Source organism: Aminobacter sp. MDW-2, assembly GCF_014250155.1.
GTDB lineage: Bacteria > Pseudomonadota > Alphaproteobacteria > Rhizobiales > Rhizobiaceae > Aminobacter > Aminobacter ciceronei.
The window spans coordinates 112,705-169,383 of the sequence record NZ_CP060198.1 but is presented as its reverse complement, the minus strand read 5'-3'; the positions used below and the strand labels follow the sequence as shown (position 1 = coordinate 169,383).

The window sequence follows — 56,679 nt, the reverse complement described above, 5'->3', positions numbered from 1 at the left end:
GGCCGCGGACCAGGCCGGCGACGATGCGTTTGGCGAGGTCAGGCAGTTCGCTCATCTTGTGAGTCTCGGTCATTGCCGCAAGCTTGGTGCGGTCGAGATGGTCGGCCAGCGTGCGCCAGGCGCGCTCCCGCTTCGCCTGCGGCGCGAATACGGAATCGACACCGATCAGCGTCACGCTGCGCAGGATGTGCGGCATCACGGTGCCGGGCAGGTCGTGTCCGCCGGCCAGCCCACAGGCCGCGACAGCGCCGCCATAAACAGTCTGCGCCAGCGCATTGGCGAGCGTGGTCGAACCGACGCTGTCGACGGCACCGCTCCAGCGCTCCTTCTGCAGCGGCCTGACCTCACCGGCGAGTTCTGCCCGGTCGAGGAAGGCAGTTGCGCCCAGCGAGCGGAGATAGTCATGCGTCTCGGCCCGGCCGGTCGAGGCAACGACGGCATAACCCTTGGAGGACAACAGGCTGACGGCTGTCGAGCCGACGCCGCCGGCAGCACCCGTCACCAGCACCTCGCCCTTGCCGGGCTGGATCTTGCCCCAGTCTTCGAGCGCGTCGACGCACAGGGCCGCAGTGTAACCCGCGGTGCCGATTGCCATCGCCTGTTCCATGGTGAAGGCATCAGGCAGGCGGATCAGCCATTCCGGCTTCAGCCGCTGAAAGCGTGTGTACGCACCCCACTCCGTTTCCGACATGCCCCAGCCATTGGCCACGACCTTGTCGCCCGCCTTCCATGCCGGTGAGCGCGACTCGACGACAGTGCCGGCAATATCGATGCCTACGACCATCGGCAGGCGGCGCGCGATACGGCCCTTGCCCGAAATGGCGAGGCCATCCTTGTAGTTGAGGCTTGAATAGGCGACCTCGACCAGCACGTCGTTGTCTGGCAGGTCGGCTTTGGTGATCTCGCGGAAGCCGGCGCGCGGCTTGCCGTCGACATCTTCAAGCATCAACGCCGTAAAAGTCTCGCTCATGAAAGTCTCCAGGAAGGCATGGGGTAATCTCCGGCTTAGCCGCGCTTGGCCTCGCGTTCGGCGCGCCGCGTCAGGCTGAGCGCATAGCTGTCGCGAACATAGGCGAGCAGCTCCGACAGCACGCCGGTGGCATCGCTTGCGTTACGCGCCTCGATGGCGCCAGCAAGCTTTTCATGGAAATCGGCGACTGTGCTGCGCTCGCGCACATGCGAAACGATCATGTTGGTGATCGGCATGAACGCCTCGACCACCGTGTACATCATCAGGCTGAGCGGGCCGTTGCCCGCCGCCTGTACAACGGCGCGGTGGAAGCGCACGTCTGAGGCGCAAAAATCCTCGTCGCTGAGCAGCTTGGAACGCTGCAGCGTGATCTCGGCGCGCATCGCGGCAAGGTCGGCGTCGCTGCGTCGCTCGCAGGCAAGCCGGCAGCAGATTGCTTCCGTTTCCAGCCGCGCGCTTATGATCTCGTCGATGTCGAAGGCGCCGACGCCGACAAGCAATGTCGCGGCCCCCGTGATCGCCGATGACAGGCCCTCCGGATCGGGGCGGCTGACGAAGGTGCCACCGGTCGGCCCACGCTGCGAGCGTATCAGGTTCTGTGCCGCAAGCCGCTTCAGCGCCTCGCGCACCGTCGGGCGCGATATGCCGAAGCTCTTGGCGAGGTCTTCTTCGGTCGGCAGGCGTTCGTCGATCTGCAGGCGGCCGTCGAGAATGGCCGCGCGGATCTTGTCGGCGACCTGCCGGGCCACGCCAGTGCGAACCACGTCCTGATATTCGATCGGCATTCGCCCTCCGTCGGTGCTGCCTTGCGGCCGCCTCCGTTTCGATATGAAGATAAACAATATAGGTTTGACAAATATTGCAAGCGAAATAAGCTTGACCGAGACAGCGCCCGGAAATGGCTTCCTCCGGGCCATCCAGGCGCCATGACACCCAAGAGCGATCAGGTTCTCTCCCTCCTCCAGGCACGGCTCGACAAGGCCGCCATCCTGGCAGGCGACGCCATCGATCCACGCTACAGCGACGATCTTGCCGGTGAGCGGGGCGCCCGGCCGGAGCTTGTGCTGCGGCCACGCGGCACCGACGAGGTCGCCGAGATCCTGAAGGTCTGCAACGACGCGCGCCTGCCGCTGGTCGTCCAGGGCGGCCGCACCGGACTGTCGGGCGGGGCGAGGGTGCTGGCAGGCGAGGCAGTGTTGTCGCTCGAGCGCATGACCACCTTGCGGGAGGTCGAGCCGACGGCCGGAACCATCGTTGCCGATGCAGGCGTGCCGCTGCAACTCGTGCAGGAAAAGGCCGACACTGCGGGCCTCGTCTTCGGCGTCGACATCGGCGCACGCGGCACCGCCACCATCGGCGGCAACATCGCCACCAATGCCGGCGGCATTCGCGTTCTGCGCTATGGCAGCTTCCGCGCCCAGGTGCTGGGGCTTGAGGCCGTGCTCGCCGATGGCAGTGTTCTGTCCTCGCTCAAGGGGCTCGCCAAGGACAATTCGGGCTACGACCTCGGCCAGCTTTTCATTGGCAGCGAAGGCACGCTCGGCGTCGTCACCCGCGCCTGCCTCAGGCTGCATCCCAGGCCCGTGACGCAGTCCGCGGCCTTCTGCTCCTTGCCGTCGCTGGGCGCGGCCTTCGGCCTGCTCACATTCCTGCGCGCCCGCCTCGGCAACCTGCTGTCAGGCTTCGAGGTCATCCTGGCGCCGCTGATGGGTGACATGGTCGCAGCGCTCGGCTTCACCGCGCCGGTCGCCCTGTCGACACCGGTCTACGTGCTCGCCGATATCCAGGGCATGAGCCCGGGAACCGACGAGGAGGCCTTCATCGAGACTTTGTCGCAGGCAATCGAGGACGGACTGGTCGAGGACGTCGTGGTCTCGCAGTCGGATCGCGAGTTTCATGCGCTGTGGACGCTGCGCGATGACGTCAATCGCTTCCTGTTCGCCGAAGATGCGATGCTCAGCCTCGATGTCAGCCTGCCGCTGCCTGAAATGGGCGCCTTCCTCGATATGGCGCGCGCGGCCCAGCGGCAGGTCGACCCGGCGGCGCGGGATTATGTCTTCGGCCATCTCGGCGACGGTAACCTGCATTACGTCGTGCGAACCGACAGGCCCGACCAGGTCGCCGGCGCGGTGTTCGATTGCGTCGCGAAAAGCGGCGGCTCGATCTCGGCAGAGCATGGCATCGGATTGGACAAGAAGGCCTATCTTCATCTGACGCGCGCGCCGGCCGAGCTCGCGGCGATGCGCCGCCTGAAGGCCGCGCTCGACCCCAACAACATTCTCAATCCGGGCCGCATCTTCGACATGCCCCCTGCCCTGCCCAACGTCTGAGTGCCGCAATGACAGCTGTGACTTCTCCTGAAAATGGCGCCCGCCCGGTCGACATGCCCTCGGCGCTCGACGAGCGCTACACGCTCGAACGCGGCCGCATCCTGGTTTCGGGCACGCAGGCGCTGGTGCGCCTGCCGATGGTCCAACGCCAGCGGGATCTGGCCGTCGGGCTCAACACTGCAGGTTACGTCTCGGGCTATCGCGGCTCTCCATTAGCCGGATTCGATCGCGAGATGGCCAGCGCCCGGAAACATCTCAAGGAAAGCCATATCGTCTTCCAGCCCGGTCTCAATGAGGACATGGCGGCGACCGCGGTGTGGGGCACGCAGCAGACCGGCATGTTCCCCGGCGCTCGCTACGACGGCGTCTTTTCCATGTGGTACGGCAAGGGCCCGGGCGTCGACCGCACCATGGATGTCATCCGCCACGCCAATGCCGTCGGCACCAGCAAGCATGGCGGCGTGCTGTTGCTCGTCGGCGACGACCATGGCGCGGTGTCGTCGACCCTGCCCCACCAGAGCGAGCACAACCTGATCTCGGCCATGGTGCCGCTTCTGTCGCCGGCCGGCATCAGTGAATATATCGACTACGGTCTGCTTGGCTGGGCCATGAGCCGCTATTCCGGTGCTTGGGTCGGCTTCAAATGCCAGACCGAGATCGTTGAGTGCTCGGCAACTGTCGACCTCGATCCGACCCGGCTGGAGATCGTCACGCCAGACATGCCTCTCCCCGCCGACGGCCTGTCGATGCGCTGGCCCGACGGACAGCAAGCGATGGAACGGCGGATCGAGACCAAGCTTGCCGCGGTGCTCGCCTTCGCTCGTGCCAATCGCCTCGACCGTCAGGTCTGGCCCTCCCCTGCTGCACGGCTCGGCATTGTCTCGACCGGCAAATCCTGGCTCGACCTCAAGGGTGCACTGGCACTGCTCGGCATCGACGAGAGCCGCGCCGCCGAGCTTGGCATCCGCCTTTACAAGGTTGGCATGGTCTGGCCGCTGGAGCCGGAGGGCCTGCGCGAATTTGCCGACGGGCTGGAGCAGATCCTCGTCGTCGAAGAAAAGCGTCCGGTCATCGAGGAGCAGATCAAGTCGCAGCTGTTCAACCAGCCGGGCGACCGCCGGCCGCAAGTCTTCGGCAAGACCGGGCCGGACGGCTCTCCACTCCTGCCCTCGATCGGCGAGATTGGCGCGCTCTCGGTGGCACGTGCCATCCTGCAATGGCTGGGCACTGATGACGCAGGCCTCGCGGCCCGCGCCGTACAGCTGTCAACGGTTGGAGCCCCCTCCCCTGCCGAACCGGGTCTGCTCAACCGCGAACCCTATTTCTGCTCAGGGTGCCCGCATTCGACATCGACGGTTCTGCCCAAGGGCAGCCGCGCCTCCACCGGTATCGGTTGCCACATGATGGTGATCGGCATGGAGCGCGACACCTCGACCTTCACCCAGATGGGTGGCGAAGGCGGCTCTTGGATCGGCCTTTCCCCCTTCACTGACGAGAAGCACATCTTCGTCAACATGGGCGACGGCACTTATTTCCATTCCGGTCTGCTGGCCATCCGCGCCGGCATCGCCGCCAAGGTCAACGCCACCTACAAGATCCTCTACAACGATGCGGTCGCCATGACCGGTGGCCAGCGCCATGACGGCGAATTGTCGGTGCCGTCGATCGTCGGCCAGGTGCTCGCCGAGGGTGCCAAGCGGGTCGTCGTCGTCTCCGAGAGGCCGCAATTGCTGGCCGGCCTGCTGCCGCGTGCGGTCGATGTGCGGCATCGCGACGAGCTCGACGAGGTACAGCGTGAGCTGCGCGACGTCGAAGGTGTCACCGTGCTGGTCTACGACCAGGTCTGCGCCGCCGAAAAGCGCCGCCGGCGCAAGCGTGGCACCTATGCCGTCTCGCCCAAGCGTGCCTTCATCAACGAACTGGTCTGCGAAGGCTGCGGTGATTGCTCGGCGGTCTCGAACTGCATCTCCATCGAGCCGCGCGAGACCGAGTTTGGCCGCAAGCGCGCCATCAACCAGTCGAGCTGCAACACCGACCTAAGCTGCACCAAGGGCTTTTGCCCGAGCTTTGTCACCGTCGAAGGCGGGCGCCTGCGCAAGCCGCGCGCCAAGGCTGCCGGCGGCGTCGACGCCGGCCTGGCCGAGCCCAGCCTGCCCAGGTTGGGCGATGCGCCCTACAGCCTGCTGCTTACTGGCATCGGCGGCACAGGCGTCATCACCGTCAGTGGCATCCTGTCACAGGCAGCCCATCTCGACGGCCTGTCACTGGTGACGCTCGACCAGACCGGCCTGGCACAGAAGAATGGTGCCGTCGTCTCGCACATTCGCCTGGCGCGACAGCCTGAGATGCACAACGCAGCCCGCATCGGCCCTGGCGAGGCCGACCTGGTGCTCGGCTTCGATCTCGTGGTCGCTGCATCGCAGAATGCCGTCGCCACTTTCGGCAAGGGCCGTACCAGGGCCGTGGTCGACGACCACTTCGCCCCGACGGCGTCCTTCGTCAAGGACACGACGATCGACTTCCGAGAAAGCGCGACGCTGCGGCGGCTGCGCACTGCCGGCGGCGAGGACGCGCTCACCACGCTTCCCGCAATGAAGCTGGCAACCGCGCTGTTCGGCGATGCGATCGCCGCCAACATGTTCCTGCTCGGCCATGCCTGGCAGAAGGGCCTGGTGCCGATCGGGCGCGAAGCGATCGAGAAGGCGATCGACCTCAACGGCGCCGGCGTCGCCATGAACCGCGCTGCCTTTGCCTGGGGCCGGCGTTCCGTCGACGACATGGACTTCGTCAGCCGGCAGGCTGGGACGGCACCCGCTTCGGCGCCCGAAGCCAAGTCGCTTGATGAGATCGTCGCGCAGCGCGTCGTGTTCCTCACCGGGTATCAGGACGCGGGATATGCCGAGCGCTATCGGACGCTGGTCGACAAGGCGCGGCAAGCCGAGGCGAGAGTGGCTCCGGGGCAGGCTATGTTCGCGACGGCCGTTGCCAAGGCCGCATTCAAGCTGATGGCCTATAAGGACGAATACGAGGTAGCGCGGCTGCATCGCGATCCGGCCTTCCGGCAAAAGCTCGCCGAGCAGTTCGAAGGCGACTTCAAGCTCCAGTACAATCTCGCGCCGCCGATGCTGACCCGTACCGATCCGCGCACCGGCCATCCCGCCAAGATCGCCATCGGCAGCCGCTGGATCGAGCCGGCCTTTGCCGTGCTGGCTCGCCTCAAGAGCCTGCGTGGCACCCGCTTCGATCCATTCGGCCGCACCGCCGAGCGCAAGATGGAACGCAAACTGGCGGCGGACTACTTTACGCTGGTCGAGGCGCTTGCCGCCCGCCTGTCGGCTTCAAACCTGGCAATGGCGACAGAGATCGCCAGCCTGGCCGAGACCGTCCGCGGCTATGGCCACATCAAGCTGGCTGCCGTCGAGCGTTACGAAAAGCGTAAGCTCGAACTGCTCGCCGCATTTGATCAGGCCACGGCCGTAGGGCAGGCGGCCTGACGAGCCTGATCCCATCAACGGCCTGAATCGACCACGGCTGATCGATTCAGGAGTTTCATTGGACGGTGGGTTCGCCGCGCGCGATTCTGCCGTCCATGCACAAACCGAGCCCCATCCTGCACCTCCAGCGTCGTGATCCGAGCCGTAACATGGCGCGGTTCTATTGCCTGTCGGTTGAGCGTTCGCTGTTTGGCGACGCGGTGCTGGTGCGCGAATGGGGCCGCATAGGTACGCTGGGCCGGAGGCGTCTCGATCTCTTTGCCAACGTTGCCCAGGCGCAGGAGGCGATGCGCCGTTTGGTGGTGTCCAAGGTCAAGCGCGGCTACAGCTCCGTCGGTTGACAGCTGTCAACGACGATATGCCGGGACCGAAACGGTCCTCGACGGTCGCCGTTACGCCTCCGTCACAATGGTTAATTTCCGTTAACTATAAACAAGTTGACTCGACTCGCCCTCTCCAGCACCCTTGTTACGCTAATTGGTCGTAATTCGATGCGTCCAGCGTAACCGCCTCAGAAAACCGTTATCCACGCTCCGGCACGTTAAAATGTGCGAAGGCGTAACCCGGATTCGGATTCTGCAGCGAATCGGCGCATAAATCTTAACGAAGCCTGACGGTGCGTCGCTTACGCATGCGCTGGTGGGCGAGAGGGGACTAAAGACTTGGTTGGGGCAGTTCAAGCACGGGCGGAAAACGCGAGCGACGAGGCCGAGGTCATGGCGACTGATCGTGCCATTGCGCGGGACGCCGAGATGTTGTCGGCGCAATTGCAGGCAATGCGCGACCGGCTGTTTTCGCCGACCTCGAAGAAGGTCCTGCGCAAGTTTTCGAGCGGCGAAGCCGCACGTCTGATCGGTGTCACCGACGGCTATCTGCGCCAGCTCTCCATCGCAGGCGAAGGGCCGCAGCCCGAAACCGGGGCAGGGGGGCGACGCTACTACGCACTCGACGACATCAACGGGCTGCGCCGGCATCTGGCCGAGCAGAACCCCACCAAGGCGCGCCATTATCTGCCGCGCCGCGACACCGGGCGTGGCGAACACCTTCAGGTCATCGCTGTCACCAATTTCAAGGGCGGCTCGGGCAAGACCACGACCAGCACGCACCTTGCCCAGCATCTTGCGCTGGCCGGTTACCGGGTGCTGGCGATCGATCTCGATCCGCAGGCTTCGATGTCGGCACTGCTGGGCTACCAGCCGGAACTCGATCTCGACGGCAACGACACGCTCTATGGCGCGATCCGCTATGACGAGGAGCGCCGGCCGCTGACCGACATCATCCGCCGCACCTATTTCGACGGGCTCGACTTCGTGCCCGGCAATCTTGAGCTTCAGGAGTTCGAGCATACGACGCCGCAGATGCTGGCGGTGCGGCAGGCCGGCGACAACAAGGCGATGTTCTTTGCACGTGTCCAGGAAGCGCTGCAGACCGTTGCCGACAATTACGACGTCGTCGTCATGGACTGCCCGCCGCAACTCGGCTTCCTGACCCTGTCGGCGCTGTGCGCGGCGACCTCGGTGCTGGTGACCATTCACCCGCAGATGCTCGACGTTGCCTCGATGAGCCAGTTCCTGTTCATGACCGCCGACCTTCTGTCGGTGGTGCGGGAGGCCGGCGGCGAGCTGAATTTCGATTTCATGCGCTACCTGATCACGCGCTACGAGCCCAATGACGGACCGCAGACCCAGATCGTCGGTTTCCTGCGCTCGCTGTTCGGCGATCGGGTGCTGACCGCGCCGCTGGTCAAGTCGACCGCCTTTTCGGATGCGGGCCTGACCAAGCAGACGCTTTACGAAGTGTCACGTGAGAGCTTCAGCCGTGCCACCTATGACCGCGCCATGGAGTCGTTGACAGCTGTCAACGGCGAGATCGAGAGCCTGATGCTCAAGGCATGGAACCGGGCGGCGTGAGGGAGGCTGGCATGGCATTGAACCGCAAGGATCAGCTCAAGGCGCTGTTCGGTACGGTCGAACCGGCGCCTGTGGCCGCAACTCCGACCGAGAAGGCGCCTGAGACGAAAACGGCTGAGCCGGATGCCGCGCGCCAGCGCAGCGCCTCTGGAGCCGTCAAGGCCATGGGCCTGTCGCTCGGTGGCCTGTCCAGGGAGATCGAGGAGGCGCGCAGGCTCAAGGAAAGCCTCGATGCCGCAGAGCGTGTAAGCCAGGTCGACGCGTCACTGATCGAGGCGTCGTTCGTCGCCGACCGGCTCGACCATGGCGCGCAGGATCCGGATTTCGACGCGCTGGTCAGCAGCATCGAGACGTCTGGGCAGCAGGTTCCGGTGTTGCTCAGGCCGCATCCCGACAAGCCGGGGCGCTACCAGACTGCCTACGGCCATCGCCGCGTGCGCGCTGCCGGAAAGCTCGGCGTTCCCGTCCTGGCCATCGTCCGGCCGCTCTCCGACGTCGAGCTGGTGCTCGCCCAGGGTAAGGAAAACAGCGAGCGGCGTGACCTCTCCTTCATCGAGCGGGCGCTGTTCGCCCACGAGCTGATCGCCAGAGGCTTCGAGCGCGCCGTCGTTCAGGACGCGCTGTCGCTGCACAAGGCCGAGATGACGCGCTTCCTGCAGGTGGCCGACGCGGTGCCTGAACAGGTCGTACGCGCGATCGGCGCGGCCCCCAAGATCGGCCGTCCGCGCTGGATGGCACTGGCCGAGCTGCTGAAGAGCGAGGCGGCTCGCGTCAAGGCCGACGACGAGGTCACCAGCCAGCGCTTCCTTGCTGCAACGAGCGACGAACGCTTCAACATGTTGTTCATGCACCTGCAGCGCAAGACGCAGCCAATCGCCGGCGCCGTGCGCGAAATCCGCGATGGCAAGGGCAGGGCGGTTGCAAGTCTGACTGTTTCCAAGGGCAAAGCCAGGATCGATTTTCTGGAAAAGGCAGCGGATGGGTTCGCAGACTTCCTCGATGAGGAGTTGCCCAAGCTGTTGGAGAGGTTCGAACAGGAGCGTGGCCGCTCGGCCGGGCAAGGCTAGGTTTGTCCACAGCCAGCGGCACGGGCGTTTGCCTCAACGCAGCGCCACCCGCGGGTGATGGAGCGTAAAGCGTAGGTTCCAACGCGTAGAGGATCGGAAACAGAAGGATAATCGGCAAGAAAAAGGCCCCCGAAACGTCGCCATTCCGGAAGCCCTCATCAATGTAGCAATTGTGAGAGAATCATTTCCGGGCCGACTTGTCAACCACTGGACGCGTTCCGGAATGCCTTCGGCTTGCCTCGACTGAGGTAAAACAAGGATGACTGAGCATATCTCGACGACGCCCTTTGGGCGGCGGTCGTTGTCGCTTGCCATGGTGGCAGGTCAGATGGCGGCCGACAGCTGCGCGCCTGGCGCCAGCTCCAACAAATGGCAGGTGTTCCGTGCCGTCTGCGAGGCCAAGCAATTGCTTGGCGCCAGCGATCGCGCCCTTGCTGTTCTCAACGCGCTGCTGAGCTTCCATCCCGACACGGATCTCGTGGAAGGGGAGGGGCTGGTGGTGTTTCCGTCCAATGCCCAGCTGGCGCTGAGGGCGCATGGCATGGCGCCGGCGACGCTCAGGCGGCATCTCTCGGTGCTGGTCGACTGTGGCCTGGTGGTGCGCCGCGACAGCCCCAATGGCAAGCGTTATGCCCGCAAAGGCTTTGACGGTGCGATCGAGCAGGCCTTTGGCTTCGACCTGACGCCGCTTCTGGCCCGTGCCCAAGAATTCGAGCGCATGGCCGAGGCAGTGAGGGCTGAGCGGCGGTCGCTTCTGCTCGTCCGCGAGCGCATCACCATCCTGCGTCGTGACATCGCCAAGATGATCGCATTCGGCCTCGAGGAGGGCATTGCGGCTGATTGGCCACGCCTGCATCTCAGTTATCGTGACATAGTGGCGGCTATTCCACGCACGGCGAGCCGGCTTGAGCTCGAACCGATTGCCGCCGAGCTGGCTGCGCTTGCCCAGGAGGTACGCAAGGCCCTGGAAAGTCACGTAAAAACTGAAGAAACAAGCGCCAATGAGTCCCATTCCGAGCGCCACATACAGAATTCAAATACACACCCTTATGAATTTGAACCCGGCCTCGAGAAAGGCCAAGGGACGGCCGCTGCGGTGAAACCTGAAACCAGGAGCCAGCCGCCAACGGGTTATCCGCTTGGCATGGTGCTGCGTGCCTGCCCTGACATTGCGGACTACGCACGAAACGGCATTTCGGGCTGGGCGGATCTGGTGGAAACGGCAAATCTGGTGCGCGGCGCGCTCGGCGTCAGTCCGGATGCCTGGAACCAGGCCTGCGAGGCGATGGGGGCGGTGGATGCCGCGATCATGGTGGCGGCGATGCTGCAGAAGGGCGAGGCCATTTCCAGCCCGGGCGGCTATCTGCGTAGCCTGACGGCGAAAGCGCGGGCCGGTGAATTCTCGATCGGGCCGGTGCTCATGGCGCTGCTGCGCGGCAGGGGAGGGGCCCAGACCAAAGCGGGATGACGCCGGGCGGGCAGAAGCTGGGTGGCAGCTGAATTCCGGTCGGGACATCGATCACTGCCTTGGGGAAGCTGCGGCGGGTAGAGGAAGCTACAACTCCGCAGCGGGGCCGCGTTCTACCAGGCACAGCAATTTGCTTGGGGAGGGATCTTCGGCGGGCTACTGATATGCCGTGGCAATCGCACGCGGATCTCATCGAGGTGCTTTGTGTGACAGGGGCGGCATTCTCAAATGCGTCCAATTCCGGAGTTGGAGGGGAGGGCGCTAGAGTCCACTCGCCTTGGTGAGGTTGACGCGGAAGCGGTCGCGGCGGCGCTGGTACTTGCGGGTCATTTCTGCACTGGCATGGCCGAGCTGCTTCTGCACGTAGCGCTCCTCGACGTCGGCCGAAGAGGCAAGGCCAGCACGCAGCGAATGGCCGGCAAAAAGCCCGGTCCGTTCGGACTCGGTCAGATCGCCGCGGATGCCGGCGGCAAGGGCGGTACGTTTGACCAGACGGGCGATTTCCTGGTCGTTGAGCCGCTCGGTGCCGACCTTTTTGCCTTGACCGGTCACGCGGCGAAACAGTGGGCCATGGGAAATGCGGGCAAGGTTCAGCCAGGTCTCCAGGGCCACGACAGGGCAGGTGGAGTCGGCCGATCCACGGCCGATCTCAACCTCGCGCCAGCCGGTCTTGCCACGCAAGGTGACCAATATGCCCTTGCTGGGGAAGATCTCGATCCAGCCCGAAGAATCCTGGGTCTGATCGCGGCCGCAATCGAGGCCAACGATCTCCGAGCGGCGCAGCGCTCCGGTGAAACCGAGCAGCAGCATCGCCCGATCTCTAAGGCCGCACAGGGTCCCCCTGTCGAGCGTCTCCAGCATGGCGATCAGATCTTCGGGCAGGAGCGCTTCCTTCTGCCGGGGAGGGCGGGCGTGGGCATTGCGGATGCCGGCCATGACGGTCGCGATGGCACGGTGTTTCCGGTCGAGCTTTTCTGTCCCGCGCTGGGCATAGTTCCAGCTCAGGGACGCGAGCCGTCGTTCGATGGTCGACACGGATTTTTTGTCGCCGATGCCGGCGCCGGAAGCGAGCGCGGTGATGTAGAGCCCGACGGTCTCGGGATCCGGCGGCATGGTGGCAAAACCCTGGCGCCGGGCCCACTCGGAAAAATGCTTCCAGTCGGCGGCGTAGGCGCGCCGGGTGTTGGCGGAACTGGCCGCCTTGACATAACCGCGCGCACGCTCGGCCAGCTCATCGAGCTGGCCCGGATGGCGGCGGACGGGCGAGACGTCGTCGGACGCGAGGGCAGGGGAGGTGCCTCCGCCGTCGGCACCGACGACAGCGCCGGGCTCGATGGCCGCCTCCGCCTGCCGGCCCATTGCCATCACGACATCGACAATGTCATGCAGGTCATCGACGGAGACATCGTCATGACAGCGATTTTTACCCAGAATAGCGTTTTCAGAGGTGCTCTCTCGTCGAGGCGAACGCAGTTTGGTATGGTTTTCCGGATTTTGCTCGACGTTAGAGGCCATTTCGGCAGTAGGCCATCAAATGAATGATAAGGCAAGATTATCGTTCATTTGACGTGATCGACAGGCTGTGCGCTTTAGATGCCAAGAGCGAACGTAACCGCACAATTGAGATGCGATGCCCTTCGCTTTGGGGACACAATTTCTGGCCGCTGCTTGTTAGGGTTGCAACGGTTGAACCCGATCTGCCGATCTGCTTCAACAGTGATCCTAGCTCGCGCAGGGGACGTGAGATGGTAGGTTCTGACCGGATCGACGACCTGATCGCAGCGGTGCCTCGCGCCTTGGCGCTTCGCGCCGGTTTGGACCTTGGCATCTTCACCCAGCTCGGGGACAGTGCGTTGACGGCTGACGGCCTCGGAACCCTGTTCAACATCGCCCCCGATCGTCTGTCGCGGCTCCTCTACGCGCTCGCCAGCTTCGGTCTACTCGAAGTCGAGGATGGTCGATTTCGAAATGGAGCCGAAGCGTCGGCTTTTCTTGACGCATCCAAGAAGACCTATCGTGGTGGTGATCATGCGCTTCTGCGCGAGCTCTGGGGAGCCGACCTGCTGACTGCAGAGTCGCTGCGACAGAGCCGGCCGGCTGCACTGCACGACTTTTCGCAAGCGGGGCCTGAGGCCGCCGCGGCCTTCAGCCGAAAGCTGGCGCCAGGCGCCGCAATTTTCGGCCGATACCTGGCCCAGGAGATTGACCTCTCTGCGATCGGATCGGTGATCGACATTGGCGGGGGCCCCGGGACCATCCTCGTCGGGCTTCGCGAGCGATGGCCGCGGATCGCCGCGACACTGATGGAGCTTCCGACGGTTGCAGCGGCCGCGCCAGAAATCCTGTCGGAATACGGTGTCGATGACGTGGTTGTCGAAGAGGGGGACATCACCGTTGCGCCATCAATCGGTCGGCACGATCTGGCGATCCTGAAAGCCGTCGTTCAGGTCCTTCCGCCTGATCAGGCACGCCGTTCGATCCTGAACGCGGCGCGTTGTCTCACGCCGGGAGGCGAGATCGCGATTGCGGGCTGGGGTGTCGTCGACGACGACCGCCTCGGCCCGCCTGAAGGTGTCTTTCTGAACCTCACCTTCTTGAACCTTTATCGCCACGGCGAATCGTACACCGAAGGCCAGTATCGCGCGTGGATGACCGAGGCTGGATTCGGGGATATATCCAGGTCGCGCCTGGCGGACGGCTGCACGTTGTTTCGAGCGCGCCTTGCGGGCTGATCCGTCGGCTTTCACGATTGATCGGCCTGCTTTCGACCTTGCATGGCCTCAGCGCGGACTGACAGCAGCTGGCGCCGAACGTGACGTTGGAACGCGGCGTGCAAGCATCTACCCGGGCCGCCCTCGTCGTCTTACCCGCCAGCCAATCACTTTGTTTTGGATTTGGCGGCCCGACAGCACGGAAACGTCAGATCAAATTGCGGCCTTATGCCAGGTCGATCAGCGCTTCAGCGGTCTTCGCGCATGTGGCCAGGTGCGTTGCAAATCCACCATTAAGCGTGGCGCGAATTGAAAGCACCCTGTCAGTTCCGCACGAGGTGAGCAGGCCAATTTCCTTGTCGCGCATGTCGTCGAGCGCGATGCCGATCATGCGATGGTCGATCTCTCCGGGGATGGCTTGACCGTTCGCTTCGATAAACCGTCCGCAGACGACTGCCTGTGCACCTTTTGCAGGATAGGCGTCGAGCTGCTCGAGGTTCACGACTTCGCTACGAACGACATGGCTGTCAGGACCGCATGAGCCGGCCGACGAACATTGGAGACGGAAAATGCCCGACTGAAATCGACGATGACCTGCTGCCAGGCGGCAGGTCACAACTCCGGTCATCCGACCGCAGTCAAACCCCCCACGAAACCGGGAGCCGGCAGGTGCTGACTTTTTTGCCGCCCTTTTGCCGGCTCAGGGAATTCTAACGAGCACTACCTGGTGAAGCTCTGTGCGTTGCCGGCATCGACGTTGATGATGTTGCCGGTCGACTTCGCCGACATGTCGGACGCAAGGAAGTAGACCGCCTCTGCGATATCCTCGGGAAAGACCGAGCGCTTCAGCATCGAGCGCTTGCGATAGTGCTCCTCGAGGTCGTCGGGCTGCATCGAGTAGGCTGCCGCGCGTTGCTCGCGCCATTCTCCGGTCCAGATCTTTGAGCCGCGCAGCACGGCGTCAGGATTGACGGTGTTGACCCGGATCTGATGCTCCGCGCCTTCGAGCGCCAGGCAGCGCGCGAGATGGATCTCGGCCGCCTTGGCCGTGCAGTAGGCTGCTGCATTGGGTGAGGCGGCCAGTCCATTTTTCGAGGCGATGAAGACGATGTTGCCACCGATCTGCTGCTGCTTGAACAGTCGGAACGCTTCGCGCGACACCAGAAAGTAGCCCTTGGCAAGGATGTCCATGTTGCGGTTCCACATGGCGAGTTCCGTGTCCTCGATCGGCGCCGAGGACGAGATGCCGGCATTCGAGACCAGGATATCCGTGCCGCCGAATTCGACCGCACTGTCGGCATAGGCCGAGGCCACGCCTGTTTCGTCGGTGACGTCGAGGCGGACCGGGCGCACGAAGTCCTTGCCGAATGCCTTGCCGAGTTCGTCATGCGCGGTGGCAAGTGCGGCCTCGTCAATGTCGGCGATGACGACGCAGGCGCCTTCGCGCAGAAGCCTGACGGCCGTCGCCTTGCCGATGCCGCCGGCACCGCCGGTGACGAAGGCGATCTGGCCTGCCAGCGACTTGGGTTTGGGCATGCGCTGCAGCTTGGCCTCCTCGAGCAGCCAGTACTCGATGTCGAAGGCTTCCTGCTCGGGCAGGCCGACATAGGTCGACACCGATGAGGCACCGCGCATGACATTGATGGCGTTGACGTAAAATTCGCCGGAAATCCTCGCCGTTGCCTTGTCTGCGGCGAAGGTGAACATGCCGACGCCTGGCATCAGGTAAACCACGGCGTTGGGGTCGCGCACGGCAGGCGAGTCTGCGTGCTTGCAGCGATCGTAATAGGCCTGGTAGCCGGCACGGTAATCGTCCAGTGCCTTGGGCAGCGCTGCAATCACTGTGTCCACATCAGCCTTCGCAGGATCGAAGTCGATCACCAGCGGCCTGATCTTGGTGCGCAGGAAATGATCTGGGCAGGAGGTGCCGAGGGCCGCGAGATCGCGCAGATGGCGCGAGTTGACAAACTCGAGCACGGCATCGCTGTCGTCGAAATGACCGAGCTTGCGCACGCCCTGCTGCGAGATCATGCCGCGGATGCGCGGCATCAGCTGTGCTGCGATAGCCCGGCGATCGTCTGCCGGCAGCGACGTCGCGACCGCGCCGCCGAAAGCCGATTTGCCCCTTGCCTCGCTTTCGAACCAGCCGATCGCCTTGTTGATGGTGTCGATGGTGGTGGAATAGCACGCCTTGGGCGTGTCGCCCCAGGTAAACAGGCCATGGCTTTCGAGCACGACGCCCTTGGCCGAAGGGTTCTCCAGGCAGAATTTTTCGAGCCAGAGCCCGAGTTCGAAGCCGGGGCGCTTCCACGGCAGCCAACCGATCTCGTCGCCGAAGATTCTTGATGTCAGAGCCTGTGAATCCTTGGCGGCCGCGATCGCGATGATCGCATCGGGATGCATGTGGTCGACGTAAGCCCTTGGAACATAGGCGTGAAGAGGGGTGTCGATGGAGGCAGCGCGCGGGTTGAGATTGAATGTGCAGTGCGGCAGGTAGCCGACCATCTCGTCTTCATGGGCAAGGCCACGATAGAGCCCCTTCAGCGCGCGCAGCTTGTCCATATAGAGGGTAGCGAAACCGTCGAGCTTGATCGACGCGCTGTCGCCGCCGGAACCCTTGACCCACAGAACCTCGACTTCTGTGCCCGTCAGCGGGTCCTTCTGCATGATCTTGGACGAGGTGTTGCCGCCACCATAGTTGGTGACACGCTTGTCCGAGCCCAGGATGTTGGAGCGATAGACCAGCCGCTCCGGCTCGCTCATGGCGGCCGCCCTGGCGTCGTCCCACAGATTTGCAAGCCGCGTGGCGTTGGTGTCGGGCATGTCGGATTCCTCCCGGCGCGAGATCGGGCGCCGCTCTCGTTTGCCCGTAAAATCAGGCCAAGCCATGCGGTTTGTCAATCGCAAAAAGATTGAAGTTGATCATTGTGCGGCGCATCATGATCTAGTTGCAGCGCGATATGAGCTATTTTCGTCACAATTCGCTTGCGCATCGACTGGATTTGCGTAAGTTAGCTCATGGCACTGCCTTTTCGCGAAGCCATGGGAGGTGTTTTCGTGAACGACCTGGTCCGCCAGCGACAGATCGTCGAGCTTTTGCGCGACCGGCCCTTTGCGTCGGTGCGTGATCTGCAAGAGCATCTAGGCGTTTCCGCAGCCACCGTGCGGCGTGACATCGACAAGATCGACGAGGCCGGCGGTGCCCGCAAGGTCTATGGCGGCATCTCGGCACTTGATGGCGCGGCGCAAGGCACGGCCTTTGCGCGGCCTTATGACGAGAACCGTGATCTGGCCGTCGAGCCCAAGCGCCTGATCGCCGAACTGGCCGCGACCATGGTTGCGGACGGAGACGCGGTCATCGTCAACGGCGGTTCGACTTGCTTCCATCTCGGCGTCAAGCTGGCCGACCGCAATGTCCGCCTGTTCACCAACTCCATGCCTTTGGCGGGTTATCTCGGCGAGCACGGCAAGTGCAGCCTGACATTGGCGGGCGGCGAATTGCATCGCGAGCCAAGGGTCATCTATTCGCCGTCGCAGCCGATCAATTTCTATGCCTCCAAGTTCTTCCTCGGCGCGCAGGGCATAAGCCCGGACGGCCTGCTCGAATCGCATCCGCTGATGGTGCGCTCGATCCAGGAGCTCAGTCACAACGCCGACCAGATCGTCGTCCTCGCCGACAGCCGCAAGTTCACTATCCATGCGCGCAACGTCGCCCTGCCGCTGACACGGCTGGCCATGGTCATCACCGATGACGGCCTGTCTGACCAGCATGCCAAGATGCTCGAGGGCGCGGGTATCGCACTGCGCATCGCGTCCAACGGGGGCGGGGCATGAGCGGGGCGCTGGCGGTCTTCGATCTCGGCAAGACGAACTCCAAGCTGTTCGTGTTCTCGCCCGATGGCACGCTGCTCGACGAACGCCGCACCAAGCCGGACTGGCATAGTTATCGCGGAAAGAGCGTGCTCGACGACGAGCGCCTGTTTTCCTGGATGAACCATGAGCTGGCCGAGGTTGCAGCGGCCCATGACGTGACCCGGATGATGGTCTCCGCTCACGGATGCGCTTTTGCGCTGGTGCGCGGCAATGAGCTGCTGCATCCGATCCTGGACTATGAGCAGGAACTGCCGGAGGCGATTGCCGGCAAGATCGACCCGATCCTGCCAGACTTCTCCGAGACCTACACGCCCTGGCTGCCGCTGGGTTTCTCCATCGCCCGTCATATCTACTGGCTTGAGGTCGAAGAACCCGAAGCGTTCGCCTCCACGGAGGCGATCCTGTGCTATCCGCAATATTGGGTCTGGCGCTTCAGCGGGCGCAAGCTTTCCGAATGGTCCTATCTCGGTGCGCACAGCCAGCTTTGGGCACCGCTCGAGCGAGACTACAGCTCGCTGGTCGAGCGGCTCGGCTGGCGTGATCGCTTCCCCGCGATAGCGCCGGCAGGTGCGATCGTCGGAGAGGCCAGCGTCACCATGGCGGATGGCAGCACCCGGGCGATCGCCGTGCATAACGGCGTGCATGATTCCAACGCGGCGCTGGCCTATTACCGCATGACCGGGCTGCACGACTTCACGCTGGTTTCGACCGGCACCTGGGTCATCATCATCAATCTCGACTGTCCGCTCGGCGCGCTCGACCAGGAGCGCGACATGATCGCCAATGTGACGGTCAATGGTGAACCGGCGCCGTCGCTGCGCTTCATGGGCGGGCGCGAATACGACCTCATCAGCGGCAACTGGAACAAGTCGATCTCACAGGTCGCAGTCGAGCACGTGATGGAGCGTGGCATCTTCGCCATACCGTCATGGGCGGCCGGCGGACCTTTCCCCGAGACGAAGGGACATATCGTCGGCGGCGACGTCAGCGGCGAGGAGAGGGCGGCGGTCGCCGCACTCTATGTCGCCATGATGACCGACCTGTCGCTCGACCTGATCAAGTCGGAAAATCTCCTGGTCATCGACGGTGGCCTGGCGAAGATCGACCTGTTCACCGCCATGCTGGCGCAATTACGCCCGACGCAGACGGTCGTGCGTTCGATGATGAGCGAAGGGTCGGCAACGGGCGCCGCGGCACTGGCCTTCAAGGCGCTTGGCCTGAAGCCGTTCGGAGACGAGACCGTGCCGGTGTCGGCGAGCCAGATTCCCGGTCTCGACACTTACCGCGCTCGCTGGCGCGAACTGGCCGACGGCGCGCGCGCCGCTGCCAGGGCGGCAAGGCCTGATGCGAAGGAGGCGAGCCGATGAGCAATTCGACCGCCTATGTCAGCCTCACCGACATGTCCAAGTCCTTCGGCGGCGTGAAGGTGCTGAAGGACGTCAGCTTCGACGTCCGCCCCGGCGAGGTGCATGCGCTGCTGGGCGAAAACGGCGCCGGCAAGTCGACTTTGATCAAGATGATGTCCGGCCTCTATACGCCCGACGCCGGCACCATCACCGTCGACGGCAGGGAGTTGAAATTCTCCACGACGCGCGACGCCGGCGCGGCGGGCATTGCCACCGTCTACCAGGAGCTGCTTTTGTTCCCCGAGCTGTCGGTGGCGGAAAACGTCTTCCTCGGCAACTATCCGCGCACGGCCACGGGCATCATCGACTGGGCCGAGGTGCGCCGCCGTACCCGCGATCTGCTCGACCAGCTCGACACATTCGACCTCGACGTCGACACCAAGGTTCTGAGCCTGTCGGTCGCCCAGCGCCAGCGCGTCGAGATCGCCAAGGCGCTGAGCAAGAATGCCCGCATCCTGATCATGGACGAGCCGACCGCGTCGCTGGTCGAGTCCGATGTCCAGCGGCTTATGGCGGTCGTCAGGCAGTTGCGCGAACGTGGAGTCGGCATCGTTTATGTCAGCCATCGCATGCCCGAGATCTTTGCGCTCGCCGATCGCGTGACCGTGCTGCGCGACGGCGCCCATGTCGCCACCAGGGACATCGGCGAGGTCGACGAGAACCAGCTCGTGTCGATGATGGTCGGCCGCTCGATCGAAAGCCTGTTCCCGAAAGCGCAAGCCAGCATCGGCGGCACCGTGCTTCGGGTGACGAAGCTCAATCACGGCCGTCATGTGCGCGACATCTCGTTTGCTTTGAGGCGCGGCGAAATCCTCGGCATTGCCGGTCTGGTCGGCAGCGGTCGAACCGAACTTGCACTGACCCTGTTCGGCATGACGCCGGCAACGTCGGGTGAGATCGAAATGGAAGGCAAGGCGGTGCGCATCGGATCGCCACGCCAGGCGCGCGATCTGGGCATCGCCTATGTGCCGGAGGACCGGGGCCTGCAGGGTCTCGTCAAGGCCATGGCCATCCGCAAGAACGTCTCGATGGCAACCATCGAGCGGCTGTCGTCGGGCATTTTCATCAAGGCCGGCGAGGAGGCACAGCGCGCGCTGGACGCGGTCAAGCGGCTCAGCATCCGCTGCCGCAACATCGGTCAGCCGGTCGGCGAACTCTCTGGCGGCAACCAGCAGAAGGTGGTCATCGCCAAATGGCTGGAGACCATGCCCAAGGTGCTGATCCTCGACGAACCGACGCGCGGCGTCGATGTCGGGGCCAAGGCCGAAATCCACACCATCATGGGAGAGCTCGTGAAACAGGGCGTGGCCATCATCATGATTTCGAGCGAGCTGCCTGAGGTACTCGGCATGAGCGACCGCGTGCTGGTGATCAGCGGCGGCCAGATCACCGGCGAGATCGACCGCGCCGACGCCACGCCCGAGCGCGTCGGCGCCGCCATGACCGCGCATCGCAGCGGGGAGGCGGCATGATGACGACGACAGTCGAAGCGACCGCCCGCTCACGCACGGCCCCTCAGCGCCCCGGCTTCTTCAAGCGGCTTTTCGCCGAGTACGGCCAGGAGATTGTGGTGCTTGCCGCCATCGTCATGCTGTTCGCCATAGTCACGATGGTCAATCCGCGCTTCATCAGCGCCAACAATTTGACCACCATCTTCTCCGGCAATGCCTATATCGCGGTTGCCGCCATCGGCATGGCGATGGTCATCGTCACCGGCAACATCGACGTTTCGGTCGGCGCGCTGATCGGCGTGCTCGCGACAATCTCGGGGTCGCTTGCGGTCGCGGGCTATCCGATCTGGTTCGCCTGGCTGGCGCCGGTGGTTGTCGGCATGGCGGTCAATGCCATCATCGGCATCCTCGTTGCTTATGCGAGGATACCATCCATCGTCGTGACGCTCGGCGCGCTGTCCATTCTTCGCGGCGGCCTGATCAGCGTCACCGGCGGCACCTGGATCACCGACCTGCCGCCCGACTACCTGATCGCCCAGAAGCAGATCTTCGGGCTGCCGGTGCCGCTGGTCTTCATGGTGGTGTTGACGCTGCTTGCTGCGTTCTGGATGCGCTACACCGCCTTCGGTCGCTCGCTCTATGCCATCGGCGGCAACGCCGAAGCGGCCCTTGCGACCGGCATTCCGATTGCGCGCCGAACCGTCGCCGTCTTCGTCATCCACGGCGCCTTTGCCGGTCTTGCAACAATCCTGTTCGCCACCCAGTTGCAGGTCATCCAGTCGACCGTACCACCGAATCTCGAGCTGACCGTCATCACAGCTGCCGTCATTGGCGGCGTGTCGATCCTCGGTGGTTCGGGCACGGTGATCGGCTCGACGCTGGCGACCATCCTGTTCGCCACCATCGGATCGGCGCTGATCTTCGTCAACGTCTCGGCCTACTGGCTGCGCGCCGTCATCGGCCTGCTGATCCTGGCAACCGTTTTGGCCGACATGCTGCGCCGTCGCGGCAGAGGGGCATGAGATGAAGCTGAAATCCCTCATCCGTCACGAAACCTTCCTGGCCGTGCTGCTGGTCGTCGTCCTGATCGTGTTGTCGTTCCAGTCGGACCGCTTCTTCACCATCGACAACCTGCTCAACCAGGGGCGGCTGATGACCGAGATCGGGCTGATCGCGATCGCCATGACCTTCGTCATCGCTACCGGCGGTATCGACCTGTCGGTTGGATCGATCCTTGGCCTGACGGCGATCCTGACTGGCGTGTTCTGGCAGAATGTCGGCCTGCCGCTGCCGGTGGCGGCTACCGCCGCCATTGCAGCGGGAACCTTTGCCGGCTTCGTCAACGGGGTCATCATCACGCGCTTCCGCGTGCCACCGCTGATCGCCACGCTGGCCACGCTCGCGCTCTATCGCGGCCTCGCCGAGGGTATCAGCCAGGCACGCTCGGTGCGCGGCTATCCCGAATGGTTCTACGTGCTGGGTCAGAAGGACGTGCTCGGCGTGCCGACGCAACTGTGGATCCTGCTGTTTGCGGCCGTCGTTGCCTCGGTCATCCTTGCCTATACGACATGGGGCCGCACGGTCTACGCGGTCGGTTCCAACGAGGTCGCCAGCCGTTTCTCCGGCCTGTCGGTCGAGAAGACCAAGTTGGCGCTCTACACCGCCTCGGGCTTTGCGGCTGCGGTGGCAGCCGTCATTTTCGTCTCCCGCGTCTCCACGACGCGCTCCGACATGGGCACAGGCATCGAGCTCGACGCCATCACCGCGGTGGTGCTTGGCGGTACTTCGATCTTCGGTGGGCGCGGAACGATCATCGGCACCATCATCGGACTTTGCCTGATCCAGGCGCTGAAGAACGGCCTGTCACTTGCCGGCATCAAGGGTGACGGCACGATCATGCTGATCGGCGCGGTACTTATACTGGCGATCCTCGCCAGCAACCTCTTCGAGAGGAGCGGCACTCGAACCTAGGGAGAGCAACGTCCTTCACTGCCGCTCTACAGTGTCCGGACGATCAATGGAGGATGGAATGCGTAACGTAGTACTTTCCGCGCTCTTGGCCTTGTCGTTCTCGACAAGCCTCAGCAATGCCCAGTCTGTCTGGACGGGCGGCGACGACCTGCCGACCAACCCGCTGGCCTGCGACGCCACGCCGGCCACCGCTGCCGCCAAGCCTTATGATGGCGGCCAGCCGACCAACGCGCCCGACCGCAAAGGCAAGACAATCAAGGTCGTCGACGTGCCGAAACTGGTCGGCATCGGCTACTTCAACGCCACGTCCAAGGGCATTGCCGACGCCGCCAAGGAAATGGGCTCGATGGACGCCAAGACCGACGGTCCGTCCAAGGCCAATATCGACGACCAGATCACGCTGATCGACAACTACATCACCTCGGGCGTCGACGGCATCCTGTTCGCCGCCAACGATCCGGTCGCCATCGCCCCCGTGCTGAAGAAGGCGCTCGGCGCCGGCATCAACGTCGTCGGCTACGACGCCAACTCGTCGCCTGACGCTCGCCAGTGGTTCGTCAACCAGGCCGAGTTCAACGGCATTGCCAAGGCGATGGTCGACTCGATGGCCGCCGAGATCGGCGATGAAGGTGCCTTCGCGATCGTCACCTCGACCTTCACCACGCCCAACCAGGCGCGCTGGATCGCCGAGATGGCAGCCTACCAGACCAAGTGCCATCCCAAGATGAAGTGGCTCGAGACGGTCGAGGCACAGGAAGACAATATCCTGTCCTTCAATCAGTCGAATACGCTCATCAACAAGTATGGCGACGAGTTGAAGGGCATCTTCGGCATGACCAGCGTGGCGACGCCGGCCGCCGCCGACGCCGTGACCCAGGCCAAGAAGTGCGGCAGCGTCGCCGTCGTCGGCCTCGCCACCCCGAATGCGATGAAGCCCTATGTCGGCGCCGGTTGCGTCAAGTCGGTGGTGCTGTGGAACCCGGTCGACCTCGGTTATGCCGCAGCCTACGTGCTGCGTGCGGTCGCCGACGGCACGCTGGCTCCCGGTGCGACCTCGGTGAAAGCCGGCAAGCTGGGCGATCTCTCGGTCATCAACGGCTCGGAAATTCTGCTCGGCGCACCGACCGTCTTCAACAAGGACAACATCGGCAACTTCGACTTCTGAGATCGAAACGGGAGACGGCCATCCCCCCGGTCGTCTTCTGATTTCGGGGTTGGCCGGCAGTGCGCTGCCGGCCAACTTCACCCCGCATTTGAAAGGACCGTCGCCATGCCAGAAGCGGCCGGCTGGCAAGCCGAACTCGAACAGCTGAAAGCCGTCTCTGCCCGCATCGGCGGCGACCCGCTGCTGACGCAGGGCGCAGGCGGCAACACCTCGCTCAAGGTCGGCGGTACGCTCTGGATCAAGGCCTCCGGCACCTGGCTGGCGCATGCGCTGGAGCGCGACATCATGGTGCCGGTGGAAATGGCGCCATTGATCGCGGCCGTCGAGGCAATCGATCCCGCTGCCGAACAAGCGCATCAGTTCACCATCGCTGCTCTCAACAGCTCGGGCCTGCGCCCGTCCATCGAGACGACGGTGCATGCGCTGATGCCGCAGCGCGTGGTGCTGCACGTTCATTGCGTCGACACCATTGCGCAGGCCGTGCGCGATGACTGCGTCCAACAGGTTGGCCCGCGCCTCGCCGGGTTGAACTGGGCTTGTGTGCCTTATGCGCGGCCGGGCTTGCCGCTGGCGCTCGCCATCTCGGAACATCGCGGCCAGAGGCCCGACGTGCTGATCCTTGGCAATCATGGTCTCGTCGTCGCGGCCGATACGGTGGCGGGGGCTGAGGCCTCGCTTGAGGATGTCAAGGCGAGGCTGCGGGTGGCACCGCGCAGCGCTCCTGCGCTCGATGCTGCTCGCCTCGCTCAACTCGCCGACGGTACGAATTATCGCCTTCCGTCGGCCGATGCCGCGCATGCCGCTGCGACCGACCCCGTGAGCCTCGACCTGGCGGCCAAGGGCAGCCTTTACCCGGACCACGTGATCTTCCTTGGAACCGGCTCAGTCATCGCCCGTGACGGAGAAGACGTCGCTGCAGTGGTCGCACGCTTGGGCACGTCGCCGGTCTCGATCCTGTTTCCCGGAACGGGTATGCTGATGCGCAGGGATGCGACGCCGGGCGCCGATGCTATGGCCCGCTGCCTCGCCGATGTCCTGGCACGCGTCCCGGACAATGCGCCGGTACGGGTGCTGACACCGGAAGAGCATCTGCAGCTGACCGACTGGGATGCCGAGAAATACCGGCAGGACCTCGCCCGCAAGGCCGCGGCCAAGAAGATCGCCTGAGATGAGTACCCCGCTCGCCATCGGCATCGACCTCGGCACGTCAGGTGCGCGCGCCGTGGTGATGACGCCCGGCTTCGAGATCGTGGCGCAGGGCGCGGCCAAACTCGCGGACTTCGGCGCCAACCCGCGCGACCCGAAAATCTGGTGGCAGGCTGTCGAGGTGGCGTTGAAGGCTGTGCTTGTCCAGGTCGACCGCACCTGGGTCCATGCCATTGCCGTCGATGCCACCTCCGGCACGCTGCTGCCTGTCGACGGCCAGGGTGTGCCGCTCGCCGAACCGCTGATGTATGACGACAAGGTCGGTGATGAGGCGTTGCTGGCCCGCATCGCCGCCGTCATCCCGGCCGAAAGCGCGGCCCACGGCACCACGTCGGGTCTGGCCAAGGCGCTGGTCTTCCAATCCGTGCCCGGCGTCGCAAAAATCTTGCACCAGGCCGACTGGATCGCGGGACGCCTCGCCGGCCATTTCGGTACCACCGACGAAAACAATGCGCTGAAGACCGGCTACGATCCGATCGACCGGCATTGGCCGGACTGGCTCGCTGCAGCTGGGCTCAGGACCGCACTTCTGCCACGCGTGGTGGCGCCGGGCGCGCCGATCGAAACCATCGAGCCAGCCATGGCCAAGGCCCTCGGCCTGAGCGAAGAGGTCGAGATCATCGCCGGCACCACCGATGGTTGCGCCTCGTTCCTGGCGACCGGCGCCGACAGGCCGGGCGACGGCGTCACGGCGCTCGGCTCGACGCTGACGCTCAAGCTGCTGTGTGACCGGCCGATCTTCGCGCCCGAATTCGGCATCTATAGCCACCGCCTCAATGGCATGTGGCTCGCCGGCGGCGCCTCCAACAGCGGCGGCAAAGTCTTGTCCCACTTCTTTTCCGCAGATGAGATCGTACGGCTGTCCGCCGCCATCGACCCTGATGTTTCGACCGGTCTCGATTTCTACCCGCTGCTCGAACCGGGCGAGCGCTTTCCGGTGCTTGATCCCGCCTGGCCGCCAAGGCTCACGCCGCCCCCTGCCGATGATGCGGGCTTCCTGCAAGCCATGCTCGAGGGCATCTCCACCATCGAGAAGCTCGGTTATGACAGGTTGGCCGAACTCGGTGCACCGCCTCTGCAGTCCATGCGTAGCCTCGGCGGCGGGGCATCCAACCCAGCCTGGACCGCGATCCGCCAGAACAGGCTCGGCGTGCCGTTCCTGCCGGCGCATTCCCAGGAGGCCGCCGCCGGCGCCGCACGACTGGCGCTCATCGGCCTCGAAGCCGTGGGAGACCTGTGATGTCCGCCCTCCAGCTTGCAGGCATTCACGACCTGGCCGAGCGCTTCGACGTCTTCATCCTCGATCAGTTCGGCGTGTTGCACGACGGCGTGGCGCCTTACCCTGGCGCGGTCGAGACGTTGGTGCGGCTGCAGGAGCTTGGCAAGCGGACGCTGCTTCTGTCCAATTCGGGCAAACGTTCGGCGCCCAACGAGGCACGGCTGGCCAGGCTCGGTTTCGTGCCCGGCAGCTGGGATCATTTTCTCTCCTCGGGCGAGGTCGCCTGGCAGAGCCTGTGCAAGCAGCTCGGCAGCGAAGCAGGCCTGCGCTGCCTGCTCATCGCCCGCGATGGCGACCGGTCCGCCGTCGAAAACCTGCCGCTGACCTTGGTCGAAACCGGCGAAGAGGCCGACATCGTCCTGCTCTCTGCCAGCGAGGGCGACCGTTTCGAGCTCGACCACTACCGCCGGCTGCTCCAGCCCGCCGCCGAGCGCGGCGCAAGGTGCCTGTGCACCAACCCCGACAAGATCATGCTGACCTCGGTCGGACCGCGCTTCGGCGCCGGACGCATCGCCGAACTCTACGCCGAGCTTGGCGGTGCGGTGACTTGGATCGGCAAGCCGTTTCCCGAAATCTACGCTGCTGCGCTCGACATGCTTGGCAATCCCGACCCGGTGCGCGTCGTCTGCGTCGGCGACAGCATCGAGCACGACATATCAGGTGGGCAAGGGGCTGGGCTGCGGACCGCCCTTGTCATGACCGGCGTTCTCGAGACGAGCAGTCAGACCGAGCGTGAACGGCTGTTCGCTGAACATGCCGCTATCCCGGACTTTCTTGTGCGGACATTTGCGTGGTGAGCCCGCGCGGGAGGAGGATATGATGGAAACGATGATATCGGGCGGCGCCGTCGAAAACAGCAATGCCGTCAGAGAGAGGGCCCTGCGCACCGACTATGACGCCCTTGGAGAACAGCTCGACCGGCGCGGCATCACCATCGATGCCATTCTTGCCAAGGTCGAGGCCTTCGGCGTCGCAATCCCGTCCTGGGGCGTCGGCACCGGCGGCACCCGTTTTGCCCGCTTTCCCGGCCAGGGCGAACCGCGCGACGTGTTCGACAAGGTCGAGGATTGCGCCGTCATCAACCAGCTGACGCGGGCGACGCCGACCGTCTCGCTGCATATCCCTTGGGACAAGGCCGACGCCAGCAGGTTGAAGCAGGCCGCGGCCCGTTTCGGCCTCGGCTTCGATGCGATGAATTCGAACACCTTCTCCGACGCGTCGGGGCAGAGGCAGTCCTACAAGTTCGGTTCGCTCAGCCACGCCGACCCAGCCGTCCGCCGCCAGGCGGTCGAGCACAACATCGAGTGCATTGAAATCGGCAAGACCCTGGGGTCGAAGGCGCTGACGGTGTGGATCGGTGATGGCTCGAACTTCCCCGGCCAGGTCAATTTCGCCCGGGCTTTCGAGCGTTATCTTGACGCGATGAAGGACATCTATGCGGCGCTGCCAGGTGACTGGCGACTGTTCACCGAGCACAAGATGTACGAGCCGGCCTTCTATTCGACCGTCGTGCAGGATTGGGGCACCAACTACATCATATCAAAGGAACTGGGCGACAAGGCCTATTGCCTCGTCGACCTTGGCCATCACGCCCCCAACGTCAACATCGAAATGATCGTCTCCCGGCTGATCCAGTTCGGCAAGCTGGGTGGGTTCCACTTCAACGACTCGAAATATGGTGACGACGATCTCGATGCCGGATCGATCGACCCCTATCGCCTGTTCCTAGTCTTCAACGAACTGGTCGACGCCGAGCTTTCCGGCGCCAAGGATTTTCACCCTGCGCACATGCTCGACCAGAGCCACAACGTCACCGACCCGATCGAAAGCCTGATGCTGTCGGCCGTCGAGGTTCAGCGGGCCTATGCCGCCGCACTGCTGGTCGACCGCAAGGCGCTCGAAGGCTTTCAGGAAGACAATGACGCACTGATGGCGACGCAGACGCTGAAGGCGGCCTACCGTACTGATGTCGAGCCGATCCTTGCCATGGCGCGGCTGAACCGGGGCGGCGCCATCGATCCGGTCGCAGCCTACCGTGCCAGCGGTTACCGCCAGAAGGTCGCGGCCGAGCGGCCGGCGTCGGTCGGCGGTGGCGGCGGCATCGTCTGAGGGGGTCAGGACATGCCCGAGCGCATCGCCTTCCGCATGGTCCTCAATCCGGGCCAGGCCGCCGAGTACGAGAAACGCCACGACGAGATCTGGCCGGACCTCAGTGCTGCGCTACGCGAAGCGGGCGTGTCCGACTACACGATCTGGCTCGATCCCGAGACCAATCACCTGTTCGCCACGCTGGTCCGCACCGATGACCACGATATGGACAGGCTGCCGCAAACCGAGGTCAACCGCCGCTGGTGGGACTTCATGGCCGACATCATGCAGTACACCGACCGCGACGAGCCGCTGGTCGTGCCGCTGCGCAAGGTTTTTCATCTGGAGTAGACAATGACTGACAAGGCACTGCGCGAGGAGATGGTGTCGATCTGCCGGCGCATGAATTCGAGCGGTATCAACCAGGGCACGGCAGGCAACCTTTCGGTGCGGTCGGGCCGCAGCTTCCTCATCACCCCGTCGGGTATGCCTTACGATATCATGGGCCCTGATGACATCGTCGAGATGGATTTCGACGGCACCTATGTCGGCCGCCGCCCGTCATCGGAATGGCGTTTCCACCGCGACATACTCAAGGCGCGCGAGGACATCAGCGTCGTTCTGCATTGCCATTCGGTCTATGCGACGACGCTCGCCTGCCACCACAGGACCATTCCGTCGTTCCATTACATGACCGGCGTTGCCGGCGGCACCACCATCCGCTGTGCCGCCTATGCCACCTTCGGCACCCAGGCGCTGTCGGACAACGCGCTTGTTGCGCTGAAGGATCGGCTCGCCTGCCTGCTCGGCCAGCACGGCCAGATCTCGCTCGGCACCAACCTCGAACACGCACTGTGGCTGGCGATCGAAGTGGAGACGCTGTCGCGCATGTATGTCCAGGCGCTAATGCTCGGTGAGCCGCCGGTCCTTTCCGACGAGGAGATGGGGAGGGTGATCGATCAGATGCGCCGCATGAGCTATGGCCTGGCACCCGACGCCGAAGGCACCAACGACGTGGCGCGTCCACGCGAGGGCTGAGCGGCATCTCGGCTGAGGTACTCGCCGAGTATGTCGAGCGAGACGGACACACCGACTCGCGGCTGACGCCGGCCTGCCGCAAGCCGAATGGGCGGTCAGGCCGCGCGGGCGATGGCCGCACCGTCAGCATCGAACAGCGATACCCTTTTGCCGTTGATGGCGATGCCGACAGTCTCGCCGATCCGGACTGGGGTGTCGGCGGGCGCATTGACGTTGATCAGGCCAAGCTGATCGTTTCGGACGAAGACGCTGGTGTTGCCGCCAAGATATTCGGCGACCTCGACAGTGCCGCGGCAGTTGCCGTTGTCGGGGGCGACGAGCGTCAGGTGCTCGGGGCGGGCGCCGAGCTGGGTCGGCCTGCCAGCGAAGGTGAGGGACAGCGCGCCCTGCCCGGACAGGTCGAGCTTGCCGTCACCTGAAGGGGCGCAGGCGAGCACGTTCATTTTGGGGCTGCCGATGAACTGGGCGACGAACAGATTGGCGGGCCGCTCGTAGAGCTCGTGCGGACTGCCGTGCTGCATGACGCGGCCTTCCTTGAGCACGACGATGCGGTCGGCCAGCGTCATCGCCTCGACCTGGTCGTGGGTGACATAGACCATGGTGGCGCCGAGCGAGCGGTGCAGCTTGGCGATCTCCAGCCGCATGTCGACGCGGAGCGCTGCGTCCAGGTTGGACAGCGGCTCGTCGAACAGAAAGGCGACAGGCTGGCGCACGATGGCGCGGCCGATGGCGACGCGCTGGCGCTGGCCGCCCGAGAGCTGGCGCGGGTAACGTTCGAGCAGATGGGTGAGCTTCAGCGTGTCGGCGGCCTGGTCGACCTTGGCCTTGATCGCATCCGGTGAGAGTTTCGCCAGCTTGAGCCCAAAGCCCATATTCTGGCGTACGGTCATATGCGGATAAAGCGCGTAGGACTGGAACACCATGGCAAGCTGGCGCTCGACCGGCGGCGCCCTGGTGACGTCGCGGCCGTCGATCAAAAGGTGGCCGGAGGTGGTTTCCTCGAGGCCGGCGATCATGCGCAGCAGCGTGGACTTGCCGCAGCCGGATGGGCCGACAATGACGACGAACTCGCCATCTGAAATGTCGAGGTCGAGATCCCTGATGATCTCGGTGCCGCCGTAACGCTTGCCTGCTTTTTGGAGCGAAATCGTACCCATAGAATCCTCCTGGAAACTCTCTTCTGCACATCGCGCATGCCGAAAATCACGGGATTTTCGGGCTGATATGCGTTCAGCCCTTGACCGCGCCTGCCGTCATCGAGCCGCTGATCTGGCGATACATGATGAGGCCGAGCAGCATCGGCGGCAGGGCGCCGACGATCATGACGGCCGAGGCGACGCCCCACTGCACGCCGCCGCCGCTGGCGGCGAAGAAGAACGAAGCGCCGACGGTGATGGGCACGGCCTTGGACGTGGTCAGCATCAGGCCGAACAGGAACTCGTTCCAGGCGGTGATGAAGCCGAAGATCAGGCTGGTGACGATGGCCGGGCGACAGAGCGGCGCAATCACCCTGGTCAGGATCTGGAAACGCGTGGCGCCGTCCATCAGTGCCGCCTCGTCGAGTTCGCCGGGCAGGTCGCGGATGGCGTTGACCAGGATGACCAGCGCCAGCGGCAGATTGACGATGGCAAGGATCAGGCCGAGGCCGAGGCGCGTGTCGAGCAGCGAAAGCCACTGGAACATCATGTAGAGCGGAATGGCGAAAATGATCAGCGGCACGGCGCGCAAATTGACGATGAGCGGCAACAGCGTGCGTTCGCCGAGCTTGCCGCGGGCGATCGCATAGGCAGCGGGCAAAGCCAGCGCCACCGCAAGCAGCGTGCCGAGGGCCGCGACAGCCACGCTGTTCACCAGATAAAGAAAAATGTTCAACCGGTCGGACACCGTAAACACGGTGGCGTAGTTTTCGAGCGTCGGTGCGTAGACCCAGAGGCCCGGATTGGTCGACAGCTCGCGCGCGCTCTTGAACGAGGTCGACAGCGTGACGAGGATCGGGAAATTCATCGCCAGTGCGGCGATGGCGAAGACGATCCAGCGGAGGGCGTTGATCATCAGCGGGCTCCCTTGCGACGGGCGGCAAGCGCGTTGAGGCCGTAGAGCACGGCAAACGACACCACGAACAGAATGACCGAAGCCGCGACCGCCTTGCCGATAGCTCCCTGTTTGAAGAAGGCTTCGTAGATATAGATCGACAGTGAAGCGGTGGAGCCGCCCGGGCCGCTGCCTGTCAGCACATAGACATTGTCGAAGACGCGGAAGCCATCGATGAAGCGGATGAGCAGGGCAACCACGATCGTCGGCGCCATCAGCGGCAGTTCGATGTACCAGAGACGGTGGCGGTAGCGCGCGCCGTCCATGGCGGAGGCCTCGACGATCTCCTTGGGGATGGCCTGGTAGGCCATGTAGAACAACAGGAAGGCGAACGGCGTCCATTGCAGCGTCTCGACGACGACCAGCGTCCAGAAAGCCGAGCCCGGTCCGAGGAACGAGAAGCTCGCGCCGAACCAGGTCCAGAGATAATTGGGCACCGGGCCGACGAACTCGTGCAGCACGAGGCGGTACATCAGGCCGACGAGCGCCGGCGCCACCATCAACGGCAACATCAGGATCGCCATCAGCCAGCTGCGCTTTTCGATGAGCGGCGACAGGAAGATGGCGAGGAAAAGGCCGAGCGCACATTCGAGCAGTGCGGTCAGAAGGCCGAAGCGGAGGGAGAACCAGCTCGCCTGCCAGAACGACTGGTCGTTCCAGACGGCGGCGAAGTTGGAGAAACCCGTGATCTCAGGCCTGCGCAGGGTCTCGAAACTGACCTCGGACACCGAGTAGACGAGATTGACGACAGCCGGGAAGCCAAGGAAGACGAGCAGGAACAGCACCAGTGGCACTGCCAGCAGACGGAATTCGGACGAGGGGGCGCGTTGCGAAAGCGTTGTCATCAATCGATCTAAGGCTGGCGTTCCAATGGATTTAAGGCCGGCGTTCCAATGGAAGCAATGGTGGCTGGCCGACCCCCGAAGCGGCGGTCGTGTCGGGGGCATGCACCTGGACGGGCTCAGGATTCGACACCTCGGACCCGTGGGCGCAAAACGGATGCCAGGATCGCCCGGCCATACCAGGGGCATAGAAGCGCGGAGAAGTGCCGAAATCCCGAACCTGTAGGAGTGGCCGGCGACGGCCTGGTGCTGCCGCCGGCCAGCCGATTACTTGAGCAGCTCGGTCATGCCCTTTTCGGTGTTGGCAAGGGCGTCGTCGAGCGACTGCTGGCCCGACCAGTAGCCGGTGAACTCCTTGGCCTGGAGTTCGTAGACCGAGAGCGCCTTGGCCGAGGTGCCGCCGTTCATGACGTAGCCATACTTGCTGGCGAACTCGCCGAGCTTGACCAGGTCGGGGCGCTCGGCCGCGACTTCCTTCACGACGTCGGGGGTGAGTGCCGGCGCGCCGCTGCTCCTGGCGTAGATCAGCGCTGCTTCCTTCGACGACAGCCACTTGATGAAGGCCTTGGCGCCATCCTTGTTCTCGGCGTTCTTGTTGAGGCCGAAGCCGAGGCCATGGATGTGGGTGAAGCGGCCCTCGGGTCCGGCCGGCGGGGCGATGGTCTCGGTGACCTCGGCAACCGTCGGCGACTTCTCCTTGGAGGTCAGGTCGGAGGCAGCCGCGTTCCATTGCATCATTGCCGCAACCTGGCCGGAGGCGTAGGCGGCGTTGGCTTCGGCGAACTCGTAGGACAGCGAGTCACGCGGGGTGGCGCCGGCGTCATAGAGCAGCTTGTAGGTCTCGAGGCCCTTGCGATAGGCGTCGGAATTGACCGTCACCTTGCCGCTCTCGTCCATCCAGTTGCCGCCGTAGGAACGCGGCAGCGACTGGAACACCATCATGTTGAACAGCAGGTTCTTGAGCTGCAGTACGGTGCCGTAGCGGGTCGGGCTGTCCGGGTTGACGGCCTGGGTGAAGTAGAGCGCCGTCGCCGCGTAGTCGTCCCAGGTCCACTCGTCCGGGTTTTTCGGCTCGAGCTTCTTGCCGAGGTGCTTCTCGGAAATCTCGGCGAATCTGGCCTTTGCTGCGTCATCCTTGAGCAGCGCCTCGACCAGGTCCTTGCGGTAATACATGAAGTGCAGCGAAAGATCGGTCGGCACGCCGAACTGCTTGCCTTCATACTGCATGGTGGAGAGCACGGAGTCGCCATAGACAGCCTTGGCCTCGTCCGAAAGCTCGACCGGCTCCATGAACGGCGCATAGCGGCCGATGGAGTATGTGGCGAGCAGGTTGACGTCGAAGGCCTTCGAGCCGGCGGCGAGGTCGGCCTGCAGCTTGTCCCAGAAGCCGTCGCGGTTGAAGAACAGCAACTCGACCTTGTTGGCGTCGGACGTGTCGGATTTGGCGTTGTAGGCGTCGGCGGCGGCGCGCAGCGCGGTCTCCTCTGGGCCGCCCGGCCAGCCGAGCACGGTCACCTTGGCGAAGGCGGGGCTCGCCATCAGGCTGGCGATCGCAGCCGCGATCAGGCCGCCCTTTCTGAGCGTCGAAAATGTCATGTCGTGTTCTCCCTCTAGTTCAGTTCTGACGTTTTACTAGATCCGCGATGCCCACGACGCCGGCGCTCTCTCCGAGTGCTGCCGCGTGAAGCTGCGGGGTGAGCCGTGGCGGCAGGCTTCCCAGTGCCTGCCGGACGGATTCGAGATATCCGGGTGCCAGACCGATGCCGCCGCCGATGACGATGCGGGCCGGGTCGAGCATGAGCTGGATGTTGCGGCACAGAAGGGCGGTCTGACGCACCGATGCCTTGATGATGTCCTGCGCCCAGGCTTGGCCTGCAGCTGCTGCCTCGAAGACCTCGCGCGCGGTGGCACCGGCCTGGCGCGGTGCCGCTTGTGCCGCCATCCAGTTGCCGGAGACGTGGTCCTCGAGGACGCCGGCGTTCTCGTCGAGGCTGCGCAGCAGGCCGAAATGGCCTGATAGACCGCCGAGCAGGCGGCCGTTGACGACGATGCCGCCACCAATGCCGGTGGAGATGGTGAGGAAGACGAGGTCCTCGCCCTGGCCGGCGCCGCAGGAGAACTCGCCCCAGGCAGCGGCCTGTGCGTCATTGGCGGCGAGCACCGCGTCGGTGCCGGCGAGCCTTTTGACGGTTGCGACCAGTGGGAAGCCGTCGGGGATATCGAGCGTCTTGCGGTTGAGCGGCGACCAGCAGCCGTCGTCGATTATGCCGGAAACGGCGACGCCTACAGTGTCGTAGCGGCCCCTCCAGCCTGAAATGGCGTCGAACAGAGACGTCAGCCATTGCTCCGGATCACCGCTGCGCGGCGTCGGCATCTTGTGCGTTTCGACCACCGTGTCCTCGCGCACCAGGGCTGCGAGCATCTTGGTGCCGCCGATGTCGAGCGCAAGAACGGCCTCAGCCATGGTGATCAGGCTCCGGCCTTGGCGATGGTTTCGTCGAGCGCCGAGCGAAACCACGAGGTCACATATTCCGGCCGGGTGATGGCAGAGCCGACGACGACCATCGAGGCTCCGGACGCCAGCGCCTGCTGCGCCTGGGCGGGGGTGCGGACATTGCCCTCGGCGACGACGTGAGGCGTCAGCTTCCGCATCGCCGCCATCAGCGCAAAGTCGGGCTCGGTCGGTTCGACCGGGCCGGTGTAGCCGGCGAGCGTCGAGCCGACGACGTCGGCGCCTTCGGCCAGCGCCTGCTCGGCGTCGGAGATGACGGAGCAGTCGGCCATGGCGGCACGGCCGTGGGAATGGATACGCTCGATCAGCGCGTTGGTCGCAACCGGGCGGATGCGCTGGGTGGCATCGTAGGCGATGACGTCGGCACCTGCGGCGGCCAGCGCGTCGATGTCTTCGAGCCAGGGCGTGATGCGGACGGGCGTGTCCTCAAGGTCGCGCTTGACCAGGCCTATGATCGGCTTGTTGGTGGCGGCGCGGACGGCAGCGACATATTCGGCGGATTCGATGCGCAGAGCAGCGGCGCCGCCGTCGATGGCCGCCAGCGCGAAGCCCACGACGATCTCGGCCTTGTCCATGGCGCCACCCTTCACCGGCTGGCAGGACACGATCAGGCCATTGTCGAGGGCTTTGAAGTCAAGCGGCACGCGGGCATCTCCTGTGATGCCCAGACGGTAGCAGTCCAATACCAGATTGCAACAGGCTTTATACTGGTATTATCGCATCAGCTCGATGACGAAGTCGTAGACGTCGCCGCGGTACTTGGTCTGGGTGAACTCGACGATCTGGCCGTCGGCGAGGAAGCAGCGACGTTCCATGACCAGCAAAGAGGTGTCCTCGGGCGTGGCGAGAAGCTGGCGCTCCTCGTCGGTGGCGGGCTTGGCCTGCATGCGCTGCAGTGCCCGGACCGGCAGGGCGCCGGTGGCCTCGAGATATTCGTAGAGCGATTCCCCGACCGCCTGGGGATCCGGCACGAAACGTGCCGGCAGCGTGGCGATCTCGATGGCGATGGGTGTGTCGTCGGCGGTGCGCAGGCGGCGCAGGCGCACGACCTTTTCGCTGGCGGAGATGCCCAAGGCCATCATTTCGGCTGGCGAAGGCCGTGAAATCTCTCGCGAAATCCAGACGCAGCCGGGTTCAAGCCCGCGCGAGCGCATGTCTTCGGAAAAGCTGGTCATGGTTGCCAGCGACTTCTCCAGGCGCGACGACACGACGGTCTTTGCGCCCTGGCGGCGGTCGAGCAGCCCGTCGGAGACGAGGCCGTCGATCGCCTTGCGCACGGTGACGCGCGAAATGCCGAGCGCATCGCACAGCGTGCGTTCGCTGGGGATGACGGCGCTACGCTTGAGGTGGGAGGCACCGATCGCCTCCTTGATGGCGTCCTCCAGCCGCCGGTACAGCGGTTCGCCGCTCTCGCCGGAAAGCTGTCTTGCGAGGAAGTCGAGGATTGCCTGATCGCCCATCGGAGCCACCTGTGGAAAGTCGCTCCTTTATGCAGAATTTTTTTCAGGTGTTAAACTGGTATTGTCCTTGTCGGGTCGTTTTCCAGTCTCCTTGCGGCTCACACCGTCAGTAGCTTGCGGATTTCGGGCGTATCGAGGTCTCCGGCGGCGCCTGTATGGACGATCCTGCCACGGTCCATGATGTAGACGACATCGGCGAGCTCGCGGCAGAAATCGAGATATTGCTCTACCAGGAGCACGGCGATGCCGGCGGTGTCGCGCAGGTAGCGGATGGCACGGCCGATGTCCTTGATGATCGACGGCTGGATGCCTTCTGTCGGCTCGTCGAGCACCAGGAGTTTCGGCCGCATGACCAGCGCCCGGCCGATCGCCAGCTGCTGTTGCTGACCGCCCGAGAGGTCGCCGCCGCGCCGTGCCAGCATCTGCTTCAGAACAGGAAACAGCTCGAAGACGTGTTCGGGCACCGCGCGTTCGCCCCGCTTCAGCGGCGCGAAGCCGGTCTCCAGGTTCTCCTGCACCGTCAGCAGCGGAAAAATCTCGCGCCCCTGCGGCACGAAAGAGATGCCCGACCGGGCGCGATCGTATGCCGCGCTCCGGTCGAGCGCCTTCCCCTCGAAGGCAACCGTACCCGATGTCAGCCTGTGCTGGCCGACGATCGATCTCATCAGACTTGTCTTGCCCACGCCGTTGCGGCCAAGCACGCAGGTGATCTTGCCGGCGTCGGCACGCAGCGAGACGCCGCGCAGCGCCTCGGCCGCGCCGTAGTGGAGAACGGCGTCGTTGACCTCAAGCATCGCCCGGCTCCATCGACTGGGCCCCCCGCGCCCCCGTCGCCAGGACGGGGGTGGCGGCCCTTCCGGAGCGCCAGGGGAGGTTGGTGGATTTCGTTTGCGACATGGCCTGCGGCGATGCCGGAGTTTCCCGCTTTGGGACCGTCGCTAGATAAGTACCGCGCCACCACATCGTCAGCGCCCCAGATAGACTTCGACGACACGTTCGTCTGACGAGACGAAGTCGAGCGTGCCTTCCGACAGCACGGAGCCTTCGTGCAGGCAGGTCACCTTGACGCCGAGCTCGCGGACGAAATGCATGTCATGCTCGACGACGATGACCGAATGCGTCTCTGCGATGTCCTTGAGCAGGCGGGCGGTCTCGAAGGTTTCGGCGTCCGTCATGCCGGCTACCGGCTCGTCGACGAGCAGCAGCTTCGGGTCCTGCGCGAGAAGCATGCCGATTTCGAGCCATTGCTTCTGGCCGTGCGACAGGCCGGCAGCCGGCTCGTTGCGCCGGGCTCCGAGCCGGATGACGCCGAGGATGTCGTCAATGCGCCGGCGGTCGGCTGCCGAAGAGCGATAGAAGAGTGCCGGGAAGATCGAGCGCTGCCCCTTGAGCGACAGTAGCAGGTTGTCCTCGACAGTATGGTTCTCGAACACCGTCGGTTTCTGGAACTTGCGGCCGATGCCCATCATAGCGATCTCGGCCTCGTCATGACGCGTCAGGTCGATCTGGCCGTCGAAAAAGACCTCGCCGCTGTCGGGACGGGTCTTGCCGGTGACGATGTCCATCATCGTCGTCTTGCCGGCGCCGTTGGGGCCGATGATGGCCCGCATCTCGCCCCTGTCGAGCACCAGCGACAGGTCGTTGATGGCGCGGAAGCCGTCAAAGGCAACCGACACGCCGTCGAGATAGAGGATGGTTCCGCTCATGCTCATCCCGTCACTCCGCCGGCTGGGGCTCGGTCCGCGCGGCGGCCTTGCCTTCGGCCGGCACCGCGCGCGTGGCCCGCATCTGCTGCCACCGGTCCCACAGGCCGACGATGCCGCGCGGCAAAAACAGGGTGGAGGCGATGAACAGGCCGCCAAGTGCGAACAGCCAGAGTTCGGGCAAGGCGCCGGTGAACCAGCTCTTGGCGGCATTGACGGCGATGGCACCGACAATCGGCCCGACGATGGTTCCGCGGCCGCCGACTGCGGTCCAGATCACGACCTCGATCGAATTGGCAGGATCGAATTCACCGGGGTTGATGATGCCGACCTGCGGCACGTAGAACGCGCCCGCTATGCCGGCCATCATGGCCGACAGCGTGAAGGCGAACAGCTTGACGTTCTCCGCCCGCCAGCCGAGGAAGCGCGTGCGGCTCTCCGCATCGCGCACGGCCATCAGAAGCTTGCCGTATTTCGAACCGACCACCAGCCAGATGACCAGCACGCCGAGCGCCAGCGCTACCGCGCTCGCGGCAAACAGCGCCGAGCGCGTTTCGCTTGCCTGGACGCTGAAGCCAAGGATGTCCTTGAAGTCGGTCAGGCCGTTGTTGCCGCCGAAGCCCATGTCGTTGCGGAAAAAGGCAAGCAGCAGGGCATAGGTCATGGCCTGGGTGATGATCGACAGATAGACGCCGGTGACGCGGCTGCGGAAGGCAAACCAGCCGAACACGAAGGCGAGCAGGCCCGGCACGGCCATGACCATCAGCGCTGCGAACCAGAAGTGATCGAAGCCGAGCCAGTACCAGGGCAGTTCCTTCCAGTTGAGGAACACCATGAAGTCGGGCAGGTCAGGGTTGCCGTAGACGCCGCGCGCGCCGATCTGGCGCATCAGATACATGCCCATGGCGTAGCCGCCGAGGGCGAAGAAGGCGCCGTGGCCGAGTGACAGGATGCCGCAATAGCCCCAGACGAGGTCGAGCGCGAGCGCAAGCAGGGCATAGCAGAGATATTTGCCGGCCAGCGCCACGACGTAGCTCGGCACGTGGAAGGCACTCTCGGCCGGCACCGCGAGATTGAGCACTGGCACGATGACCGCAGCCGCGAGCAGCGTGGCGATGGTGACGGCGATGCGCCGGTCGGAGGAAAACAGGCGACGCGCGATCATGCTTCCACCGCCCGTCCCTTGAGCGCGAACAGGCCGCGCGGCCGCTTCTGGATGAACAGGATGATCAGCACCAGCACCAGGATCTTGCCGAGCACCGCACCGGCGTAAGGCTCGAGGAACTTGTTCAGAACGCCAAGCGTCATCGCGCCGATGAAGGTGCCCCAGAGATTGCCGACACCGCCGAAGACCACGACCATGAAGCTGTCGATGATGTAGCCCTGGCCGAAATTGGGCGAGACATTGTCGATCTGGCTCAGCGCCACCCCCGCGATCCCTGCGATGCCCGAGCCGAGTGCGAAGGTGAAGGCGTCGACCCATGGCGTGCGGATGCCCATCGAGGCGGCCATGCGCCGGTTCTGGGTCACCGCGCGCATGCGCAGGCCCCAGCTCGTCCGCTTCATGATGAAGACCAGCAGAAGGAAGACGGCGAGGCAGAACAGCACGATCCAGAGCCGGCTCCAGGTGATTGTCAGCTGGCCGAGCTGGAACGCGCCGGCCATCCAGCTCGGTGCGCCGACCTCCTGATTGGTCGGGCCGAAGATGGTGCGGACAGCCTGCTGCAGGATCAGCGAGACACCCCAGGTCGCCAGAAGCGTTTCGAGCGGGCGGCCATAGAGGAAACGGATCATGCCGCGTTCGATGGCGAGGCCGACGCCGCCGGCGACGAGGAAGGCGGCAGGCAAAGCGATGGCCAACGACCAGTCGAACAGGTCGGGCGCGAAGGCGCGGATCGCCTGCTGCACGACGAAGGTGGTGTAGGCGCCGAGCATGACCATCTCGCCATGGGCCATGTTGATGACGCCCATGACGCCGAAGGTGATGGCGAGGCCGATGGCTGCGAGCAGCAGCACCGAGCCGAGCGAAATGCCGTACCAGACGTTTTGCGCCACCTGCCAGGCGGCCATGCTGGTCTCGATCTGCGCGACCGAGCGGGCGGCCGTCTCGGCCAATGCGCCGGTGCTTGCGGCCTGGAAGGCTGTCAGCTGGGCCAGCGCGTCGCTGTCGCCGCGGTTTGCAAGAACGGCGATGGCAGCGCGTTTTTCGGCCTCGCCGAGGTCGGAAACCAGGACTGCGGCGGCGCGGGCCTGGGCAAGCGCTGCTTTGACCGTGGCGTCGGTCTCGCCGGCAATCGCTGCGTCGAGAGCTGGCAACGCCGTCTTGTCGGGGCGCTTGAGCATGGTGCTTGCCGCCGACAGCCTCACAGTTGGATCGGCCGATCCGAGGGTAAGCCCACCCATGACGTCGCGGATGGTGCGGCGGAGCGCGTTGTTGACCTTGACCTTGACAATATCGGCCTTCGCAGCTGTGCCGGCTGCCGTTCCGTCGAGCGGATCGGACAGCGAAAGCGTCTGGCCATCTTCCTTGCCTGTGAAGACGCCCTGGTCGGACTTTCTGACATAGAGGTTGCCGTCGGCCAGGGCCGACAGGATGCGCTCGACGGCCGGCTCCCCGGTGGCGGCAAGATCGCGGACGACGGATTCCGTCTCCTGGAAGTTTGTCGTCGTGGCGAGCCGGGTGAGCAATGCCCGCAAGCCCGCCTCGTCGGCATGGGCAAGCGACGGCAGGCTCGCGCAAATGACGGCAATGGCCAGGACTAGACCGCGGACGAACTGCATCTGGAATGGTACCTGTGTGCGATTAGGATTGGGGTGCCGGGCGAGATAGCCTGCCCGGCACCTTGATGGGCTAGTTGGTCGTGCCCTTGCCGCCGCACTTGCCGGTGGCGACGTTAAAGTTTCCGCACGACATCGGCGCGCGCCAGTCGGCTATCAGGTCCTTGGAATCGGGCAGGTAGTCGGACCATTCGTCGCCGACCACGAGGCCCGCGGTCTGCCACACCGTCTCGAACTGGCCGTCGGCCTGGATCTCGCCGATCAGAACCGGCTTGGTGATGTGGTGGTTGGGCATCATTGTCGAGAAGCCGCCCGAGAGGTTCGGCACCGAGACACCGACGATGGCGTCGATGACGGCGTCCGGATCGGTGGTACCGGCCTTCTCGACCGCCTTCAGCCACATGTTGAATCCGATGACATGGGCTTCCATCGGGTCGTTGGTCACCCGCTTGTCGTTCTTGGTGTAGCCCTTCCAGGCCGAGATGAACTCGGCGTTGGCGGGGCTATCGACTGACTGGAAATAGTTCCAGGCGGCGAGATGGCCGACCAGCGGCGCGGTGTCGAGGCCGGCGAGTTCTTCCTCGCCGACCGAGAAAGCGACCACCGGAATGTCCTCGGCCTTGATGCCCTGGTTGCCGAGCTCCTTGTAGAACGGCACGTTGGCGTCGCCATTGATGGTCGAGACGACGGCGGTCTTCTTGCCGGTCGAGCCGAACTTCTTGATGTCGGAGACGATGGTCTGCCAGTCGGAATGCCCGAACGGCGTGTAGTTGACCATGATGTCCTCGGCGGCGACGCCCTTCGACTGCAGATAGGCCTGCAGGATCTTGTTCGTCGTCTGCGGATAGACATAGTCGGTGCCGGCGAGCACCCAGCGCTGCACGCCTTCTTCGTTCATCAGATAGTCGACGGCAGGAATGGCCTGCTGGTTGGGCGCGGCGCCGGTGTAGAACACGTTGCGCTGGCTTTCCTCCCCTTCATACTGGACGGGATAGAACAGCAGGCTGTTGAGCTCCTCGAAGACCGGCAGCACCGACTTGCGTGACGACGAGGTCCAGCAGCCGAAGACGGCGGCGACCTTGTCCTGCTCGATCAACTGGCGTGCCTTTTCGGCAAACAGCGGCCAGTCCGAGGCCGGATCGACGACGACGGCCTCGAGCTTCTTGCCGAGCAACCCGCCCTTCTTGTTCTGTTCTTCGATGAGGAACAGCATCGTGTCTTTCAGCGTCGTTTCTGAAATCGCCATCGTTCCGGACAGCGAATGCAGCACGCCGACCTTGATGGTGTCGTCCGCCGCCGCGGAGGGCGACGCCAGGCTGAGCCCGGCGCCGACTATCCCGGCCATGGCTGCGGCGGTCCAGTTTGCGAAATGTCCCCTCATTACCATTCTCCCATTTGGCTTTGTTGCACTGAACAATGTCATGCAACCGTCATGCCAATCGCTCAGGGCCAGTTTGGAGGCAGGGAAAGTCGCGCATTTTCATAAGGTTGGCCTAATGCACCCGAAGGCATGGCTGCTCATGCCGCCAGCCGGTGTCCCAGGATTTGTGCATTGCACAGCAGATATTGCCAGTTTTTTGCCCAGATCTGATTTTTGCATAAACTATGAGCAATAGTGCCCTCGCGGCTATGCCGGCCGTCGAGATGCTGGGAGCCATGAACCAATCCCCGGCTTTGCTCGTAAGAGAGGGAGAACGGGCATTCCGAGGAGCAGCCATGCGCCGGAACAACGATGCTGGGCGGGTCGTGAGCAACAGGCGGCTGGCGTGGGTCACTGGCGCCGGCTCCGGCATCGGCCGCGCCTTGGCGTTGCGGCTTGCCAGCGAAGGCTGGCAGGTCGTGGCAAGCGCGCGGACGGCGAGCGATCTCGCCGAACTGGCCGCCGAGGCGCCGGGTCGTATCCGTGCATTTCCGCTCGACGTGACCGCCGAGGCGACCGTACTCGAGACGGTTGCCCGCATAGAGGGCGAAATCGGGCCGATCGATCTCGCCGTGCTGAACGCCGGCACCTATGCGCGCGACGCCGCCGCTGAGTTCGACGCCGGCGCCTTTCGCGCCACCGTTGACGTCAATCTGATGGGCTGCGTGCATTGCCTGGCTGCGCTGATGCCGCGCATGCTGGCGCGCCAGGGCGGGCACGTTGCCGTGGTGTCTTCGGTTTCAGGCTTCGTCGGCCTGCCGGGCGCTGCAGCTTATGGCGCGACCAAGGCAGCGCTGATCAACATGTGTGAAGCGCTCCACCCTGAACTCGCGGCTCGGAACGTGCGGCTCAGCCTCGTCTGTCCGGGTTTCGTCGACACGCCCCTGACACGGAAGAACGATTTTCCGATGCCGTTCATGATCTCGGCAGACGCTGCGGTCGACCACATCATGGCTGGCCTGAAATCGCGGCGTTTCATGACCGCTTTTCCATGGAAGATGGTGCTGTCGATGAAGCTCCTGGCGGCGATGCCAGAGCGGCTGCGCTTTGTGATCACGCGGCGCATGGTCCGCGACTGACGGCACGGCGAAGGTCGGTGGACCCGGCTCTATTGCGCGTGTTCCGGAACCCTTGTCGTCACGACGGTGGTGCTGATCTTTTGAACTGCGGCGTTGTGCCGGTGGACGGGGATGCCCTTCCACCAGATGCGCAGCGCCTCCCAGTGAATGCCAAGCGTCACCTTCAGCGTCATCAGCGGGTAGCGGAAGAGGGCGCCGAGCAAGGCGCGGTCGGTGAGCTCTTGACGCCTGCCGGCAAAGGAGGCGGCAAGAAGTGGGCCTTCGGCGTCCGATTCATCGATGCGCACCAGGACCCTGTCACCGGGCGGCTCGATGTGGAAGCGGTAGAAGCAGGACATCGGCATGAAGGGCGAGACGTAGAGTTCCTTTGCGCAGCCTTGACGTATCGGGCCGCTCGCTCCGGCGTCGACCGGAATGACGTAGGTGTGGCGTTCGCCGAAGGTGTTGCAGACCTCGTAGAGGATCGCCCTGAGCGGGCCATCGGGCGCGTGGCAGAAATAAACCGTCAGCGGATTGAAGACGTAGCCGAGGATTCGGGGATAGCAGAGCACCCGGATGCGCATGCCGCTCTCCAGCCTATCGGCCTTGGCCAGTTGCGCCTCTACCCAGCCGCGCAGGCCGCTGGCGCTGCCGTCGCCGTGGTCGGCATCCCAGAAGCTGAGGATTGCGCAGCGGTTGTAGCCGAACAGTCGGGAAGTCACGCTGACACCGGGCATTTCGTCGAGATCGAGCAGCAGCGAGAAGACGCGGTAGTGTAGCCTGTGGCGACGCGGCCTGAGCCGCGTATGCGTGACCGTGCCAGAAAACAGCGCGGAGCGCAGGCTCATTCGGCTGCCTCCAGCCGGGGCATCAGCGCAATTCGCCCGGATTCGTCGCGCACCTTCCATGGTCGCCTGATGTCCGCGAGACTTTCGGCAACAGCGAGGCCGGATTGCAGGCCGTCCTCGTGGAAACCGAAGCCGAAATAGGCACCGCAGAACCAGGTTTGGCGTCGGCCCTGCAGGCGCCAGAGCTGCTGCTGGGCGTCGAGCGCGCGCTGGTCGAACAGCGGATGGGTGTAGTCGTAGCGCCCGATGATCTTTGCAGGATCGATCTGGCGCGTCGGGTTGAGCGTCACGAACAGGGGATGGCGCATGTCGAGGTTCTGCAGCCGGTTCATCCAGTAGGTCACGCATAGCGGCTGGCTGTTGTCGTCGCGGTCCTCGCCGATATAGTTCCAGCTTGACCAGACCCGCTTGCGTCGCGGCATGAGGTTCTCGTCTGAATGCAGCACCGCCAGATTGTTGGTGTAGCGGAAGGCGCCAAGCAAAGCCCGCTCCTGCTGGTCGGCGTCGGAGAGCAGGTCGAGCGCCTGGTTGGCATGAGTGGCGATGACGACATCGGTGAAGGTGTCGGCATGTCCCTTGGTGTCGGTGACGACGACCCGGCCGTTCTTGCGCGCAATATTGCCGACCGCCGTGCTCAGCCTGATGTTGTCGGCGCAGTTGGCGCTCAGCCGGCGAACATATTCCCGGCTGCCGCCAAGCACGGTTCGCCACTTCGGCCGGTCGGCCAGGCTGAGCAGGCCATGGCTGGCGAAGAACCTGACGAAGGCGAGCAGTGGGTAAGCGCGCATGTCGCGTGCCGTTGTTGACCAGATCGCTGCTCCCATCGGCAGCAAATGGTCCTCGACGAAAGCCGGAGCATAATCGTTGCGATCGAGATATTCGCCGAGGCTGACGCCGTGCAGGTCGGCGCGAATGAGCAGCGCCGGCGCCTCGCGGTAGAAGCGCAGGATGTCACGCATCATTCGCCAGAAGCGCGGCCGGATGACATTGCCGCGCTGGCCGATCAGGCCGTTGAGGCCGGAGCCCGAATATTCGAGCTTGCCGCCTTCGAGCGAGGCGGCGAACGACATGTTGGAAGCTGCCGTCGGCACGCCGATTTCACGGAACAGGGCGACGAGGTTGGGATAGTTGCGCTCGTTGTAGACGATGAAGCCGGTGTCGACGGGCAGGGCGCCGTTGTTGGTCGGAACCATGACCGTATTGGAATGGCCGCCAAGGCGAGGCTCGCTTTCGTAGAGCGTGACATCAAGCTTTCGGCCGAGCAGCCAGGCTGCCGAAAGACCTGATATGCCGGATCCGATGACGGCGACGCGGCGCGCGTGATCGGGCAATTCCTTGCTGGTGTCGATGCTCACGTCTCGCCTTTCCGCTGCGCCTTATGCTGCTGGATACGGAGCGCAGGCCCCGGCGGATCGCTGGGACGCGAAATTTTTCCGAAGCGAGTGATCCGGCGGTCGCTCGCCGGCGTACCAACAGCATGAACACGGTCGTTTCCATCGGCGTTCCGGCGTGGCAGAAACGCTTCAAGGCGGGGCATTGGCGCTCCGTGCCATGGCATGGTGATTTGGGAACTGCCGACATGAACCGCCCGACTGGCGTCGACGATGGTTCCGACATGCGAGAACTGCTGTGCGCTGTGGGTGCCCGGCGGGACATCGAAGCTTATGAACAGCTGTTTCGCCACTTCGCACCACGCGTGAAGGCCTACATGGCGAGGACGGGTGGCAACGGCCAGCAGGCCGAGGAACTGATGCAGGAAACCATGATCGCCGTGTGGAACAAGGCGGAGCGTTACGATCCGGCGAAGGGGGCGGCGTCGACCTGGATCTTCACCATTGCGCGTAACCTGCGCATCGACGCTTTCCGGCGTGAAAGGCGACCGGAATTCGACCCGGAAGATCCCGCCTTCGTGCCCGACGATGTCGCTCCCGCCGATGCCGAGCTCGACATGCGCGAGACATCGGAACAGCTTCACCATGCAATTGCAGCCCTGCCTGCGGAACAGGCGTCGCTGCTCAAACTGTCGTTTTTCGAAGACCAGTCGCACAGCGCGATCGCGCAGCGCCTGAACCTGCCCCTCGGGACGGTCAAGTCGCGCATGCGCTTGGCCTTCGACAAGTTGCGGGCCGCGCTCGCCCGCTCCGGAGACGTGTCGTGACCATTCGTCACCATATCAGCGACGACCTGCTCATCAGCTATGCCGCCGGCAGCCTGGCTGAGGGCTGGAGCATTGCGGTGGCTACGCATCTCGCGCTGTGCCCAGCCTGCCGGCGTCGCCTGACAGTGGCCGAGGCCGTCGGCGGCGAGTTGCTCGATACGATGGAAGACGAGGCCTCGGTCGACCAGTCCTGGGCCAGCGTGCGCAGCCGTTTGCAGCAACCCGAGACCGCGGCCGCCCGCCAAAGCTCTGTTGGGCACAGCGGCGGCTTGCCGGAGCCGTTGCGCTCCTATGTCGGTGGCGATTTCGACACGCTTAAATGGCGGCCGCTCGGACGCGGCGCGTACCAGATCCCTATCAAGACGGGCGATCGCGAAACCATGGTCAGGCTGCTGCGCATTCCCGCCGGCAAGCCGGTGCCGGAGCACAGCCATGGCGGCCGCGAGCTGACGCTGGTGCTGGCCGGCAGCTTTCATGATGGCACGGGTCTGTTTGCGCGTGGCGACCTCGAGGACGCCGACGCCAGCCTGACGCACCAACCGGTAGCTACGCCTGAAGCCGACTGTATCTGCCTTGCGGTGACCGACGCGCCGCTGCAGTTCCGCAGCTGGATCATGCGGGCGATCCAGCCTCTGCTTGGGATTTGACCGGTCCGTTGTTCGAAAGCAGCCTATGATCGCCAGCTACGCCACTGCCTACGTCGCCACTGCCATCGTCTTCTTCGGCCTCGATTTCCTGTGGCTGTCGACCATCTCGACGAACTTCTACCGCAGCCGCATCGGCGCCCTGCTTCTCGACCAGCCCCATTTCGGCGTCGCCGGCCTGTTCTACCTCGTCTATGTCGCAGGCATCGTGCACTTCGCGACAATGCCGGCGCTGAACGGCGCGAGCTGGACGACAGCGCTGATCAATGGCGCTCTTCTCGGCCTCGTCGCCTACGGCACCTACGACATGACAAACCTGGCCACGCTGAAGAACTGGTCGGTGACGGTCAGCGTCGTCGACATGGCCTGGGGCGTCGCTCTCACCGGCACTGCCGCAACGATCGGGTATCTGGTCACCGCCTGGGCGATGGCCAGGCCGAGCTGATGAGGGCTGCCTTTCGCGGCATAGCCAACAGGCAAGGCAGGAGCCGAGGTCGTCTTCATCGACCCGGTGGCGCTGGCAGGCTTGATCGCTCTCGATGAGAGAGCGACAGCCGATCGGCGAGGCATAACGGTCAGGGCGATCACCTAGTCTTCGAGGCGACTTGCAACCAGTGCCGGGATTTCTTTCAGGGCGAAGGCACGGAAAGCAGCGGCCACGGGTGAGGGCGAGACGTCTCGCCGTTCGACCAGTCCGACTTGCCTGCTTGCCGCCGCATCGGCCAGTTCGAGCACCGCCACGCCATCATGGGCGCCATGCATGGTCAATGACGGCAGGATGGTCAGGCCGAGCCCGGCCTTCACCAAAGCAACCAGCGAGGTGACGTTGTAGACGGTCATCAGCGACCGTGCGGAGAGCTGCTTGTACGCCTCCGCATCGATCCTGTCGGATGCGCCGTTGCGGATCAGCGTCGCGCCGTGCAGATCGCTCCATTCGACAGGACGTTCGAGCTGGCAGAGTTCGTGATCGTCCTTGCAGAGCAGCTTGAACCGGTCGCTGAACAATGGCGTGAATTCGACGCCGCCGCCAGCACGGCTCTCGCCGGCAATGCCTATGTCGGCGACGCCGCTTTCCACCATGCGCCGCACCTGGGCACTGTCGATGTCAAACAGTTCGACCTCGACCTGTGGTCGGGTTTCCAGGAACCGCTGCAGGATGGGCGGCAACACGTTGGTGGCGACCGAGGGTACCGAGGCAATCGACAGGCTGCCGATGCGGCTATGCGCGAAAGCCCGCATGATGCCGATCGACTTGTCGAAGCTGCGGATCTGCTCGCGGCCGAGATCGAGCATCAGATTGCCAAGCGCCGTCAGGCTGTTCTTGCGATCGGTCTGGAACAGCGGTCCGCCGATCTCGTCTTCCAACTGCTTGAGGGTCATCGAAACGGCTGAGGCCGTGCGGCCAACCGTATCGGCTGCGTCCTTGATGTTGCCGCTCTCGGCAACCGTGACGAAGACCCGCAATGCTTCCAGTTTGATCATCACACCAACTTCAATTCTTCTGAAATTGATAACAGAAATATATGCTTGATTGAAGTGGGGCGGTGGCGGATTTTCAGGCGAGCAATGGAGATCGACATGGCAGAACGCTACGCCAATCTGATCGGCGGCCGGTGGCGGCAGGGCGATCGCTTCCACGAAAATCGCAGCCCGTCCGATGTCACCGACCTGATCGGTCTATATGCCCAGGCCGATACGGGCGATGTCGACGAGGCGGTCGCAGCTGGCCGGGCGGCGATGCCGGCCTGGCGGGCGACCGGGCTCGAACAGCGTCAGGCCATCCTCAACAGGATCGGCAATGAACTGATGGAGCGGTCAGCCGAACTGGGTGGGCTGTTGTCGCGCGAGGAGGGCAAGCCGCTGGCGGAAGGTCGCGGCGAGGTGTTCCGCGCCGGCCAGTTCTTCACCTATTACGCGGCCGAGGTGCTGCGGCAGCTTGGCGAAAACGCGGAATCGGTGCGTCCCGGCATCGAGATCGACATGCGCCGCGAACCGATGGGGCTGGTGGCCGTCGTCTCGCCCTGGAACTTTCCGACCGCCACCGCCAGCTGGAAGATCGCGCCGGCGCTTGCCTATGGCAATGCCGTCATCTGGAAGCCCGCCAACGAGACACCGGCCTCGGCCTGGGCTCTTGCAGAGATCATCCATCGCGCCGGCCTGCCGGATGGGGCGTTCCAGTTGCTGATGGGCCCAGGCGCGGTTGTCGGCAACGGGCTTGCCGGCCACCCAGGCGTAGATGCCATCACCTTCACCGGCTCCTACGAGGTTGGCTGCCAGGTGGCCGTGGCTGCAGCCGCGAGACTGACGAAGTTCCAGCTCGAGCTCGGCTCCAAGAACGCGCTGCTGGTGATGGATGATGCCGACATCGACCTGGCTGTGGCGGCCGCCGTTGGCGGCGGTTACTCGGGCACAGGCCAGAAATGCACCGCGTCCTCGCGCCTCGTCATACATGAGAGCATCCACGATGCCTTCGTCGAGAAATTGGCCGCTGCCGTCGGTGGCTTGAAGGTCGGTCACGCCCTGGCGGATGGCACGCAGGTCGGTCCCGTCGTCAGCGCGCGCCAGCTTGCGGCGAACCTTGCCTGGATGGATCGTGCCCGGACCGCTGGCGCCGAAGTGGCGGTTGGTGGCGAGCGGCTGCAACTTGCCCATGACGGCTTCTACATGGCGCCGGCGCTTTTGACCGGGACGACCAATGCGATGGACTTCAATCGCGAGGAAATGTTTGCGCCCATCGCTGCCGTGCAGAAGGTCGGCTGCTATGACGAAGGGCTCGCCGCCGTCAACGACACGCGTTTCGGGTTGGTCGCCGGCATCTTCACCCGCTCGCTCGCTCGTGCCAGCCATTTCCGGCGACATGCGGAGACGGGCTGTGTCACCGTCAACCTGCCGACGGCGGGAACCGACTATCATGTGCCGTTTGGCGGCCGGAAGGGCTCGAGCTTCGGCTCGCGCGAGCAGGGCCGCTCGGCGGCCGAGTTCTACACCCAGGTCAAGACAGCGTATATTCGAGCAGGGGAGCCGGAGTAAGGTCATGGACGCGAAGATCGCCAGCCCTGTCGTCGACTGCCTGCAATATGCCAACTGGAGTGCGGACGTCTTCGCCCAGATGCGCGCGGGCGGCGTGCATGGGGTACATGCCACCATCGCCTATCATGAGAATTTCCGCGAGACGGTGGCGAACATCATTGCCTGGAACCGCCATTTCGAACGCCATTCTGATCTCATCTTTCCAGGTCGCGCCGGCAGCGACATCGAAAGGGCGATGCGGGAGGGGCGCACGGCCATCTTCTTCGGCCTGCAGAACCCGTCGCCGATCGAAGACGACATCGGCCTGATCGAGGTCTGCCATGCGCTTGGCGTGCGCTTCATGCAGCTGAGTTACAACAACCAGTCACTGCTTGCCACCGGCTGCTACGAGGGCGAAGACCCCGGCATCACCCGCTTCGGGCGCCAGGCGATCGCCGAGATGAATCGTGTCGGCATGGTCGTCGACATGAGCCATTCCGCCGAGCGCTCGACGCTTGAGGCAATCGAGCTCTCGGCGAGGCCGATCGCCATCACCCATGCCAATCCGCACTGGTGGCATCCGGCCTTACGCAACAAGTCCGATACGGTGCTTAAGGCGCTGACGCGATCGGGTGGCATGCTCGGCCTGTCGCTCTACCCCCACCACATGAAGGGCGGCTCGAACTGCACGCTGCAGAGCTTCTGCGCCATGGTCGCGGAGACCGCTTCGCGTTACGGCGTCGCGCATCTCGGCATCGGCAGCGATCTCTGCCAGGACCAACCGGACTCGGTGGTCGCCTGGATGCGCAATGGCCGTTGGTCGAAGGTCACGGACTATGGTGAAGGCTCGGCTTCGGCGGCCGGCTTTCCGCGGCAGCCGAGCTGGTTCACCAGCAATGCCGACCTTGGCAATCTCCGTGACGGGCTGTGCAAGGTAGGCTTCTCCAATGAGGAAGTCAGCGACATCATGGGTGGCAACTGGCTTCGGTTCTACACCCAATCGTTTGGACCGATGTGATGGCCAACAGGGCAACAGCCATTGCGACCGCGCCGCAGCTAGCCATGCGCTCGCCCGACGTCGTCATGCGCCTGCGGCGGATGGGCGCTTCCTTTCCGACACGGCTCAGCTTCCTGCGCACGCTGATCCGGCGTCTTGCTTCAAGCGGTGCGACGGTGCGCCGCCCGGTCTGGAGCATGGACGACAACGGGTTCGGCGATGCGGTCTACACGCTCAGGCTGGGTGGGCACGACTACAGCCTTGTTGCCTTTTCCTGTCCGCTTCCCGACGAGCAGCGCTCCGACCGCGTCATCGCCGAGGCCTGGGACACCAGCTTCGTGCTTTATGACGGCATTCCCGACAAGGCCGAGATCGAACGGCTGCGGGAAAATGCGCCGCGCCAGGAGGCGGGGCGTTTTGGACCGCGCGACCTGGTGCTGAGCCGCGCCAACAAGTCCGTGCGTTTCTTCGAGCATGTCGTCGACAGCCTGGCGCGTGGGCGACAGCCGGAACGCGACCGGCTTGGTGAAGTCGGCTATCTCCTGCGCACCACCGCCGTCTACGGCAACGGCAAGTTCGGCATCGCCGACCGTTGCGTGCTGGCGGAACGCGAGGGGCTCACCGGTCCCTTCCAGGCCGAGATGCTGACGGTCTGGCTGATCCGCGAATTCTCCCACGATCTCGTCGAGCACGTTGCCAGGCGCCGCTCGCCGGAAACCTTCGTGCCGCTTGCGCCGGAGCTGCGCCGCCACATCGGAGTCGGCAACTCCACCGGTCTCGGCATGGCGCCGTTCCTGGCCAATCATCCGCAGCTGCTGAACAACTGGGTATTTGCGCGCGAGACCGCGCTGGCGCGGGTGCGGGCGAAACGATACCTGGATGCTGCCGCGCTGGATCGGCTCGGCGATCTCTGGCGGCAGGCGGGCAGGCATCTCGATCAATGGTCGGTCGAAGACGATTCCTTGATGGCGCGCATCCTGGGCCTGCGTGGAGAGTGGGCCGAGGCTCAGGCATGGATCGACCCCGCTCGCCTGCGGGCCGTATCGTCGCCGGTGGCGTCACTGCTCGAGCGCTCGCAATTCATGTCGGTGGACTTCCAGGAGTTGCTTGCAGCGCTTGTCATCGAAATGGCGGGGGCAGAAAACGACGATCTCACAGACGGCATGGCAGCGGTGCGGGAAACGACGCTGCAGCCAGGCATGAGGCTTGCGGCGCTTCGCAGGCTGCTGCGTGATCACTATGGCTGGGCACTGACGATCGCGTTCGACAGGCCGGCGGAAACCGCCCAGTTCTGGTATGTTTCGGAGGAGAAGCTGGAGCCCCGGCTTGGCCGCCGTGCCGCCGAAGCTGGCGCCGATCTCGAGCTTCCGCTCGACATCGCCCGGCAGGTGCAGCGCCTTGCCGCCGACCTTGAGGACGAGGCGGAAACACAAACCGTCGCCGCGTTCCTTGCCCGCTTCCCTCAGCATCGCCATGCGGTACGCCGCATACAGATGGCGGCGATCGCACCCTATTCGGAAATCCGCGACAACCTGCTCTCGGACCGCTGCCTGCCGATCAACATGCTGCGCTGCAAGCTTGCCTTTTTCGGCGCATCGAAATTCGACCCGCGTTCGGATCGCTGGACACGCATCACACTTTTTCAGGGGGCGCCGACGCGGGACGAAATCGCTGCCGGCGAAACCGACGATTGCTGGCTTCCGGTGCTCAGATGACGACGATCCTGCTGTCCTACAACGAAGTGCAGACGCTCGCCCGCAAGGCAGCCTGCGGCGCCGGATTGCCTCATGGCGTGGCGGAGGATGTCGGCCAGGCAGCCGTCTGGCTCTCGGCGCGCGGCATCGACGCTGTCGGGGTCGTGATCGACGCGCTTGGCAGCCAAGCGGAGGTTCTCGGCGACCAGTCGGCCATCGATGCACTCTGCTGTGGTGAAACTGCCGAGATTGCGTTCGAGGGACGAAGCTGCAGCTTGATGCTGATCGGCCTCGCCGGAGCGGTGGCTGCCAATACGGCGATGAACCTCACCCTGCGTTATGATGGCGGTGTGGAGCCGCTGGCGCTGGCGGCGAATCCTGCGGAACTGGCCGCGTCGGCGTTGAGCCTGCGGCTGCATTCCCCACCCGACGGCGGGATGCCTATGCCGCGTCGATCGCCGCGACCGGCTGCGACGGACGCTGCGGCCTACGCGGCAGCGCTCGGCCTTGCGGCGAGGACCTATGTGCCGGCCTCGGAACTGTCGCGGGCCCAGGGCGCCGGCGCGGGCACCACCGACAACGATTGAGGGATTTCATGACGGAGCGGACAATGACGCTCGCCGCGGTCGAGCAGCTGTGCCTGCGTGCGCTGACCGCAGCGGGAGCCAGCGAGGACAATGCGGCGGCCGTTGCCCGATCGACGATGCTGGCGGAGCGCGACGGCATCCGCAGCCACGGCCTGCTCTATGTGCCGATCTATGCCGATCATGTCCGCTGCGGCAAGGTCGACGGAAAGGCACGGCCCGCCGTGTCGCAGCCGCGCCCAGGCGCTGTGGTCGTTGATGCGGCGACCGGTTTCGCCCATCCCGCCATCGACGCCGGGTGGGATCGTTTCATTGCCGCCGCACGGCGCAACGGCGTCGCTGCAATGACGGTGTTCAATTCCTACAATTGCGGCGTAGTTGGCCACCATGCCGAGCGTATCGCCGAGGCGGGACTGCTCGGGTTGTGCACCACCCATGCGCCGGCGTCGATAGCGCCGCCGGGCGGGCGCCTGCCGGTGATCGGCACCAATCCGTTTGCGCTTGGCGCTCCGGATGGCGCAGGCGGTGCCGCGCTGGTGCTCGACCAGTCGGCGAGTGTGGTGGCGAAATCGGAGATTCTTCTGCGCTCGCGGGAGGGCCGGCCGATCGAACCCGGGTGGGCCATCGACGAACATGGCGCTGACACGCTGGATCCGGCTGCCGCTCTGAAGGGCTCGATGCTGCCGGCCGGCGGCCACAAGGGTTTTGGTGTCGGACTTCTCGTCGAAATCCTGGCGTCCTGTCTTGCCGGTGCCGTTCTCAGCAAGGATGCCAGTCCGTTTTCCGGAACGGCGGGCGGGCCGCCGAGAACCGGACAGTGTTTCATCGCTTTTGACCCCAGGGCGTTTTCGACGGGCTTTTCACATCAGGTCGCAAGTCTCGTGGCAGCTATCGCCAATCAGGGCGATGTCCGCCTCCCGGGTAGCGGCCGCCAGGCTGCGCGGCGCCGCAATGAACGGGAGGGCGTGCGGGTCGATGCCGGCCTCGTGGATCGGATCGAAACACTCTGCCGCTAAAGTTTTTCTGAAATCCGGATCAGTTATTTCGGTTTGATAAAAGTGACTGCTTTCGACATCGTATCCCTCGAGGCCATCACAACGACAACAAAGGGAACTGCGATGAAGCTCAAGACATCCATTCTTGCGGGAGTTTGCCTTGCCTGCATGGTGCTCGGCAGCAATGCCGCCGAGGCCACGGAATGCGGGACGAAGGACCCGATCACGATCGCCGAAATGACCTGGCTGTCTGCCGGTACGCTCGCCTATGTCACCAAGGAGATCCTGGCCGAAGGCTATGGCTGCAACGTCCAGATCGTGCCCGGCGATACCGTGCCGACCGCATCTTCCATGCTGGCCAAGGGAGAGCCTGACATCGCACCCGAGCTCTGGGTCTCCACCGTCAAGTCGACATGGGACCAGATGTTGGCCAAGGGAACCGTCTACAAGGCGGGAGACATCTTCGCCAGCGGCGGCCAGGAAGGTTGGTGGATTCCTGACTACATCGCCGAGGCTCATCCGGAAATCCGCTCCGTCAGCGATCTCAAGAACAACTGGCAGGTGTTCGAGGACGCGTCGAGCCCGGGCAAAGGCCGCTTCTATGCCTGTCCGCCCGGCTGGGGTTGCGAGATCATCACCAACAATCTGGTCAAGGCGCTCGACCTGGAAGCGACCTACGAGGTCTATCCGACCGGCTCGGGTGCGAACCTCAAGGCGATGATCGCCAGGCAGGTCTCGCGCAAGAAGCCGTTCATCGGCTGGTACTGGGGCCCGACCGAAGTGATCGGCAAGTACAAGCTCAAGGTTCTCGAGATGCCGGCCTACGACCAGGCAAAATTCACCTGCCTCACCGATGCCAAATGCGAAAAGCCGGAACTGACGGGCTGGGCGGTCGGTGAAGTTGCGGTCGCGGCCACCACCAGCCTCAAGGACAAGGCGCCTGCCGTGGCCGAGTTCCTGTCGAAGATGCAGGTGCCCAACGTCGAGATCAGCGACGTGCTGGCCTGGGGCGACGACAACAAGGCTTCGCCCGAGGAAGTCGCCGCCTATTTCTTCAAGAACTACGAAACGATCTGGACGAAATGGGTCCCGGCCGATGTCGCCGAGAAGGTGAAGGCTGCGCTCTGATCGCAGCCTGGCGGCCGCGTATCTTCCCCCGGGCGCGGCCGCCCCTTCGCATATGATGCCCATGGCGCTTGTCCGCGGAACGTCGGCAACTGGCCGCCTCCGCGAGAGCCGCGGGTTGCCAACCTTGAAAGGGTCATGCCGTGGCAGACAATTTTCCCGAGCTTCTGGACACGCGCGGGCTCCGCTTCGCGATCGATGACGGTTTCAGCTGGGTCGTTGCCAATTACGGCGACACGCTCGAGCGGTTGCTTGCACCGCTGCTCAAGCTGCTCGGTGCCATGGAGGCCTTCCTGCAATGGTTGCCCTGGTATGTCACGATCGCCGGCATCGCCCTTTTGACCTACTCGGCCTCGCGTAACCTGCGAATGACGGGCAGCGCGATCGTCATGCTGTTCTTCATCGGCGCTGTTGGCCTGTGGAACGACGCCATGGCGACTGTAGCGCTGATGCTCGCCGCGACCGTTGTCGCCGTTGTGGTTGGCATTCCGCTCGGCATCGTCATGGCGCGGTCCGACAGGCTGCGCTCGATTGCCTTGCCGTTGCTCAACATCATGCAAACGCTGCCGATCTTCGTTTATCTGATCCCCTTCGTCATGCTGTTCGGGCCGGGCAAGATCCCGGCCATCCTCGCCACCGTCTTCTTCGCCATTCCACCTGTCATCAGGTTGACCGATCTCGGCATCCGCCAGGTCGACGGCGAGGTGGTCGAGGCGATTGTCGCCTTTGGTGCGACACCAAGCCAGAAGCTGGTGAAGGTCCAGATCCCGCTCGCCCTGCCGACCATCATGGCCGGCATCAACCAGACGACGATGATGGCGCTGTCGATGGTGGTCATCGCATCGATGATCGGCGCCGGCGGGCTCGGCTACCAGGTGTTGCAGGGGATCCAGCGGCTGGAGGTAAGCCGTGGCCTTGTCGCCGGCATCGCCATCGTCTTCCTCGCCGTGATTTTCGACCGCATCGCACAGTCCTACGGCAGGCGTGCCCAGAAACACCTCGAGCACGGGGAGTAGGATCGTGACCGTTTCGGACGTGAAAATTCAGGTCGATGAGGTCTACAAGATCTTCGGCAGCCGGCCGGACGATGCAATGGCTGCACTCCACGCTGGCGCCGGGAAGGCCGAGGTCCTGAAGAAGACCGGCTGCATCGTTGGCCTCAGGGGGATCGATTTCTCGATCCGCCGCGGCGAGACCTTTGTCATCATGGGGCTTTCGGGCTCCGGGAAGTCGACGCTGATCCGTCATTTCAACCGGCTGATCGAGCCGACGGCCGGCCGCATCCTGGTCGACGGCCGCAACATCATGGACATGAACGCCAGGGAATTGTTGGC

51 protein-coding genes (2 of these 51 cut by a window edge) are annotated in these 56,679 nt (G+C 64.3%); 31 read left to right on the top strand and 20 right to left on the bottom strand.

The window, feature by feature from the left end; genetic code table 11:
* Both H5P29_RS29495 and H5P29_RS29490 read right to left on the bottom strand, forming a co-directional pair.
* Positions 1–970, bottom strand: the 5' portion of a protein-coding gene (locus H5P29_RS29495; RefSeq protein ID WP_154384420.1) for an MDR family oxidoreductase. The gene continues 23 nt to the left of window position 1, outside the view; the window shows 970 of its 993 coding nt (coding positions 1–970); the start codon lies at positions 968–970; its stop codon lies off the left edge, out of view.
* A gap of 35 nt (positions 971–1,005) precedes the next feature.
* On the bottom strand, positions 1,006–1,755 hold the full coding sequence (locus tag H5P29_RS29490) for a FadR/GntR family transcriptional regulator (RefSeq protein WP_154384421.1): 750 nt from the start codon (positions 1,753–1,755) through the stop codon (positions 1,006–1,008).
* A 141-nt stretch (positions 1,756–1,896) separates the two neighbouring features.
* Here H5P29_RS29490 and H5P29_RS29485 point away from each other — a divergent pair, with 141 nt between their 5' ends.
* The 6 genes from H5P29_RS29485 to repC all read left to right on the top strand — a co-directional run bounded on the left by H5P29_RS29485 (position 1,897) and on the right by repC (position 11,239).
* On the top strand, positions 1,897–3,300 hold the full coding sequence (locus H5P29_RS29485) for an FAD-binding oxidoreductase (RefSeq protein ID WP_067968375.1): 1,404 nt from the start codon (positions 1,897–1,899) through the stop codon (positions 3,298–3,300).
* 8 nt (positions 3,301–3,308) lie between these two features.
* On the top strand, positions 3,309–6,794 hold the full coding sequence (locus H5P29_RS29480) for an indolepyruvate ferredoxin oxidoreductase family protein (RefSeq protein WP_154384422.1): 3,486 nt from the start codon (positions 3,309–3,311) through the stop codon (positions 6,792–6,794).
* A 95-nt stretch (positions 6,795–6,889) separates the two neighbouring features.
* Entirely contained in the window at positions 6,890–7,135 is a 246-nt protein-coding gene (locus tag H5P29_RS29475) for a WGR domain-containing protein (protein ID WP_067968561.1), read from the top strand.
* A gap of 375 nt (positions 7,136–7,510) precedes the next feature.
* The gene (gene repA / locus H5P29_RS29470) at positions 7,511–8,704 is read left to right on the top strand and encodes a plasmid partitioning protein RepA (RefSeq protein WP_067968380.1); all 1,194 of its coding nucleotides are present in this window, start codon (positions 7,511–7,513) and stop codon (positions 8,702–8,704) included.
* Between the two features lie 11 nt (positions 8,705–8,715).
* Entirely contained in the window at positions 8,716–9,771 is a 1,056-nt protein-coding gene (gene repB / locus H5P29_RS29465) for a plasmid partitioning protein RepB (protein ID WP_067968382.1), read from the top strand.
* Positions 9,772–10,030: 259 nt separating this feature from the next.
* Complete coding sequence (gene repC, locus H5P29_RS29460) at positions 10,031–11,239, top strand: plasmid replication protein RepC (RefSeq protein ID WP_067967161.1); 1,209 nt, start codon at positions 10,031–10,033, stop codon at positions 11,237–11,239.
* Positions 11,240–11,500: 261 nt separating this feature from the next.
* Here the strand turns inward: repC and H5P29_RS29455 are convergent, their stop codons facing one another.
* The gene (locus H5P29_RS29455; protein WP_067967163.1) at positions 11,501–12,754 is read right to left on the bottom strand and encodes a site-specific integrase; all 1,254 of its coding nucleotides are present in this window, start codon (positions 12,752–12,754) and stop codon (positions 11,501–11,503) included.
* 230 nt (positions 12,755–12,984) lie between these two features.
* On the opposite strand from H5P29_RS29455, the gene H5P29_RS29450 reads away from it, so the two are divergent.
* Complete coding sequence (locus tag H5P29_RS29450; protein ID WP_154384423.1) at positions 12,985–13,971, top strand: methyltransferase; 987 nt, start codon at positions 12,985–12,987, stop codon at positions 13,969–13,971.
* Positions 13,972–14,176: 205 nt separating this feature from the next.
* On the opposite strand, the gene H5P29_RS29445 is transcribed toward H5P29_RS29450, so the two are convergent.
* Positions 14,177–14,578 carry a sugar-binding domain-containing protein gene (locus tag H5P29_RS29445; protein ID WP_083948807.1) on the bottom strand — a complete coding sequence of 134 codons (402 nt, stop codon included), beginning with the start codon at positions 14,576–14,578 and terminating at the stop codon, positions 14,177–14,179.
* Positions 14,579–14,670: 92 nt separating this feature from the next.
* The gene (locus H5P29_RS29440) at positions 14,671–16,773 is read right to left on the bottom strand and encodes a bifunctional rhamnulose-1-phosphate aldolase/short-chain dehydrogenase (RefSeq protein WP_154384424.1); all 2,103 of its coding nucleotides are present in this window, start codon (positions 16,771–16,773) and stop codon (positions 14,671–14,673) included.
* 234 nt (positions 16,774–17,007) lie between these two features.
* Between H5P29_RS29440 and H5P29_RS29435 the strand changes: the two genes are divergently transcribed.
* From H5P29_RS29435 to H5P29_RS29380, 12 genes are all read left to right on the top strand, one after another.
* Entirely contained in the window at positions 17,008–17,784 is a 777-nt protein-coding gene (locus H5P29_RS29435) for a DeoR/GlpR family DNA-binding transcription regulator (RefSeq protein WP_067968385.1), read from the top strand.
* Complete coding sequence (locus tag H5P29_RS29430; protein WP_154384425.1) at positions 17,781–19,190, top strand: FGGY-family carbohydrate kinase; 1,410 nt, start codon at positions 17,781–17,783, stop codon at positions 19,188–19,190. Before H5P29_RS29435 ends, H5P29_RS29430 begins: the two co-directional genes overlap by 4 nt.
* Positions 19,187–20,701, top strand: coding sequence for a sugar ABC transporter ATP-binding protein (locus H5P29_RS29425; protein ID WP_154384426.1), 1,515 nt, complete (start codon positions 19,187–19,189; stop codon positions 20,699–20,701). The genes H5P29_RS29430 and H5P29_RS29425 overlap by 4 nt, the downstream gene beginning before the upstream one ends.
* A complete protein-coding gene (locus tag H5P29_RS29420; protein ID WP_154384427.1) occupies positions 20,698–21,702 on the top strand; it encodes an ABC transporter permease in 1,005 nt (334 codons plus the stop codon). The genes H5P29_RS29425 and H5P29_RS29420 overlap by 4 nt, the downstream gene beginning before the upstream one ends.
* A gap of 1 nt (position 21,703) precedes the next feature.
* Complete coding sequence (locus H5P29_RS29415; protein ID WP_154384428.1) at positions 21,704–22,651, top strand: ABC transporter permease; 948 nt, start codon at positions 21,704–21,706, stop codon at positions 22,649–22,651.
* A 58-nt stretch (positions 22,652–22,709) separates the two neighbouring features.
* Positions 22,710–23,816: a substrate-binding domain-containing protein gene (locus H5P29_RS29410; RefSeq protein WP_154384429.1), complete on the top strand. Its 1,107-nt coding sequence runs from the start codon at positions 22,710–22,712 to the stop codon at positions 23,814–23,816.
* Between the two features lie 105 nt (positions 23,817–23,921).
* A complete protein-coding gene (locus H5P29_RS29405; RefSeq protein ID WP_154384430.1) occupies positions 23,922–24,983 on the top strand; it encodes a class II aldolase/adducin family protein in 1,062 nt (353 codons plus the stop codon).
* Position 24,984: 1 nt separating this feature from the next.
* The gene (locus H5P29_RS29400; protein ID WP_154384431.1) at positions 24,985–26,262 is read left to right on the top strand and encodes an FGGY-family carbohydrate kinase; all 1,278 of its coding nucleotides are present in this window, start codon (positions 24,985–24,987) and stop codon (positions 26,260–26,262) included.
* Complete coding sequence (locus H5P29_RS29395) at positions 26,262–27,098, top strand: TIGR01459 family HAD-type hydrolase (protein WP_154384432.1); 837 nt, start codon at positions 26,262–26,264, stop codon at positions 27,096–27,098. The genes H5P29_RS29400 and H5P29_RS29395 overlap by 1 nt, the downstream gene beginning before the upstream one ends.
* Positions 27,099–27,120: 22 nt before the next feature.
* Positions 27,121–28,410 (top strand): L-rhamnose catabolism isomerase, encoded by a 1,290-nt coding sequence (gene rhaI, locus H5P29_RS29390; RefSeq protein WP_154384433.1) that lies wholly within the window; start codon positions 27,121–27,123, stop codon positions 28,408–28,410.
* 12 nt (positions 28,411–28,422) lie between these two features.
* Entirely contained in the window at positions 28,423–28,740 is a 318-nt protein-coding gene (gene rhaM / locus H5P29_RS29385; protein WP_154384434.1) for an L-rhamnose mutarotase, read from the top strand.
* 3 nt (positions 28,741–28,743) lie between these two features.
* Positions 28,744–29,427, top strand: a complete 684-nt coding sequence (locus tag H5P29_RS29380) for a class II aldolase/adducin family protein (protein ID WP_067967210.1) — start codon at positions 28,744–28,746, stop codon at positions 29,425–29,427.
* A gap of 95 nt (positions 29,428–29,522) precedes the next feature.
* On the opposite strand, the gene H5P29_RS29375 is transcribed toward H5P29_RS29380, so the two are convergent.
* The 12 genes from H5P29_RS29375 to urtA form a co-directional block, all read right to left on the bottom strand.
* Positions 29,523–30,584, bottom strand: coding sequence for an ABC transporter ATP-binding protein (locus H5P29_RS29375; RefSeq protein ID WP_154384435.1), 1,062 nt, complete (start codon positions 30,582–30,584; stop codon positions 29,523–29,525).
* Positions 30,585–30,657: 73 nt separating this feature from the next.
* Positions 30,658–31,479, bottom strand: coding sequence for a carbohydrate ABC transporter permease (locus H5P29_RS29370; protein WP_067967215.1), 822 nt, complete (start codon positions 31,477–31,479; stop codon positions 30,658–30,660).
* Positions 31,479–32,363, bottom strand: coding sequence for a carbohydrate ABC transporter permease (locus H5P29_RS29365; RefSeq protein ID WP_154384436.1), 885 nt, complete (start codon positions 32,361–32,363; stop codon positions 31,479–31,481). The genes H5P29_RS29370 and H5P29_RS29365 overlap by 1 nt, the downstream gene beginning before the upstream one ends.
* A 264-nt stretch (positions 32,364–32,627) precedes the next feature.
* Positions 32,628–33,956, bottom strand: coding sequence for an extracellular solute-binding protein (locus tag H5P29_RS29360; RefSeq protein ID WP_154384437.1), 1,329 nt, complete (start codon positions 33,954–33,956; stop codon positions 32,628–32,630).
* Positions 33,957–33,975: 19 nt separating this feature from the next.
* Positions 33,976–34,824, bottom strand: a complete 849-nt coding sequence (locus H5P29_RS29355; protein ID WP_154384438.1) for an ROK family protein — start codon at positions 34,822–34,824, stop codon at positions 33,976–33,978.
* 5 nt (positions 34,825–34,829) lie between these two features.
* On the bottom strand, positions 34,830–35,516 hold the full coding sequence (locus H5P29_RS29350; protein ID WP_246787054.1) for an N-acetylmannosamine-6-phosphate 2-epimerase: 687 nt from the start codon (positions 35,514–35,516) through the stop codon (positions 34,830–34,832).
* Positions 35,517–35,585: 69 nt separating this feature from the next.
* Complete coding sequence (locus H5P29_RS29345; RefSeq protein WP_154384439.1) at positions 35,586–36,332, bottom strand: GntR family transcriptional regulator; 747 nt, start codon at positions 36,330–36,332, stop codon at positions 35,586–35,588.
* 98 nt (positions 36,333–36,430) lie between these two features.
* The gene (urtE, locus tag H5P29_RS29340) at positions 36,431–37,126 is read right to left on the bottom strand and encodes an urea ABC transporter ATP-binding subunit UrtE (protein WP_154384440.1); all 696 of its coding nucleotides are present in this window, start codon (positions 37,124–37,126) and stop codon (positions 36,431–36,433) included.
* 171 nt (positions 37,127–37,297) lie between these two features.
* Complete coding sequence (gene urtD, locus H5P29_RS29335; protein WP_067967237.1) at positions 37,298–38,044, bottom strand: urea ABC transporter ATP-binding protein UrtD; 747 nt, start codon at positions 38,042–38,044, stop codon at positions 37,298–37,300.
* A gap of 4 nt (positions 38,045–38,048) precedes the next feature.
* The gene (gene urtC / locus H5P29_RS29330; protein ID WP_154384441.1) at positions 38,049–39,200 is read right to left on the bottom strand and encodes an urea ABC transporter permease subunit UrtC; all 1,152 of its coding nucleotides are present in this window, start codon (positions 39,198–39,200) and stop codon (positions 38,049–38,051) included.
* Complete coding sequence (urtB, locus tag H5P29_RS29325) at positions 39,197–40,816, bottom strand: urea ABC transporter permease subunit UrtB (protein ID WP_154384442.1); 1,620 nt, start codon at positions 40,814–40,816, stop codon at positions 39,197–39,199. Before urtB ends, urtC begins: the two co-directional genes overlap by 4 nt.
* 70 nt (positions 40,817–40,886) lie before the next feature.
* A complete protein-coding gene (gene urtA, locus H5P29_RS29320) occupies positions 40,887–42,158 on the bottom strand; it encodes an urea ABC transporter substrate-binding protein (protein ID WP_246340830.1) in 1,272 nt (423 codons plus the stop codon).
* Between the two features lie 371 nt (positions 42,159–42,529).
* Here urtA and H5P29_RS29315 point away from each other — a divergent pair, with 371 nt between their 5' ends.
* The gene (locus H5P29_RS29315) at positions 42,530–43,312 is read left to right on the top strand and encodes an SDR family oxidoreductase (RefSeq protein ID WP_154384444.1); all 783 of its coding nucleotides are present in this window, start codon (positions 42,530–42,532) and stop codon (positions 43,310–43,312) included.
* A 29-nt stretch (positions 43,313–43,341) separates the two neighbouring features.
* Here H5P29_RS29315 and H5P29_RS29310 read toward each other — a convergent pair whose 3' ends face one another.
* On the bottom strand, positions 43,342–44,139 hold the full coding sequence (locus H5P29_RS29310) for a DUF1365 domain-containing protein (protein ID WP_067967248.1): 798 nt from the start codon (positions 44,137–44,139) through the stop codon (positions 43,342–43,344).
* Positions 44,136–45,494 (bottom strand): NAD(P)/FAD-dependent oxidoreductase, encoded by a 1,359-nt coding sequence (locus tag H5P29_RS29305; RefSeq protein WP_246787053.1) that lies wholly within the window; start codon positions 45,492–45,494, stop codon positions 44,136–44,138. The genes H5P29_RS29310 and H5P29_RS29305 overlap by 4 nt, the downstream gene beginning before the upstream one ends.
* A 23-nt stretch (positions 45,495–45,517) precedes the next feature.
* Here H5P29_RS29305 and H5P29_RS29300 point away from each other — a divergent pair, with 23 nt between their 5' ends.
* From H5P29_RS29300 to H5P29_RS29290, 3 genes are read left to right on the top strand one after another with little or no spacing between them, the layout of a single operon-like run.
* A complete protein-coding gene (locus tag H5P29_RS29300) occupies positions 45,518–46,297 on the top strand; it encodes a sigma-70 family RNA polymerase sigma factor (protein ID WP_371818665.1) in 780 nt (259 codons plus the stop codon).
* Positions 46,294–46,944: a ChrR family anti-sigma-E factor gene (locus H5P29_RS29295; RefSeq protein WP_182574697.1), complete on the top strand. Its 651-nt coding sequence runs from the start codon at positions 46,294–46,296 to the stop codon at positions 46,942–46,944. Before H5P29_RS29300 ends, H5P29_RS29295 begins: the two co-directional genes overlap by 4 nt.
* A gap of 25 nt (positions 46,945–46,969) precedes the next feature.
* Complete coding sequence (locus tag H5P29_RS29290; protein ID WP_067967258.1) at positions 46,970–47,386, top strand: DUF2177 family protein; 417 nt, start codon at positions 46,970–46,972, stop codon at positions 47,384–47,386.
* Positions 47,387–47,529: 143 nt separating this feature from the next.
* Here H5P29_RS29290 and H5P29_RS29285 read toward each other — a convergent pair whose 3' ends face one another.
* A complete protein-coding gene (locus H5P29_RS29285; protein ID WP_154384445.1) occupies positions 47,530–48,423 on the bottom strand; it encodes a LysR family transcriptional regulator in 894 nt (297 codons plus the stop codon).
* Between the two features lie 96 nt (positions 48,424–48,519).
* Between H5P29_RS29285 and H5P29_RS29280 the strand changes: the two genes are divergently transcribed.
* From H5P29_RS29280 to H5P29_RS29245, 8 genes are all read left to right on the top strand, one after another.
* Positions 48,520–49,971, top strand: coding sequence for an aldehyde dehydrogenase family protein (locus H5P29_RS29280; RefSeq protein ID WP_154384446.1), 1,452 nt, complete (start codon positions 48,520–48,522; stop codon positions 49,969–49,971).
* A 4-nt stretch (positions 49,972–49,975) separates the two neighbouring features.
* Positions 49,976–50,968, top strand: a complete 993-nt coding sequence (locus tag H5P29_RS29275) for a membrane dipeptidase (RefSeq protein ID WP_067967262.1) — start codon at positions 49,976–49,978, stop codon at positions 50,966–50,968.
* Complete coding sequence (locus H5P29_RS29270; RefSeq protein WP_154384447.1) at positions 50,968–52,662, top strand: hypothetical protein; 1,695 nt, start codon at positions 50,968–50,970, stop codon at positions 52,660–52,662. Before H5P29_RS29275 ends, H5P29_RS29270 begins: the two co-directional genes overlap by 1 nt.
* Positions 52,659–53,228 carry a DUF3726 domain-containing protein gene (locus tag H5P29_RS29265; RefSeq protein WP_154384448.1) on the top strand — a complete coding sequence of 190 codons (570 nt, stop codon included), beginning with the start codon at positions 52,659–52,661 and terminating at the stop codon, positions 53,226–53,228. Before H5P29_RS29270 ends, H5P29_RS29265 begins: the two co-directional genes overlap by 4 nt.
* 8 nt (positions 53,229–53,236) lie before the next feature.
* Positions 53,237–54,241, top strand: coding sequence for an Ldh family oxidoreductase (locus H5P29_RS29260; protein ID WP_067967277.1), 1,005 nt, complete (start codon positions 53,237–53,239; stop codon positions 54,239–54,241).
* Between the two features lie 102 nt (positions 54,242–54,343).
* Positions 54,344–55,348, top strand: coding sequence for a glycine betaine ABC transporter substrate-binding protein (locus H5P29_RS29255; RefSeq protein WP_154384449.1), 1,005 nt, complete (start codon positions 54,344–54,346; stop codon positions 55,346–55,348).
* Between the two features lie 140 nt (positions 55,349–55,488).
* On the top strand, positions 55,489–56,361 hold the full coding sequence (locus H5P29_RS29250; protein WP_067967281.1) for a proline/glycine betaine ABC transporter permease: 873 nt from the start codon (positions 55,489–55,491) through the stop codon (positions 56,359–56,361).
* 4 nt (positions 56,362–56,365) lie between these two features.
* Positions 56,366–56,679: the 5' portion of a glycine betaine/L-proline ABC transporter ATP-binding protein gene (locus H5P29_RS29245; protein WP_067967283.1), read on the top strand. It continues 931 nt past the right edge of the window; 314 of the gene's 1,245 nt are visible here — the first part of the coding sequence; its start codon is at positions 56,366–56,368; its stop codon lies off the right edge, out of view.

What these genes read in the sequence shown, in the direction of transcription:
- H5P29_RS29405 (WP_154384430.1), top strand. Translation starts at nt 23,922, where the DNA reads ATGCCAGAAGCGGCCGGCTGGCAAGCCGAACTCGAACAGCTGAAAGCC.
- repC (WP_067967161.1), top strand. Translation starts at nt 10,031, where the DNA reads ATGACTGAGCATATCTCGACGACGCCCTTTGGGCGGCGGTCGTTGTCG.
- H5P29_RS29270 (WP_154384447.1), top strand. Translation starts at nt 50,968, where the DNA reads ATGGCCAACAGGGCAACAGCCATTGCGACCGCGCCGCAGCTAGCCATG.
- H5P29_RS29375 (WP_154384435.1), bottom strand. Translation starts at nt 30,584, where the DNA reads ATGGGTACGATTTCGCTCCAAAAAGCAGGCAAGCGTTACGGCGGCACC.
- H5P29_RS29445 (WP_083948807.1), bottom strand. Translation starts at nt 14,578, where the DNA reads ATGACCGGAGTTGTGACCTGCCGCCTGGCAGCAGGTCATCGTCGATTT.
- H5P29_RS29450 (WP_154384423.1), top strand. Translation starts at nt 12,985, where the DNA reads ATGGTAGGTTCTGACCGGATCGACGACCTGATCGCAGCGGTGCCTCGC.
- H5P29_RS29440 (WP_154384424.1), bottom strand. Translation starts at nt 16,773, where the DNA reads ATGCCCGACACCAACGCCACGCGGCTTGCAAATCTGTGGGACGACGCC.
- repB (WP_067968382.1), top strand. Translation starts at nt 8,716, where the DNA reads ATGGCATTGAACCGCAAGGATCAGCTCAAGGCGCTGTTCGGTACGGTC.
- urtB (WP_154384442.1), bottom strand. Translation starts at nt 40,816, where the DNA reads ATGCAGTTCGTCCGCGGTCTAGTCCTGGCCATTGCCGTCATTTGCGCG.
- H5P29_RS29490 (WP_154384421.1), bottom strand. Translation starts at nt 1,755, where the DNA reads ATGCCGATCGAATATCAGGACGTGGTTCGCACTGGCGTGGCCCGGCAG.
- H5P29_RS29430 (WP_154384425.1), top strand. Translation starts at nt 17,781, where the DNA reads ATGAGCGGGGCGCTGGCGGTCTTCGATCTCGGCAAGACGAACTCCAAG.
- H5P29_RS29485 (WP_067968375.1), top strand. Translation starts at nt 1,897, where the DNA reads ATGACACCCAAGAGCGATCAGGTTCTCTCCCTCCTCCAGGCACGGCTC.
- urtA (WP_246340830.1), bottom strand. Translation starts at nt 42,158, where the DNA reads ATGGCCGGGATAGTCGGCGCCGGGCTCAGCCTGGCGTCGCCCTCCGCG.
- H5P29_RS29370 (WP_067967215.1), bottom strand. Translation starts at nt 31,479, where the DNA reads ATGATCAACGCCCTCCGCTGGATCGTCTTCGCCATCGCCGCACTGGCG.
- H5P29_RS29380 (WP_067967210.1), top strand. Translation starts at nt 28,744, where the DNA reads ATGACTGACAAGGCACTGCGCGAGGAGATGGTGTCGATCTGCCGGCGC.
- H5P29_RS29280 (WP_154384446.1), top strand. Translation starts at nt 48,520, where the DNA reads ATGGCAGAACGCTACGCCAATCTGATCGGCGGCCGGTGGCGGCAGGGC.
- repA (WP_067968380.1), top strand. Translation starts at nt 7,511, where the DNA reads ATGGCGACTGATCGTGCCATTGCGCGGGACGCCGAGATGTTGTCGGCG.
- urtD (WP_067967237.1), bottom strand. Translation starts at nt 38,044, where the DNA reads ATGAGCATGAGCGGAACCATCCTCTATCTCGACGGCGTGTCGGTTGCC.
- urtC (WP_154384441.1), bottom strand. Translation starts at nt 39,200, where the DNA reads ATGATCGCGCGTCGCCTGTTTTCCTCCGACCGGCGCATCGCCGTCACC.
- H5P29_RS29480 (WP_154384422.1), top strand. Translation starts at nt 3,309, where the DNA reads ATGACAGCTGTGACTTCTCCTGAAAATGGCGCCCGCCCGGTCGACATG.
- H5P29_RS29355 (WP_154384438.1), bottom strand. Translation starts at nt 34,824, where the DNA reads ATGGCTGAGGCCGTTCTTGCGCTCGACATCGGCGGCACCAAGATGCTC.
- H5P29_RS29410 (WP_154384429.1), top strand. Translation starts at nt 22,710, where the DNA reads ATGCGTAACGTAGTACTTTCCGCGCTCTTGGCCTTGTCGTTCTCGACA.
- rhaM (WP_154384434.1), top strand. Translation starts at nt 28,423, where the DNA reads ATGCCCGAGCGCATCGCCTTCCGCATGGTCCTCAATCCGGGCCAGGCC.
- H5P29_RS29315 (WP_154384444.1), top strand. Translation starts at nt 42,530, where the DNA reads ATGCGCCGGAACAACGATGCTGGGCGGGTCGTGAGCAACAGGCGGCTG.
- H5P29_RS29275 (WP_067967262.1), top strand. Translation starts at nt 49,976, where the DNA reads ATGGACGCGAAGATCGCCAGCCCTGTCGTCGACTGCCTGCAATATGCC.
- H5P29_RS29475 (WP_067968561.1), top strand. Translation starts at nt 6,890, where the DNA reads ATGCACAAACCGAGCCCCATCCTGCACCTCCAGCGTCGTGATCCGAGC.
- H5P29_RS29420 (WP_154384427.1), top strand. Translation starts at nt 20,698, where the DNA reads ATGATGACGACGACAGTCGAAGCGACCGCCCGCTCACGCACGGCCCCT.
- H5P29_RS29365 (WP_154384436.1), bottom strand. Translation starts at nt 32,363, where the DNA reads ATGACAACGCTTTCGCAACGCGCCCCCTCGTCCGAATTCCGTCTGCTG.
- H5P29_RS29300 (WP_371818665.1), top strand. Translation starts at nt 45,518, where the DNA reads ATGCTGCTGGATACGGAGCGCAGGCCCCGGCGGATCGCTGGGACGCGA.
- H5P29_RS29455 (WP_067967163.1), bottom strand. Translation starts at nt 12,754, where the DNA reads ATGGCCTCTAACGTCGAGCAAAATCCGGAAAACCATACCAAACTGCGT.
- H5P29_RS29395 (WP_154384432.1), top strand. Translation starts at nt 26,262, where the DNA reads ATGTCCGCCCTCCAGCTTGCAGGCATTCACGACCTGGCCGAGCGCTTC.
- H5P29_RS29260 (WP_067967277.1), top strand. Translation starts at nt 53,237, where the DNA reads ATGACGGAGCGGACAATGACGCTCGCCGCGGTCGAGCAGCTGTGCCTG.
- H5P29_RS29360 (WP_154384437.1), bottom strand. Translation starts at nt 33,956, where the DNA reads ATGACATTTTCGACGCTCAGAAAGGGCGGCCTGATCGCGGCTGCGATC.
- H5P29_RS29415 (WP_154384428.1), top strand. Translation starts at nt 21,704, where the DNA reads ATGAAGCTGAAATCCCTCATCCGTCACGAAACCTTCCTGGCCGTGCTG.
- H5P29_RS29255 (WP_154384449.1), top strand. Translation starts at nt 54,344, where the DNA reads ATGAAGCTCAAGACATCCATTCTTGCGGGAGTTTGCCTTGCCTGCATG.
- H5P29_RS29290 (WP_067967258.1), top strand. Translation starts at nt 46,970, where the DNA reads ATGATCGCCAGCTACGCCACTGCCTACGTCGCCACTGCCATCGTCTTC.
- rhaI (WP_154384433.1), top strand. Translation starts at nt 27,121, where the DNA reads ATGGAAACGATGATATCGGGCGGCGCCGTCGAAAACAGCAATGCCGTC.
- urtE (WP_154384440.1), bottom strand. Translation starts at nt 37,126, where the DNA reads ATGCTTGAGGTCAACGACGCCGTTCTCCACTACGGCGCGGCCGAGGCG.
- H5P29_RS29400 (WP_154384431.1), top strand. Translation starts at nt 24,985, where the DNA reads ATGAGTACCCCGCTCGCCATCGGCATCGACCTCGGCACGTCAGGTGCG.
- H5P29_RS29425 (WP_154384426.1), top strand. Translation starts at nt 19,187, where the DNA reads ATGAGCAATTCGACCGCCTATGTCAGCCTCACCGACATGTCCAAGTCC.
- H5P29_RS29265 (WP_154384448.1), top strand. Translation starts at nt 52,659, where the DNA reads ATGACGACGATCCTGCTGTCCTACAACGAAGTGCAGACGCTCGCCCGC.
- H5P29_RS29345 (WP_154384439.1), bottom strand. Translation starts at nt 36,332, where the DNA reads ATGGGCGATCAGGCAATCCTCGACTTCCTCGCAAGACAGCTTTCCGGC.
- H5P29_RS29285 (WP_154384445.1), bottom strand. Translation starts at nt 48,423, where the DNA reads ATGATCAAACTGGAAGCATTGCGGGTCTTCGTCACGGTTGCCGAGAGC.
- H5P29_RS29310 (WP_067967248.1), bottom strand. Translation starts at nt 44,139, where the DNA reads ATGAGCCTGCGCTCCGCGCTGTTTTCTGGCACGGTCACGCATACGCGG.